Raw genomic sequence first — 48,351 nt, 5'->3', positions numbered from 1 at the left:
TCAGGGGAAAACGCCACTGAATTGACCCTAGAATCATGCCCGACAAAGGGTTGACCAATGGGCTGACCATTCACATCCCACAACCGTACTGTCTTGTCATCACTGCCACTGATAATCCGCTGACCGTCGGGGGAAAATGCCACTGAATTGACCCCAGAATCATGCCCGACAAAGGGTTGACCAATGGGCTGACCATTCACATCCCACAACCGTACTGTCTTGTTAAAACTGCCACTGACAATCCGCTGACCGTCGGGGGAAAATGCCACTGATAAGACCCCAGAATCATGCCCGACAAAGGGTTGACCAATGGACTGACCATTAACATCCCACAACCGTACTGTCTTGTCATCACTGCCACTGACAATCCGCTGACTGTCGGGGGAAAATGCTACTGAATTGACCCCAGAATCATGCCCCTGAAGGAACAACAAGACTCTACCAGAGGATACTTCCCAAACTTGTACAGTACCCTTACTATCTCCAATCACCAATTTTTTGCCATCAGCACTAAATGCCACCGACGAGACCGCTCCGAGAACTGGCGCAAAGACCGAGTTTGTGAGATCCGCTCCCATCAAATTTATCCACCGCAGGCTGGCATTAGCAAAGTTTACGTCTGTAATAACAGTATGGCTGAGATCAGATTTTTCTAGACTATAAGGATTTCTTGCTAGTAGTAATTTCACTAGGTTGCCACCTATATAACCCACCTGAGTCTGGGTTTGGCCACGGGTTGACTGAATTAGTGCGAGCAACTGTTGTTTAAATACTTGCTCATCTAACATTGGCACAGCTAAATCTAGCACTGCTTTTGCCAAGGGAGCCGTACCAAAATAATTAGATAATTTTTCTAAAGATGCTTTGGCGAATGAATTTAGCGGTGCTATTGAGAGTGGTTGTTTATCTTCTCCGCACTGTCGTTGAAAGTATTCTGACCAAGTGTAATCTTGTGGTGGAACAGTATCTAAATGAGACTGTGCTTGAGCCAGTTCTGTGAAGTCGGGAGCTAAAACGCCTAACTCTGCCACCAGCTTATAGGCAGCAAAAAATTCCAATAACGAACGATGGGCGGGGCTGTAGTCTCCTTCCGCATTACGAATTAGCATTGTCTGCCCCATCATGTCATGATGCCAGTAGTCTAAATCTTTTTCTTCTTGGACTACAGCAGGAAATAAACGCCGAATCCGGTCGGGAAATTCTTTGTAGTTCATGCTCATCTGGTCTGTTGAGAGCATTTCCCAGGACAACTCACACAAAAAATAGAGCTTATCTGCCAATGAGGTAAAGGTACGGTTGGTTTTGATATCTCTCTCCATTTTGTGCCGCACAGCATATAAATATACCCGTGATATATCTACTGGCTTGCCCGCCTCAATTTCTGGCAAAGCTTCTATAATTAGTTCCGTCATTACGGGACGACGTGCTAAATCCCGCAATGTCGGATTACTCATTATCTGTTCTACGGTTTCTGGTTCAGCACGAAACGCTAATACTTGCCGAATTTGCTCGTCATCAAATTTTTCTAATTCCAGCACTTCAAAGCGCGGTGTCTCTAGAGGCAAGTTAATTGTAGATGCTTGCAATTCTGCACTTAGCAAAGCCCTACCTTCTTTGGCTTCTGGGAAATGTTCGGTGCGACAGGTGAGAATTACCTTTGCCCCTGGTACTACTACTTTGGCAAGTTCCCAGAAGTTGTTGATCATTTCTTGGCGATTGACTCTAGCTGCCATTTCATCAAAGCCATCAAAAATCAACAACACTTTACCCATGCGGTTGAGTTGTTCAAAGGCAGAATAACCAGGCAGTGGGATTTCATGCTTGCGAAAAAAGAATTCTGAAAATAGCGATTCTACACTGACTGCTTTGGCATAGTCCCGTAAAGGAATGACTAATGGTAGACGTGGGCGTTCTACTCCCCGGCGTTGAGCATCCCGATAGCGTTGCAGGGCAGTCCAGGCATAATGCAACCCAAACCAGGTTTTGCCAGTGCCAAATTCACCCAAAATAGAAAGGTGTTCTTTCGCAGGATCATCAAGCCAACGTTCAACATAACCATCAATCCAACCATCAGCTTGAGCGTAACGGCTTATGCCCATTTTCTGCTTTGAGATGGGATCAAATTCCTCTTTGGTACAAGCTAGGGGTACATAAGTGCGGTCAATTCCCCGTTGCTTGATTTCATTTTCTAACCAGTTGAGGTAGACATTAAAATCGGCATCCCGATCTAGCAACTCATCAAGGGTGTAGCAAAATAAATCCAGGTTTTCTTGCTTGCTCACCTCATCTTTAGCAGCGCGACTGACACGGCGATTGGTGATTAGCCAACCTATATCTGTTTTTCGAGCATTTACTGACTGTCGCAAGGCAGCAACATCTGCCATTCCGGCTTCTCCTGTAATGCCGCGCACCAAAACTCGGTTATATCCCTTTTTCTCTATAGGGTTATTGACATTAATAATCCACTCAAAATAATTTTCATTGCTAATTTCACCTTTTTCAAAGCCATAACGTAAGGCAGTGAACCAAGCCCGTAATTGCTCTGCTAATTTATCTGTCTGATTTGGTTGACTCGGAGTTTGTACAGTAGATTCAACAGCTGGTTTATTTGTTGTTTCTTTCCTAAAAAAGAGATTAATACACCCTAAATTGTTAGAAATGAATTTTTGGGGTGCTGTTTCTAATTCCTGCCGCAAGAATGTTACTAGTGTTTCGTTCGTGACCCATTGGTTAGATAGATCAGCCAAGTCAAATCCGCGCAAAATCACGCTAGTGAGTACGCTGCTGGCTCCACTCACGTTTTCATGGGCTAGCTCAAATTCTCTGCAAGCGGCAATAAAACAGCGATCGCGTGTATTTCCGCGATCGCCTGGATCGGCTTCTGTAAAATTGAGTAGTTCCCCACTGTAACAACAGTCCAACCAAATAATCTGCTGCCTGACTGGGCTTTCTTGCAATAACTCACGTAGCCACTTTAATTGCAGTCCCCAGTTCCCATCACAATCGGTATCACTGGTAGCTAGAAAACCTTCTTTAATGCGTCCTTTGCTGCGAAGACCATGCCCTGAAAAATAGAACAGGGCTGTATCTGGAACGCTTTTACCTTCAGGATAAAAGAGTTGTTCTAAAGCATCTTTTAAATCTGCTACCTTGATTTCCTGGTTTGGTGATATGCGTGGTGCATCACCTTCAAACGGATCTAGGAATTCTGGCAATCGCTTGACATGAAAATTTCCAGCTTCACTGAGTCGCTTGGCGATCGCTTCGGCATCGTTAGCAGGCGATCGTAAGGCTGACAATCCTGGAATATTATACTTATTAATACCAACAACTAAAGCATCCTTACTCATCTTACTAAATATTTACCCATGAAAGTCACTTTTCCTTTAGAGGCGTAAATATTGGTCTGTCGCCATCTAAACCTCGTAACAAATAAATTGTCAATTGCTGACCTAATTCTTTTTCTTGCTTCGGATTAATAGGTATTCGCCAACGAAGAGATTTGTAAAGTTCTAAGCGATACAAATCAAACGCAGATTCCAATAAGTTACAGTAGACACTTGCGGCATCAACTGCCCAGTAATAAGCAAAAATTGCTCCCAGAAAAGCAGCAGGGATAGCCCACCAAGCCCAAACAGTCCAAACGAGAAACAGCAAACTCCACAGCCAAAAACGGGCTGCTGTATTCAGATTTGACCGTGCTTCCTGTAATTCTTTCTTCACTCCATCCGGTAATAGTAGCCAGAGGCGAGACCAGCAAATTACAGCATCCAAGCCATACTTATCAAAAGGGCGGCTTTCAGATGCTCTAAGAATATTACCTAACTTTGTAGGCATTAACCTATTAGGTTGAGATGGAAATTGCATAAGTTGTCCATCCAGTGTTACATATTCCTCTAATTCTTCGTCAGTTATTTGTTTATCTTTTTGATTAGCCAGAGTTTGCCAACGATTTTCTTTTCGTTTAAATTCATGCTTTTTTTGCTGTATCATCCAGCGTCGTAAGAAAAGTAGGGGAGACAGCCAACTAGGCCAATAGCCTTCTAAAAATCTGAGAATAAATAAATCGAACCTTTGAACCACAAAACCTGAGACAGCAATAATCAGCAAACCACTTACCATCACAGCAATCAACAAAGATTCTGATTGCTGTTTAAGCCACTCTTCCAAGGGTTTTCTACCAAAACGCCACACCCAAGCTAGTAATCCCCCAATCCAGAAAACAAAGGCTGGTGTTAGTATGTTCGCAGCCCAGTTTTCTGCCAGCTTTCCACCCAGACTTTCCAAAAATTTGGTTGGCATATTTTGTAACTAATCAGCAGGTATTAGTGGGACATTATGAGTCGGACAGTTTGGTATCTTTGCTCCGACAACGCGACGATACCAAGTATAATCGTCCCCTTCAGGACATCTATATTTTGAAGCGGATATTGGTTGACCTTTACCTGGAAGTTCTTCAAAACCTTTTGATACCTGTTTTTTACTGAGAAATTCAGCTATCCAGTTGCGAGTATCTGGGTAAATTTTGAGCATTTCTAAAATCTGTTCATGAACTGGCTCCCCTGCTTTAGCTTGTGCCAATAGTTCAGACAATTGGCGGTCTACTTGAACCGCATCATCTCCTAAAATTTCTGGAAGAAGGGGACGAATCGAGCGACTTCCCTCTAGAATATCTTCAGGTTCAAACACCACAATTTAAAACCTCATTATGTAAAATTAATGGCTAATTCTTTTACATATACACTGAAACAGATTAACATAATTAATTTTTGAGCATAGATAAAAGACAATTTTTAGTCCAAAAACATAATGGGGCGCACAGTTAGCTGTACGCCCCCACGAATGAATGTATTCCACTGAATTGAAATATGTGATTTAAATGATCGAATTGCTCAAAAATACGATGCCGATCGCACATAAAGCGAAGCCAGCAAGACTCATTTTCCAGGGTAAAGTTCGGTTGATTTCTCCCATACCCATTGCCACACCAATTTCTCTAGCACTCATGGCAACTGCAAACAGAGTTAAGGTAATGCCTAGTATATATGCAACTACTGGTATTATTTCTGCACTAATAATAGATTCAGCATCAGCGTAACCCTGAAATAAACCAGCACTAATACTTACCAGAGCAAGCACCAGAAAGTTTAGTTGATTTGGCATCATCAGCATAGTACCAAAAACAATGGTAGAGATAGCGATGGCTGCGCCAACGCTTTCAGCGAACGCTATTTCTGTGCCTGGTAAATTTAGCTGCAATAGATGAATTACAATGCCCAAAACTGTTGCGAAGATAAAACATCCAGCGATCGCAGCGCCACGAGCAAACACAGATGAAAGTAAGCCAATCGCAACAATACCAACTAAACAATTTAAGCTGATTACTGGATCTGCCAATCCCCAGAGAAAGCCTTCCCAGGCGTTAGAGATGGCATGGTCAACTGGTGTACCACTCAATGAACTCAGTAAGCTAATTAAAATTAAAGCTGCGATCGCCCCAATATGGCGAGGCATTAACTTCGAGGTATAAAGTTCCTTTGAGACAGATGATTCTGATAATTTAGTCTTGAACATCACTATAAGCCAAATTAGTTTTTTCGGTAATTTATACTACCCATCTATTCCAAAAAACTAACGTAGTAAAAAAAAGTATTAGGCGAATAGAATTCGCTACTACATAAAAGTTAGTCCACGAAGATGGACTAAGATAAAATCAAGGATTTTTAACCCACGTTCGCGTAGCGTTCCGTAGGAAAGGTGGGTTTTGTATATGTAGCCGCGACTTCCAGTCGCCCGATGAGTAATAAATATAGACTTTTCAAACAACCTCCGAGTCGGAGAGGAAAGGTTTTAAGTAGTAATTTTTTTTTAGTGATCTTTTTATTCAGCTAATTAGACAGATACTATATGCAAATCCAGGCTTATGATAAAGCTTCTGACTTCTGAATTGTTCTTCAACCTAGTATTTATTCCAAAATGGCATGTTCCCCTTTACCCAACTTAAAACTTATCTTAACTGAACTCTATCAAGAAGAAGATTAATCTAGAAAATATCTTCATTGAAAGAGAGAATGAAATTCATCAAATTGCTACTACTTAGTATTACTCTCATCTTCTTTGTATGGATTAGTCCACTACAAGCTAGTCCAATAGCTCAATTGCCAACGCCTTTACCTTCAGTTGCACAACGGGAAACAACATCTCTGCAAAAGTCACAGGATGTATTGACTGTTGCAACTTTTAATGTGGAAAATTTAGACCCTGAAGACCAACGCTTTGATAATATTGCTAAAATTATTGGCAATAATTTGAACGCACCAGATGTCATCAGTTTAATTGAAGTTCAGGATAACAACGGGCCAAACAATGATGATGTTGTTAATGCAAATCAGACTTACCAAAAACTGATTGATGCGCTCAAAAATATCGGTAGTCCAGCATACGAGTTTGTTGATATTCCGCCCAGCGACGATCGAGATGGTGGAGAACCTGGAGGCAATATTCGGGTTGGTTTCTTATTTCAACCCAGCCGGATAAATCTCGCAAAACTACCCCGAAAAGGCGGTTCATTAGATGCTGTAGCTATTACTCAAGGTACAAATGCTCTCGACCTCTCGCTTAATCCAGGTCGGATTGATCCCACGAATCCTGCTTTCGATGAAAGCCGCAAGCCACTTGTAGCAGAATTTATTTTTAACGAGCAAAAACTGTTTATTATTGCTAATCACTTTGTTTCCAAGCTTGGAGGTTCTCCCAGCGATGTTAAACGAGTTAAACAAGCCGAAATTGTGAATGGATTCGTCACGCAACTATTAGAAGCTGACCCACAAGCTAAAGTAATTGTACTGGGTGATTTAAACGATTTACCAGATTCCTTAACTCTGAAGACCTTAGAGGGTAACATTCTGGAAAATCTGACGGATCGTTTACCTGTTAGCGATCGCTTTAGTTTTAAATTCCGTGGAAATAATCAACTTATTGACCATTTGTTAGTCAGTGAAAATCTTTCTCGTGTTGCTCAACCGGAAATTGACATTGTGCATGTTAATGTTGGCTTTCGTCAACCTGTTAGCGACCACGATCCTGTGATTGCAGCGTTTACATTACCTGCTAACCAGTCCACCTCTGAAAACATTCCTCCTGTCGTTCAACCTACTCCCACTCCTGCAAGTGATTCGGCGATTATATTGCCTCAATTATCCAAAGTTGCTTTAGTGAAAGAACTCGCTAAGGAGTATACGCCAAGCAAAAGTTTGAATTACGATCGCGCCAGAGATCAAATGTTTGGTGTTATTGACAACCAAGCAGGTATTGTCACAGATATTTATGCTAGTTACCCAATTCGTTTAAGTGGCAATGGCGATCCTAGTCAGGAAGCTGACAAATTAGGACTGAATACCGAACACGTTTGGCCACAAAGTAAAGGTGCCCAAAAGGGTAATGCCAAAAGTGACCTTCACCATCTGTTTCCAGCGCGAGAAGATATTAATACTGAGCGAGGTAATAAACCCTTTGACGATATAGCCGACACAAGTACTAAGAAATGGTATCGAAATGATACTGTCCAATCTACAATTCCTACTAGTGCAATTGACGAGTTTAGCGAATCAGCATCTTCTAAATTTGAGCCTAGAGAGAAAGTAAAAGGGGATATAGCCAGGGCAATTTTCTACTTTTACACTATTTATCGGGATCAGGCTAAGAAAGTAGAAGAAAATTACTTTCAGAATCAGCGTCAAACTTTGTGTAAATGGAATCAACAAGACCTACCTGATATTACTGAGATAGAACGGAGTCATGCGATCGCCCAATTTCAGGGTAATGAAAATCCATTCGTGTTAGATGTCACGTTGGCAGAACGAGCTTATTGTAATTCCTGAAACGGGAATATTTTCTTGATGAAGGCACGAGACAGATCGCGCAGCTAAACCCGGATTTCTCACGCATAGTGTAGGCAGAGGGGGAAGGGGAGTGTGGGGAGTCGGGGGAGTGTGGGGGGTAAGACTTCTTCCCCATCCTCCCACACCTCCCAAGGACTTGCAAATAAAAAAAACTCAATAGACATCTCCGAAAAAGAATTGTTTTGACGTAGCAGTGCTACGTCTCTATAAGGGTTCTGGGTAACGCATTTTTAATTTCTGGAGATGTCTAATTACTTCTTGTGGGGTGGACATCTTGTCCGCCCCAAAAGATGTCCACCCCACAAGATTGGATAATTTATCAAAGAAGGCAGGAGGAAAACTACCCAACGCTTCAAACAGACTCGATTAGAATCGGAATCTCAATGATGAACTCTGTGCCTTGAAGCGGTGCAGAAATACACTTGAGTTGACCACCATGTTTGTTAATAATTTGGTAGCTAATCGACATTCCTAAACCTGTACCTGAACCAACAGGTTTAGTTGTAAAAAACGGGTCAAAAATTTTTTGCTTTACTGCTTCTGTCATACCGCAGCCATTATCAGCAATCCGAATTATCACTTTATTCGTGTCTAAAACCTCAGTGCAAATGCGAATATAGGGATTGTTATTTATCAGTTGTTGGTTGCCAGTTGTTTTTACATTAACCGCTAACAAATTGCAACCAACGATTGATTCTCTCAAAGTATCAATAGAATTATTCAGGATATTCATAAATGCTTGATTGAGTTGTCCAGCATAGCACTCAACTTGAGGTAAATTGCCGTATTCTTTTATCACTTGAATATCTGGATGATTTCCTTCGCCTTCCAAGCGATTTTGCAAAATTAAGAGAGTACTATCAAGACCTTCGTGGATATCAACTGCTTTTTTTTCTGCTTCATCTAGCCGCGAGAAGTTACGCAAGGATAAGACTAGGTTGGAAATGCGCTGAGTTCCCATTTTCATGGAAGATAAAAGTTTCGGTAAGTCTTCTTTAATAAAACCAAAGTCAATTTTTTCAATATGAGTTTGAATTTCTGATTCTAAATGGCAATGACATTCTTGATAAAGGGTAATCAAATTGAGTAAATTTATAATATATTCATTGGTAATAACGATATTACCCTCAATAAAATTCACAGGATTATTAATTTCATGGGCAATACCGGCAACTAATTGCCCCAATGAAGACATTTTTTCAGTTTGAATGAGTTGAGCTTGCGTATTTTCAAGTTCCTTTAAGGTCAGTTTGAGTTGACAGTTAGCTGCTTCTAGTTGTGCAGGACTCGGTAAAGCTATAGCTTGGGGAATGATGGGTAACAGTGCGATCGCTGTATATAGTGAGATAATAGCCGTAATAAACTTGATGAAAGTGGATAACCAATAAGTTGGATGCCAAAGCGTCCATACATCCATTACATGGGTTGTACCACAAGAGACGATAAAAGCTCCAAATAATAAAAGTATCCATTTGAAGGGGAAATCCTTTCGCTTGTGGACAAAGTAAATCAGGATGATGGGGATAGAATAATATACCAAAGCAATCAGAGAATCTGAGATGATATTTAGCCACACTAAATTCGGCTTCCAGAGATAACAATGTCCATGTGGAATAAATGAACTCTCTGTCAAAAAATTTTGCAAAAGTTCCAGCATACACCGCCAAACGAGGTAATTTGTCATTTAATAGTTGACAAATTATACACGCTGGATAACAAATTGTCCTTAATATTAAAGGCTGTACTAGTACAAGAAGGCGGAAATAAACTACCCATTCCAAATTAATGAAACGCTTAGGCTGTATTCATTTTAAAATTTAAATTTTAAATTTTAAATTCCGCCTTGCGGTACTAGTGTAGTAATTCTTCAACTTGATGTTGGCTCCACAAAGTTCTGTATAAACCCTGTTGTTTTACAAGTTCTAAGTGATTGCCTATCTGTACAATTTTTCCCTTTTCCATCACAAAAATTCGGTCAGCAACCGCTGCTGCTGATAATTGGTGCGTGATAAAAATTACTGTTTTGCGTTTAGTATCATCGGAGAGATTTTTGAGGATTTGCGCGGCTGTTTGATTATCTACACTAGAGAGGGCATCATCCAAAATTAATACTGGGGCATTGATCAGCATAGCCCTAGCTAAAGCAGTACGTTGTCGTTGACCGCCAGAAAGAGTAATACCGCGTTCACCAACAATAGTTTCATATTGCTGGGGAAAATTGTGAATTTCTGATTCAATTTGGGCAAGTTTAGCAACAGATTCTACCTGCTCTTGTTCGCTAACTGGATCGCCGTAGCGGATATTATTTTTGATTGTAGTACTAAATAGAAAGCTATCTTGAGGAACGTAGGCGATCGCACCTCGTAAATCTGCCAAAGCAATCTTAGTAATATCCACCCCATCTAAAAACAATTGTCCTGATTCAATATCTAACAAGCGGGGCAAAGCATTGGCCAAAGTTGATTTCCCCGAACCAATTGATCCAACAATAGCGACAGTTTCTCCAGCAGCAATGGTAAAGTTCACATTTGCTAAAGCTGGAGTAGTTGAACCAGGGTAATTGTAAGTGAGATTTTTCGCTGTCAGTTCCCCTTTCAGTTCAGCCACCGGCAGATGTATGGCATCGGCTGCATCTTTAATTTTCGGTGTGACAGAAAGAATAGATTCCAGCCTATCAATACTAACTTCACCCCGTTGGTAGGCAGTAATTGTGAATCCTAAAATGGCTGTGGGGAAGGCCAAACGCTCTACATAAATTAACAGTGCTAAAAAGTCGCCAACCTCAAGCGTCCCAGAAGACATCCGCGCTGTCCCTAGCCAGATGATGATCAGTGAACTGATATTAGCTAGCCCGCCAATTAGCGGAAACAGTGTATTTCGGATTTTTGCCAGTTCTAGATTGGCAGTCAATAGCTGCTGATTTTTCTTGGCAAAAGCTCGACGCTCGTTTGCTTCTTGGGCATAGATTTTAATTAAGGCAATGCCACTGATATCCTCCTGAATGAGTTCGCTGATGTCAGAGAGTTGCTCTTGGACTGTTGCTTGTTGTTTACGTAGGCGAGTGCTAAACAGACTCACCAACAAGAACATAAAAGGGTACACTGCCAGGGAGGCTAGTGTGAGATCCACACTAATCGCCAGCATTACTGGCAATGTCAGGGCATAAGCAAAGGCTGTATTTGCTAAACTCAAGACCGCAAAACCCAACAACCGCTTGATATTGTCTACATCACTGGTAGCCCGACTAATCAAATCGCCAGCAGTATTACTAGCAAAATAAGCAGGCTCCAGCTTGAGTAAATGTTCAAAAATCCGTTGTTTCAGGTCAAATTCCACTTGACGCCCCACCCCAAATAGCCAAATGCGTGATGCCATTCGCATTAGCCACATTGCCGAACTGAGTAAGACAATGATTACTACATAATGTAATATTTGGTTCCAGTTGAAGGTTGTTGAGAGCTTGTCAACACCAGCACGAATCAACCAAGGGATATAAACGCCCAGTGCATTGACAGACAACAAAGCGAGAATGCCTAAGGACGCCTCCTGCCAATGGGGTCGTAAGTAAGCACTGAGTTTAGCGAGTCGTCGAGATTTTGCCATTAAAGCAATTTTGCAACTTTATCATCCTAGATTAACTGCTAGTCCAAGAAGGCAGCTATGTAGGGGATTGGGGACTGGGGATTGGGGATTGGGAAAGAATGGGGTCTGAATCCCTATTTAAATTTTCTCAATCCCCAAGTCTTTAGTTTAATGAAACCCTTGCAAATTCGTAATTCCGAATTTCGGGTAGCGTTACTAAAGCGTGGCATTGGGGCCTTTTTAGTATTTCTTTTTTACCATACTCAGTACTGAGTGCTGAGTGCTGTTAGCAGGCCGTTTAGCCAGTGCTGAGTAAAAATAGTATTCAGTACTTTTGCCCTTGGTTTTTGTCCCGCTCCTTGTGGGCGGTCTTTCAACTCAGCACTCAGCACTATGTACTCAGCAGTCTTCATTTTATGACCGCTGAACACGCAAGAACCTATAAATTTCAACGAGATAACTTTCCCAAGTTCTGGTTGTCAATTGCAACGTTTCTGCATTTGGTACAAAGTCTTCAAGTCGTAAACCCCGTGTGCGAATATCTTGAGGATTTCCTTGTAAGAGGTAGGGAGGCACTTTCAAATTATAAGAAAGAATGCTGTCCCCCATCACATCTGAGATGTTTGCTGTGGTGCTTGGTTGCCCTAACGCCACTAGTGTCCCAGATGTTGGAGTAGCGGTTGCTACATAATTTTGACCTGCCATTGCTCCTAGAGGTGCGCGATAAAGGAAATAGGCGACTGCTGGTGTACTTGACAACAGCAAAATCGTCAGTGCCCAACCGAGCAAAACTCCTCCTGGTTTCTCTATCCCACCTGCTTTGATTTTCTGAGCAGCCAGAATCATCAGCAAAACAGAGGCTCCTAGAGGCTTAAGTGGAAAAGACAGCATCCTCCATAACGACGCCACAGCTGGTTCACTGGGGTTAAGAAATGATAGGGCTACGATTACCAAGATAACGACTAAGATTAATCGCCCAACAAAAGTTCCAGAGGGATAAAATCGCTGGAACAGAGAATATACGATAGTGCCAATCAGCAGCCACAGCAGTACCCGGCTTAGCAATAGAAACATAGATTAACTCTCAAATTTTCTGGTGCGGTGAGCCAGTGTGGTGATGAGGCAGCCCGTTTTGATCGGGGTTTCCACGCTAGTTCTTCAACGGGGGAAACCCCGGTAATGAACGCAGTGGCTCCCCAGTTGGGACTGCCGTGCATGATTTCCCTGAATAAAACAACTGGCGACTTCTTAGCCATAGCAACGCTAGCAGCGTCACCCGTAAAGGTCAACCTAGAGGTTTCGGGAAATGGATTTATTTGATTGTCAAATTGTAATCGCACTGTTTGACTTAAAATATCTCAAACCTCACACCCAAAGACTACCGTCGTAGTGATTTTAGTGCAATTTTTTGACACTGCGTCCATTATTTATAATTTTCCAGAAGAGTAATCTGGTACCGGTAAACTAAATTAATTGAAAACCCACTCAAAAGGAAAAAGTATGTCGCCTGGAAAGCCTACTATTTTGGTAACGGGGGGAGCTGGATATATTGGTTCTCATACGGTGCTTGCTTTGAAGCAAGCGGGTTATAACGTTGTCATCCTTGATAATCTGGTCTATGGGCATCGCGACTTGGTAGAAAGGGTTTTACAGGTAGAACTGATCGTAGGGGATACAGGCGATCGCGCCTTGCTCGATCGCCTATTTAAAACCCACGATATTGCCGCTGTGATGCATTTTTCTGCTTATGCCTACGTAGGAGAATCGGTAACTGACCCGGCGAAATATTACAACAATAACGTCCTTGGTACTTTGACCTTGTTAGAAGCGATGCTGACGGCATCTGTAAAGAAATTTGTCTTTTCTTCTACCTGTGCCACCTACGGCGTACCAGAATTCGTGCCCATTCCCGAAAACCATCCCCAAAATCCGATTAATCCCTATGGCGCTACAAAGCTGATGGTAGAGCGGATTCTCTCTGATTTTGATGTCGCTTACGGTTTGCAATCAGTGCGTTTCCGCTATTTTAATGCTGCTGGTGCTAATCCCAATGGCTTACTCGGCGAGGATCATAATCCAGAAACCCATTTGATTCCGTTGGTGCTGATGACAGCTTTAGGCAAACGAGAATCGATCTCAATTTTCGGCACCGATTACCCCACGCCCGATGGTACTTGTATTCGTGATTATATTCATGTTAACGATTTAGCAGATGCCCATATTTTGGGATTGGAATATTTATTAAAAGGTGGCGATAGCGAAGTTTTTAATTTAGGTAATGGCAGCGGTTTCTCTGTTAGAGAAGTCATTGCCGCTGCCGAAGAGGTGACAGGAATTTCCATACTAGTAGAAGAACGCGATCGCCGTCCTGGCGATCCCCCAATTCTCATTGGCACCAGTGAGAAAGTCAGAACAATCTTAGGCTGGCAACCTCAGTATCCATCTATCCAAGATATTGTCGCTCATGCGTGGCAGTGGCATCAAAAGCGACATAAGTAAGAAATGGGGAATGGGGAATGGAGAAAGACTTGTTGTAAGTTCTCACTCAAGTCACCTTGTCCCCCTGCCCCCTGCCTCTTCTCTACTCCCTATTCCCCACTTCCCCCTCTCGTCCCTCGTAGTGCAACAACTAAGATGGCAATGAATCCGATAATTGGCAGTGCGATCGCCCAAGTTGGTAATTTCTGAGATTCTCCCTCTGCTAGATCACCATTGACATCTCGTATATTTCGTGTATTCTCTTGTGTTGAACCGCCTGCTACAGTAACTTCAAATTTGAACTCAAAGGGTTTGAATCTTGCCCCAGATGCAGGTTTCCCATTCAGTTGCAACTCATAAATACCTGGCTTGGGAAAAACAACTTCCGCACCTGGAATACCTTGATAGCGTTCAGCTGACACAGGTTTTAACTCTGGTTCTAGCAGTGCAGGCTCTCCGGCTGCATAAGGTTCGGCATAAACAGCCAACTGACAATTACACTGTGATAGGGGAATTACCCTTCCACCTCTGCGGGTAAGTGCAAACCAGGCTTGGCTCGGTTCTCCAGCACGGGGATTATCATTTGGTTCAATGTGGATAGTGGCACCGACATCTCCAGCTACTTCCACTTTATGAGCAGATGCAGGGTAAAGATTAGTCATTGATATAACTAAGCAACTCAGGAATAATAAATACTTTATTGTTCCTTGATTCTGCCAGGAAATGCCTTTGAGTAGGTAATGCCTCTGTTTTTGACTTGTTGGGATGAAGCCAGAAAATAAGGATGATTTACCGCGATTTGGTTGGGGGAACATAAAACTTTTCTACGGCTAACTTTGACCAAAAAAAGCGCGAACGGATTAGCAAGACACTGAGAGTAAAAAATACCAACAGGACTGCCGCTAATTTATTTCCCCAAGTTGATTGTAAGGAACCCAAGTAATGGGAACCAATCAACACAGTATGAATGGCACTCAAGAGCAAGGCTGGCACACCCAATAGATGAATCTGTCGCCAACGCTTGCCCCAAGATTTCTGCAAAGATTCCCAACTTGTGAAAGCGGCGGGGGACATTAATACCAATGCTACAGCACCCGCAGCCATACCCCACTGAAATTCTAGCGGCATAAAATCAAAAGCGGCAAAATTCCATTGCAATGAGTGTTCTATCATGTGGGCGGTGTGAACCACAGAAAGCACAAAAGCTCCCACTCCCAAGCCCCGGCGGTAACGCAGTGGTGAAGCCCACAAGCCACTAATGGGACGCGCAATTAGCGCCAAAATTAAGCAGATTAAGGCGGCGTGTCCGGTGTAATCTACCATTGTGTCACCAGTCCGCAATAAGGTGATAGCGCCAATGATCAGCGTCACCCAACCGCCTAATCGAAACAACTGACTGCGCCTGTCTTTACTTACCAAAGATGTGGAAACGCCTACACCTAGCATCGTTGGCAGAGTTCCTAAGCCAAAAGCTAGCATGGTTGCCCCACCCATCCATAAATTGCCAGTTTCAGCAGCTTTAATTTGGGCAGCATACAAAAAACCACAGGGCATTAAACCCCAAGTCATCCCCAAAAGCATTGGTGTCCACCATTTGGCTTTTAAGGAAAGCTTAACCATTCCGGTGCTGAGGCGATCGTGTAAACTACCTTGCAATAGGGGATGTAGCACAGGAATGCGTGGTAGTAAATCGGGTTTTACTTGTCCTAAGCCAAACCAAATCAACATCACACCAGTCAGAATTGCCATCCAGCGCCGGAAGTCGCTGCCAACACCCGCTAGCTGTCCACCTTGCAGCAATACCGAACCTAGCGCCCCAATGCCTGCACCAACTAGACCATAGCTCAACATCCGCCCCAGGTTTAGCAGGATATGAAATTTTAATTGCTGCTGCCAAGTATCGGACTTTTCTAAGGTTGATGTGCGCCCTAAGGAAGTTGTGTGTGGAATTTTTGGCTGATGAGACAAAGAAAACGCCACTGTTAGGGGGCCACACATCCCAAAGCAATGTCCAAAACTCCCCAGGAATCCCAGGATTGCGATCAGCAACAAATCTACCATAAAAAAGTCCTGAGTCTTGAGTCTTGAGTATCCGAATAAAGATTTTGAAGAAGTAATCAGAAATTCTTTTATTTTCTTCTTTACTCAGTAATCCCCTAGTGCGGCACTTTACGTGAAGTTGCGATCGCTGTCAAAAGACAAACCGTCAAACTTGATGTTCACTCTAGGAAAGAAAAAGTAAGAAAGCCTGGATGTCAACACTCGTATAATTCCAATACACAATCGTAAGTTTTAAACCACAATAAAATATATGCCGTATATAATTATACTTCCTGTAGTGTATAATTTTGATATATAAAGTAGCATCTACTTAAAAAAGTCTGTCCATTGGTTCGATTAGTACTTTAACAATATTCACAAACTTCTCTAACTAGATAATTTTCAACTAAACACGAGGATGAAAAATATGTTTTTTAACAATAAAGTGTATAAAGCAAATGATGTTTATGGTATAAGTCGTGACCTCCCTTTAAACTATGTAAAGAGGCAAGAAGTTGATCAAAAACTTATTGAAAATTTAGACAAAAGTAGACACATTGTTATATATGGTAGCTCCAAGCAGGGGAAAACATCTTTAAAAAAGAGTTGCCTTAAATCTGATGAATATATTAATATTCAATGTCTTAATCATTGGAAATTAACAGATATACATCTTGCTATTCTGAAACAAGCAGGCTACCAAACTACTCAATCTGTTAGACAAACTGCTTCTGGCAAGCAAAAGGTTGCAGCTTCTTTTGAAGGATTAGTAAATTTTTTCGGACTTGCTGGAAGTAAAGGAACAATTTCAACTGACACAGAACAACAAAAAACTACTGAGACTTTATTAGAAAATTTTGATGTTGATCCAGAAGATGTAAATGATATTATTGCTTGTTTGAATGCAATCAAATTTCAAAAGTATATTGTTTTAGAAGATTTTCATTATCTTGATATAGATATTCAAAGACACTTTGCAGTTGTATTAAAAGCATTTCATGAAGCATCTAAGTTTTGTTTCATAATTATAGGTGTTTGGTTAGAAGAGAATAGGTTAATTGTACATAATGGCGACTTGACTGGACGTGTAATTGCTATAGATGCTGACAAATGGACTCATAGAGAATTAATGCAAGTAATTGATGAGGGAGCTAAATTATTAAATATTAGTTTTACCGAACATTTTAAAACGACTGTTATAAAAGAATCATACGAGAGTGTTTATATAGTTCAAGAAGTTTGTTCTCAAGCGTGTCATCAAGAACAAGTAAAAGAAACCCAAAGCCAATTCCGTACCATTGGTGGTAGCTTGCTTGTGCATCATCTAATCAAATCTGTTGTTAATCAGCAAAATGGGCGATATATGTCTTTTATAAATCAATTTTCTGAAGGATTTCAAGATACACAGCTTGAGATGTATAAATGGATTCTTTATCCTATTCTTTCACTAAAATTAAAGGAGTTACAGCAGGGACTTACTTATGCACGAATACGTGAGGAACTTCAATCGCGTCATCCACAAGGAAAAAACCTTAATCCGGGGAATTTAACTCAAGCTTTAAAATCGACATCTTCACTTCAAGTTAAAAAAGGTATTAAACCAATAATAATTGATTACGATCAGACAAATAGACGATTAAATGTGGTAGACAGAGGTTTTTTAATTTGGCTTGCCAATCAAAATATACCAGAACTATTAGCAACAGTTGAATATAATTAGAAAATTTAACGCGATGTGCGACTTAATATTGCGTAACAAGTTCATCGAATTAAAGAGGATCAGAGTTATAGCAATTAAGCCAGAACTAGCTGTAACCATCTGCTTATTATTTCTGCTAGGCAATACCCAGTCTCAGCCAGAGTTACAATGGACGCCACAAATGGAAGCAGAATTTCAGCAGCGTTCCCAAGCCGCAATTACTCAACTCGCAGGTAAACACTATGGAAATACAGCCTTCGAGAATGAGAAGAGATCCTATCCCAGAGCGATGATTGACATTCTTGCAGGTAATCGAGAAAAAGCGATCGCATTTCTGCAATCAGAAGACGCAGATGCAGATAGAAATGCTCACACCTTAGGAATTGACTTTTATTCTGGTTTTACCCTCAAAGGTCAAGTCCGCAAATACTTCTATTTTGGCAAATATCTTGACCCAAAATATCGCCAGCGCATGAAGGAAGCAATGGGGATTTTGACTCAAAAAGACCCGCTCACACGCACCTTTCTCGAACCTCGCAAATTTTGGGAACAGTCAACCGATAATTGCAATACTTGGGTAGACTGCCGCAATACTGATAATTTAAAAGCAATGCGAGAAGTTGCCGTCTATTTGTTTGCTGAAGAAACTGGGAACGAAGAGACACGCAAAATATATAAAGAACGCATCCGCCGCAATGTTCGCACTCTCTACCAAATTGGACAAGGAGAATGGGATTCAGAAAACTACTTGGGACACGCTGTTACGACTTATGTAAATCTTTATGACTTTGCTCAAGATCGAGAAGTCAAGTCACTTGCTAAATCTGCACTCGATTGGTTTTTTACTTCCGGTGCGCTGAAGTATTGGCGGGGTGGATTTGGTGGGCCAAGTAAGCGCGATTATAATCAGGGGAATTGTGTTTGGTGTTCCCTCGCTACCCATGAATTAGGGTTGTACTTTGGTGATTCACCCTTAGCAGATCCTAAACCGGACTCCGATGAAGTCCACCTATTGACTAGCAGCTACCGTCCTCCGATAGCTGTTGTGGCTTTAGCGCGTAAGCAATTCAAAAAACCTGTGGAACTGCTAAATTCTAAACCAACTTACGAAAACTGGAAACCCGGTGGAGATAAAGCACCTCAGTTTCACGAAACCCTCTATTTTGGTAATTCTTTTCAGCTTGGCACATTAGCTCAAGGTTCCGGTGGAGACTGGAATGGCTTTAAGTTGATGGCATTTAATCAAAAACGCGGTGTTGATTACTTTATTGTATCAACAGGAATAGACCCCACTAAGATGTCTACTTCTTCTATTGGTGGTGATAACATTGCCCAGTATCGCAATTTGCTTATCTGGCTCAATGATAAACCTAAAGCGCCATTTCAATTTTTCTTGCCCAAGTCTGCCAAGTTAGAAACTCACAATAGTGTAACTTTTATCAAGTATGAAAAAACATGGCTGGCGTTGACACCAATTAATTTGCTCCTAGAGGGAATTAACACAACAGCAACCCAGAAAATTCACTCAAGATATCCCGATGACCAAATTCTGACTGCGGTGGGTACTGGGAAAACAGTAGCCGGATTTGCTCTAGAAGTCGGTGAACAAGAAACCTACGGTAGTTGGGAACAGTTCCAGCAGTCGATAGTAAATAAGTCGCTCTTAAACCTCAAGCAGGTTAATCGGGGAGTGGTTGAGTATCAAGGAGTTTTTGGTCAGGTAAAACTCCAATATCAGAGTTCTGGTTTACCAAAAGTTTGGCGCAATGGACAGTACCACAACTGGCAAAAGCATTTTGCTGTTTACCAAAGTACTGATGGTAATAAAATCCCCATTGATCAGGCATGGAAGGAAGGTAAGCTTAGAGTTGAGGCGGGTGGGTATCAGTTCCAAAGTCAAAGCAAATAATATAAGAGTAGCCTTTTCAAGGTGACTCGTAAAATCTCTTTTTTCCTATTTGTGTATTAAGAGAAATACAATGTTCGCTTAAGATGTTAAATCTGACAGGCTTAATGGTAGTAAGACTGTGAATATTGTCCAATCTGCAATATTGCTAACTTCTATCGTGCCTTGGAGGCATTCTACAAGCTTCTTAACTAATGTCAAGCCCAATCCTGTACCGCCAATTTTCCAGAAATTGTTGTAAGGAATTCGATAAAATGGCTCGAATATTTGAGATTGCTCTTTTTTAGGAATTATTACGCCAGAGTTGCTAACTGTAATTTCAAATAAGGGCACTTGAGAATTAATTTTCATACCAGATTGTTCATCTTTATTGATTACACTTTTTGTAATATAGATCATCTGGACAGTTAATCTAATCTCTTCATCAGGAGGAGAATATTTGCAGGCATTGTTGAGTAATTCGGAGATAATTTTGGTAACAGCTTCTAAGTCTGAAACCATAGGTGGTAAATTGTGGGGGATACTAACCTGGAAAATCTGTTGCTGAGATTGAGCAAGTTCTCGAAAATATAAGGTTAGATGAGGAAGCCAGTCTTGAAGTTGAAATGAAGTTAATTCTAATTGATATGCATCTGTGTCAATCATTTGCAGAGACAGCAAAGTGTTCACCGAATCTAGCCCTTCTTCACACTGTTGATGCAGAATAGTTACGTAGCCAGCTACAGATTCAAATGGAGAAAGTAGCTCTGAATTTAAAATGCCCTCTCGCTCCAGAAGATTTTCTAACACCGAAATTGTCATTTTCATGTTCAATAAAGGCATTCGCATTTCATTAGAGGCGGTTGCTAGAAAATTATTTTTCAATCGATTTATCCGTTGAGATTGTGATAATTGCTCACGTCGATAGCGATTGAGTGCTGTTTGAATAGCAACATAAAGTTGTTGTTCTTTGAAAGGTTTGAGGATGTAACCAAAAGCAAATGTCATGTTAGCCCGTTCCACAGTGCTTTTGTCAGAATGTCCGGTAATATAGATAACAGGGATTTGAAAACGATTCCAGATTAGTTCCGCCGCCTGAATACCGTCCATTTCACCCCGCAATTGCATATCCATCAAAACCAAGTTTGGCAGTAGTTCTCCAGCTTTCTCAATTGCCGTTTCTGCCGAATCGATAATATCTAAAACAGTGTATCCCAGCAATTCTAAAATTTCTTGTAAATTTATAGACAGGATATACTCATCTTCAACAATTAGAATCCGAACTTCTTCTGTTGTCTGTGTGTTTGGTAAAATGCTGGTCACGTTCATAAACTACTTTTTATAAAAGAAATTTTGAGACATCTACAAGTAATAAGAGACTATTTATAAAGTAAATCTTAAGTAGTGGCATAGCAAGGTTAAAATGTTGTAAAAAAAAATTGTAGGTTGGGGAGCCATTGCGTTGCGCGGGCTCCCCGCGTTGTAGCAAGTGGTGTTGGAGGCTTTACGTAACTCAACATCTTGATATATGGGACTCATATCTGATTTTTGAACAATATTTCAGATAAAGCCCTTATAAAACAGGCTTTTCAGTCTTAGGACGTTTTCAGAAATAAAATCGGAGTCCTATATGTTGGGTTGCGTTCTGCTCCACTCAACCTACGTCTTATGATTGTGGGGTGAGTATCTTACCCGCCCTGATAATGCAAGTTGTATACGTAACAGCTTAATTTAGATGAAAAGTGTGTTATGGAAGAGAATCTACACCGCTGTCTAGTAAAATAGCTTGCAAGATTCCTTACCTCACCTTGGTAAAGGAAAGTTCAATAAAAATAATCTTAAAATAATCTGATAAAATAATGCGAGAGAATAATAACTGAAATTTTGCTTGGCTCAACCTAGCGTATGCAAGATTTTGAAAGTAATCTCAGGTAATATTAGGCGCTGATGGCTTGTTGTTCAGATTCAACTAACTGATTATTAGGTACATCAAATCTAATAGTGCTGGCTGCCCAGTCTTTGAAATCGGGTGCTAACCAGACTAGCTTAGACAAAATTTCATCATTTACCCATAATACCAAGGGGAAGCGAAACTGTTTCCGAAACTCATCTCGCATGATATTGGTACTGATGATTAGTTGGTTTATTGCCACTACAGATTCTAAACCCCTGACCATCAAAGCATCGGGTTGAGTAGCACCAATTTCAGTTGTAATCGCTGTGTACAGTTTGTCAGCCGTAGGTGAGAGCAAAATTTCGTGGATATCTGCTGATGAAAATTCTGTTAACAAATTCAGCACTTGCTCTTGTCTTTGAACGCAGTTACAACATGCTAATAACAGTGAAAACTCTCCACCAGAAACCATCATTGCCCTTGCCAGCCTCTTAGTGGCTGCTATGCTGCTAACTGTGCTGTTTTCCGAATTACTTAAGCTAATCATTGCAAAATCCTGCTTTTGATTTTAAAACTAGTTGAGCTATATTCAGTGATTCTACCCTATTAATTTTTATTCAAAAGTGTTAAATGGGTAAGTTTTGATGACTTTTTCTCTGTAATACTAAGCATTATATAACGAACAATCATTTGGTGTATTATCTCATTTTTACAATTAAGGGAGAATGTAAAGGTAGTATCAACACAATATCTGTCAAAGGGGGCAGGCGAAAAATTAGCAATTGAATTATTACTGTATTCTCATAGATTTTCGCATCTGCCAGTGATTAAGTAATTTTTTCTTAATATATAGTTAAAAAAATACTCAGTAAAAGTTTAACAGTAAAGATTAGGAAGTGGGAAAAAACCTATAGAAATTTTCAATTGCGTTCCTACTTTGACATGGGGTTTCTCCGCTTTTCCTTTCTCCTGTAGTATTTCTAATCCCCCTGGTCCCTGCTCCCAGCAAGAACTGCCTAAATGAAGCAAGGTATCTCACAAAATCGCATCGCTCCCGGACAGATATTGAGAGTGGAGTAATGAAATGGTATCAGCCCAAGATGCAAAATTTTAGCTCATTACAGCTAATTCATCCGTTTGATAGAACTTTAACGTGAGTTCGACGAACCTCTCCCTGCCTTGAACTAAAGTTCAAGTCTGTCCCTCTCCGAGTCGGAGAGGGACGGTTTTGCGTAGTAAAACCTTCTTAGAGGTTTTTTGATTGAGCAAATTGGGTAGATATTATATGAGCAATCGAATTCACGTAACTTTAGATTGAAGATGTTGCTCCATCAGTCATTAGACATCTCCAGAAATTAAAGATGCGTTACCCAGAACCCTTGTAGAGACGTAGCACTGCTACGTCTTTACATTCTTTTTCGGAGATGTCTATTAGTCATTGGTGCTACTAAGGAGGCGGAGCCTCAACGACGAGCATTCCCAGTCGGAGACTGGGAACGAGGCATAGAGACGTTGCATTGCAACGTCTCTGAACATTATGCCTTAACCCAAGCGGATTGATTTACAGGACTGGTGGCTGATTTATGTTTACCTTTCCGCCGTAAACCTACACTCACAGCACTTCAGGCTATTATACAATATAGTTTTCTCCTTGCCCCTCTCCTATCATCGCTTTCAGCTTTTAGGATGTACCTCATAGCTGCTGGAAGTGCTGTAAGGTTGCAAAAGTTAATGCACCCAATGCAAAATTAGGTTCGGGAACACTCGTCGCAGTCGCAATAGTAGACTTACAGCAGTTTTCATGTATTTGAACCACTCTTATTGTAGAAGCGTAAGGCTTTGCACTCCTACCGCGTGGTCTATTTACCTGAAAATAGCTGTAAGATCCGCCAAACTCAGTTAAAAGCAATTGGTAGCTAAACAAACCGTCTGAATCACCAATAAATTGCAGAGGTGCTGAAAATTTCAGCACATAGGACTGTCTTAGTCAAAGTAACTAATTAGCGATCGCCAGTACTGTAAATACTAGCGATCGTGTTTGTTATGGTTAGTGTCTTATACTACCTCTACCTACCTCCACCTTCTGCGATCCTTCAACGATTTGGTAAAGTTTGTGTTCAAATTTCTGCATACATGCCGACCAATCAAAGTCAAGTATAGAGGGGCGAGCATGTCTAGTCATGTCTGCTTTCAAATCAGGATTTTCCAGAATCGCAATTACCTTTTGGGCGAAATCTGTGGGGTTGTTAGGTTGGGCAAGAAAGCCGTTATGACCGGGAAATACCTGTTCTGAGGTTGACGGTGCAACAACCGCAACTAGAGGGGTTCCAGATGCTAATGCCTCGTTATTTGTAGTGCAGAAGTTCTCAGTGACAGAGGGGTTGACAAAAATATCTGCTCTGGCAAACCAACCTAAAAGTTCTGTACCATGAGACTCACCCCATATAGTAATACTCGATCCAAACTTTTTCGCACGTTCACGGATCTCTTCATCTAGCGGGCCACTACCAACAATTACCAGATGGACATCAGGAATTTTGGCAGCGATGACTGGAAATATATCAAGCAGTTGGCTGACATTCTTTTCGGGTGTGATGCGTCCGACAAACAAAAGAGTTGGTCGGTTATCATTAGGAATTGGGTCGTAACAGATATTTCGCGGGTGAAATTTTTCGCAATCGATGCCTTGATAAGCGACGTATTCGGCGCGTTGGCATTTCAGTTCTTCGTATTTAGTCAGTTGTTCTTTAGAAGAGAAGTAATTAAAGTCATAAGACTCACTAAATTGCTTGACTAAAATGGGAATGAGCGGACGAACCAAATTGAAGAAGCGATCTCCAAAGTAATATTTGATATATGCGACGATATCTGTATGGAAGAGTGATATTATGGGCGTGCCTGTTCGTTTTGCGTATTCAGTGCCAATTGGGCGACCATAGCCTTGCAAGAAAAATGAATATAAACCTCTCATTTGTGCGGCTTCTTCAACCACAATAATATCGGGTTTGAATTTCTCCAGCAACTTGGTATCACTCCAATGCCGATAGCTCAATGGTTGAGGAAGAGACTTGTAGAATACTAGTGGTTGTGTGGGGAATGCGTAAGCAGAGAAATTAGGGAAAGACTGAATTTCCTCTAAACCTGGCATGGGGCGATCGCCGACATTTTTGGGGTAGCGATCGTTGATTTGCGGATGGATTAGAAAAACCTCATGTCCCTGTTCTAGCAACCAACGAACCCGTTGGTGAACTGCAACAGAAACTCCAGTCAAGAAAGGAGCGTACAACCCTGTAAACAATGCAATGCGAAGTTTTTGCTTAGTCATAATAAAGGGGAATATTTCACAAAAATTCTGGTTTGGAACTTAGGATTTACGCAGCAAATGTTTTATGAGTATCCTGATTATTTGGCTCAAAATTCCCCACTAATACAGTTAGACTAAGGATTCACGCATTGTCAAATGGCCGAAATTATCGATTTGAAGCGGATGTTTATAAACCTGGATTGAAAATATCAAAACATCCAAAATACTAAGTCAAAATTCCCCTTAATATATTTATCTAAACCCTTGTCATTAATGCAAATATTTTTGTTAATCAACAAGAAAAAGCGTGTATTTTGACAAGGGTTATAGCTAATATAGTTCTACTAAATATAAGATAATATAATTTGAAGACTAGGGAATGTTTAGTGTAATAACTTTCATACCCTAGTTCATATCTAGCGATTAAATTCAAAGAGAAACTTTGCTATCAATTGGTTGATCTAACCATTGATAAGGGCGATATTCCACTAGGCTGACATTCCAGGGCCCTTGAACGCGATAGCTGACACCACGCCAGGTGACTGTTGAAACCCACAGGGATGATAGCATCGCTAACCCATAAACCCACTGTGTTAAGGGAATCCCAATTAACATTCTGATAATTGTAGCAGCTGATAATTTTGCGTAGACGTGCAACAGGTTGCCCATAGGCATCGCTTGGTCATTAGAACGAACCACTCGCTGTATCTCTAATTCCAGCACCAGCATTACCAATAGTAATCCGACAGTATAGACCCCATAGCAAACTAACAACAAAACCGCAGCTTCCCACTTTGCCTCTAACAACGACTCTAGAACTAAAATGATTAGTAAAGTTGGAAACAAAATGCTAGAAACAGCTTCACTAACAAGAGCTAACCAACGTGGGTGATAGAGTCGAGAATAAAGGATAAGGCGTTTGAGATAGTCTACTAAGTTGAATAAATCAGTCTCTTCACGATTTACAATCAGCAGCGAAGGTACAAACTTTACCTGAAAACCATGTTTTTTCAGGATATCGTGCATCATAAAATCTTCGCCTAAAGCTTGTCCCCACTTATCTAGGAGTCCTGTTTGGCGAAGCACTTCAGTTTTCACAGCCAAAGTTCCACCCCAAGGAATCTGGAAGATAAACATTTGCACTACTGTAGATACATTGCCGACGTAGCGCACTAAAGAACCCCAATATCTACCTGTCGGTACATACCAACGATTACCTGTTGTCGCCCCGACTTTAGGATCGCCTAGAGGACTGACTAATTCTCGCAGCCAATTCAGATGAACTATAGTATCAGCATCGACTAAGGCAACCACCTTGTAGGAGTCGTCTAACTCACGGACAGCTTGGATTAAAGAACTGCATTTGAGACTACAACTGTTGCGGACTATTCTCAAAGGGCTGATTTGAACGTTGGTTGCTTCTTGTTCTGTGATAGTTTCACTAGCAATTTTCCAGGCAGGATCTTCGTGACTATCAACGATTAACTTTAAATCATACTGTGGATAGTTTTGATTTAGGAGCGATCGCAAACATCTAGGCAAAAACGGATCTGCACCGCGTAAGCAAAGAATCACTGCTGTTTTGGGCAACTGGTCATCTGGTAATAAGTTTTTTTTAGATGACCGCAGATACCATATAAAGACAAGCGTTAAACACACCTGAATAACCAGCCAACCCATCAAAGACTTAGACAGAAATATTGCCAAATCTTCCATTAAATTTTTAATCTCCGACAGAATGAGGCATTGTGGATTGGGGATTAGAGATTAGGGATTAGGGATTAGGGATTGGGGATTAGAGATTAGGAATCAGAAATATCTTCTAGAAAGCCAGTCACCAGTCCCCAGTCCCCAGCCCCAATTCCTTTACGAATCAAGCGAATATTTCATGATGATGTTAACTGTTGTATTTTTGTTTACAACAAAACTGGCATCACGAAACTTTGGTGTACCTGTTTGTATGGACACAGTTGGATTTTTGGAAATTCCAAAACCTTCTGTGGGAATACCAAAAAAGTCTTTATTGAGTTTGCGATCGCCATTTTGATCGTCAACTACGGCAACAGCATAAGTTCCAGGCTTCAAACCGGAGAATTCTTTTTTTACAGAAGTGCCAGTAATCTTAACGCAACCACTTTGAGATCCACTAGAGTTACTCATCGGAAATCCTTTTTCACTTGCGTAAACTCTGAAGCAAATCTCACCTTTTTGGTGATGTATTCCATTTACTACAACACTTAGGGTTGCAGTTGGCTCTGCATTCACTGTTTTAGCAAAGCTGATGCTCACTAAAGCAACAAGTAAAACATGAGATAATTGAGATAGTTTCAGCATAATTTTGTAGTTGCAATAAATTATTTCGATTCGTTTAAAATGTGACTTGCTGTTGTTTAATTGATACTGGCTGCCAACCTTTTCCAAGTCCTTGCAGCACCTTGAGAATATCTTTCAGCAAAAGATATTCTGTTCCTTTTAATTGCTGATGTAGACTTCTATGACAACACAGCCGCTCATTCAAACTCAGGGAACTACGCCAAATAGAGAGTATATACTCCCAGATGATTCTCCAATGTGGCAATAAAGTTTTCCCTTTATTTGCTGAATCAAACCACACTGCATACCCATAAAAATCCGGCAGAATATTCAATGAAGATTTTCTATTTTTCTTTCCTAAGAATAAATAATTAGGAAAGAACATACTCATTGATTGTTGTGGATGACTTCTGGCAAAAAACAGGTATTCAGGGATTTCATAGAATCTACCAAGAATACCAAGTCTTAACAAGAGAATTCCATCTGCATTACCGTAACCACCCATCTGTGGTATCTTTCTCAAGGCACTAGCGCGAATTACTCCATAACATTGATAACATAAATGCTTCGTCAGCAATTCGTGAAAACGCTCGTGTGGTTTTAGTGCATCTGCCTTGAGTTTGATATCGTAGTTTTGGAGAAAATTCCCCTGTTCATCAATGAAGTATACTTGGGAATGACACAAGATTATCGTTGAATCTTGGTCAAGCACCTCAATACACTTCTCGATAAAATCTGGAGAATGTAGGTCATCATAAGCTGCCCATTTAAAGTACTCACCCGAAGACAATTCAAAAACGCGATTGAAGTTACGCGCGCAACCAATATTTGTATCATTACGGTAGTAACAAATACGTTGGTCTTGTTCGGCATAAGCTCTACAAATTTCCTCTGTTTTATCTGTAGAAGCATTATCTGAAATAATTAGCTCAAAATCTTCAAAAGTCTGAGCCAAGAGTGAATCTATGGCTTCTTTGATAAATTTTTCACCATTATATACAGGTAATCCGATGCTCAATCGTGGCTGATTGCTACTCATATAAAACAAGTATTCGGAAAATGGTGGATTATTTTATGCTTAATTACAGCGAATTTTTAGGTAGATGCAATGTAATAGTTTGGAATTCAGAATCCAGAAGTCAGAATAATTTGTGGTGTCCAGATTCCCGACTTCTTAAATAAGTCGGGAATCTAATTTTTAAGTTACAATCCAACAATGATTTAAAAAATCTGTGAACTATTTCACCAAGCTTTGAATATCTGTTTTTTGCAGCCATTCATGTGTTAGCTGCATTCCTGATTCTAAGTCAATTTTTGGTTTATAATTTAACAGATTTTGGGCTTTGACAATAGAACAAGCGTAAGGACGAGTCATAAAATCTATAGACTCTGGTAAGATATCAACTTTTTTCCGAAAAAGTTTTTGCCCTTGAACACGTAGCTTGAGAAACAACTTAATTTCATCCTTCGGTAATGAAAGGGGTGCTTGTAACCCTTCCATTGCTGCTAAACGCATGAAATACTCTTTCCAAGAAGTTTCTTGCCCGTCGGTGATATTAAATATTTCACCGTAGGTTTCTTTTTCCATCGCCAGAAAGATGCCATCAATCAGGTTATCTATATATACATGATTGATTACTCCTTTACCATCATTGGCACAGGCAAATAATTTTTGACGCATCATCAGAATTGGTCTGACTATCCAGGGGATACTTCCAGGCCCATAAACATCTCCAGCCCTAATAATAATGATGCCAAAGTCTGAGGGATTATTTAGTTCTAAAACTGCTGTTTCAGCTTCTATTTTCGTTTGACAGTAGGGATTATTATCGCCAGATAGTGGCCCGGATTCTGTAATACCATTAGGATAGTTGAAACCGTAAACCATCACACTGGATAAATGCACAAATGTTTTGACACCAGACTGTTTAGCAGCTTTAGCCATGTTGACAGCACCGCCAACATTGACATCACGAAAATGGCTAATTGCACCAGCTTCTTCGGCAATTTGATCTGTATGTAAAACGATATCTACACCCTGACAAGCTTTTTGAGCGATAGCAGAATCGGAGATGTTACCAATAATTACCTCAACACCTAAATCCTGTAATTGTTTGTTCTTTGCTGTAGAACTTTGTAATCCACGAACTTTCATTCCCTGTGCTATTGCTAACTCTGCTGTACGCAAACCGACAAATTCATCAATTGCAGTAATTAGAAGAGTTTTGTTGTTGAGGTTCATATATTAGTGGGTATGCCAATTTTGGATTTTGGATTTTGGATTTTGGATTAAAATAAAAGCCTAGTAAACTGTAGTGGAGGTTTACTTAGAGTTTTTTATCTTGCTTAGAAAATATCTCCCGGATCTGCGGAGCGGAGTTTGTTGATAGCAAGTGCCCCAGAAGTGATACACATCAAAACTGTTGAAGTTAAAACGAGCAGTGCATTATTATTAGTCATTACTATGGGTAACTTAGTTGCATCTGCTGCAAAACTATACAACAATACAGAAGTAATAAATCCTGGGATGTAACCTAAGATTGCCAAAATTAAAGCTTGCTGAAATACCACATTCAACAAATATCTATTGGCATAACCTATGGCTTTTAAAGTTGCATAAGCAACGAATTGTGTAGCAATATTGCTGTAAAGAATTTGATAAACAATTACTACACCAACAACCGCAGCCATTGTCAACATCAAGTTAAGTATAAAACCAATGGGTGTTCTAACAGCCCAATATTTTTTCTCAAAATCAATGAAGCCCTGACGTGTAAAAATTTGGACATCATTAGGCAAACTTGCTTGCAAATTTTTTAGTACTGTTTCTGCATTAGTGCCAGGTTTGAGGGAAATCAAACCAATATCGATCATATCTGCCGGACGAGTATTGGGATTTATTCTTAAGAAAGTTGAGTCACTGACAAGTAAATTGCCATCTACCCCAAAGGAAGGCCCTAAGGTGAATAAGCCACCAATTCTAACTTTATAGCCAATTAATGAATTGAAGGGAAATATTTCGACTGTTTGTGTAGTATCTCCCGCATTAAATTTTTCAGCTATTGGGCCAAACTCCGGACGAGAACCCCGGTCAAAAAGCATGACATCGGGAATTTTGAGTTTATCTAAATTTTTCTCAACTTCTGGGAGATTTATCACAGGTTTACCTGGATCGAAACCAATAACATATATTGAATATTTCTCACCAGTTGCCGGATTTTTTAGTTTGGCAAATTGCAAATACATCGGGCTAACTGACTCTACGCCATCAAACCCTAAAGATTGGTATAAACGAGTCCGCGAAAAGCTTTGATTTGAGGTCAAAGATTTATATTGCGAACTAACTAAAAATAAATCTCCCTTGAGATTTTGATGTACTGCGGTTGCGCTGGAATAGAGAGCATCTTGAAAACCAAGTTGCACAAACATGAGCAGCACAATAAAACCAATTCCGGCTACAGCTACTAGTAAACGAACTTTTTGCTGGGCTAGCTGTAGCCATGCTAAAGGAATTTTGAAAATCATGGATTTATTTGTTATTTGTCATACCCTGCGGGAAGGCAAAGCGCCTATGTCATTTGTCATTGGTCATTGGTCATTTGTGAATGACTAATAACTAATGCCTAATAGACTAAATATGAATGGCAACATCCACTTGTAAGTTAGTTAAACGAGCTACCTTTTCACTATCTGCGGCATTATCGATGGAGATTTTGACCTCAATTATCCTGCGGTCTGTATCTGAACCAGGGTTAAGGCTGAAGATGCTTTGCTTGTCAACTTGCCAACCAATCACTTTGACAGTTCCTTTTAATGTTCCAGGAAATGCAGTGCTGGTAATGGTGGCTTTTTGTCCTACACGCACTTTTTGAACATCGGTTTGATACACCTCTGCAATCACATACATTTGAGATGTCTTACCTATCTCAGCAAATCCTCTGCTGGTGCTGATGACTTCTCCAGTTTTGGCGTGAATTTTCAAAATTTTGCCATCGATGGGAGATTTGATATAACTTAAATCCAAGTCGGCTTTTGCTTGTTGCACAGAAGTTGTTGCACTGTTGACTTCGGTTTGTGCAACTTGAACATCTACACCACGCACTTCGCTTATACTCTTGAGTTGCGCTTCTGCTTGTTTGCGTTGTTCTTGGTATGTGTCTTGAGTCCGCTTGAGGGTGGCTTGCGCTTCTGTTAGCTGCTGTTGTGTAGTCTTTAGTTGCAAAGCTTTGGTATCTGCTACAGAAGCCGCGATCGCACCTTGTTTATATAATTGCTGATAGCGATTATTCTCAGCTTGAGCGTTGTCTACTTCCGCCTGGATGCGATCGATTGTCGCCTGTTGTGTGGCAATATCCCCTTTATATTGTGGCTCTAACCGGGCAATTACAGCTTTTTGAGCATCGACATCTCCGGTTTTACCTCCAGATTTCACCTGCGCTAATTTCGCTTTGGCAACTTGCAACTGGTCTAAAGCCTGTTGTAATGCGGTTCTAGAACGACCATAATTTTCTAAATAGGCTAATAATTGCCCTGCTTTAACCGTATCTCCTTCTTTCACCAACAGTCTGTCTACTCGTACCCCATTATTAGAAGTAGGAGCAGTCAAAGTAGTAACTTCGCCTTCTGGTTCTAAACGTCCCAAGGCTGTCACCGCAACTTTCGCAGGCGTGGCAGCTTTCGGAGGATTCACTGGCGCTGTCACAACTTTCGGTTTAGACCAATAGGGTGTCAAACTATAGAAAGCGATTAATCCAGCCGCTAAAGTCAGAGAAGCTGCTAAAATTAGTTGCGATCGGCCTACGGGTTTTGTGAATAATCGACTTTCTTTATTTACTGCCATATTTTCATTCCAATTCTGCTTTTGTAGGGGATAACCTGGTTATATTTAGTCGATTACAATAGACTCATCCGCAAATTACCAAGAGGCTTTTCCTCTAGGTTTTCTACCTTAATCAAGTGGATGAATCTAAATTGGTTTTATATGATTTTTGTACGCTTTTACCGCCCAAATTTACTATTGTGGCGTGAAAATTAATGGCGTGTTACTTCAAAGCTTCCTAAGTTATATCCTAATTTGATATCTAGTCCAGTAGCGTAAAATACAATCGCGCTAGCCAGAAAACTTAATTCTCAAAAACAACGAAGCGCTAATAAAAATGAACTCAAAGGTTGGATAAACTTGTTATTAAGTATGGCGTGAAAATTGAGCTTTGTCAACCAATTAAATTCGCATAAGTCCTGATTCTCTTACTAAAATTTTTATCATAGTTGGATTAGAGACTGAAGTATTTACTTATTACTAATTTATTGTCTAGCAATTGAATACTAACCAATAGTTAGTTATTAAGCAGATTTGATATTACTAACAGATTATTATTAACAAGGTTGTGTACTATAAGACATTCTTGTAGCGATTCATAGTAGGGGTAATACCCTGCGAGAAGCCGCTCTGCGTCTATATGAATTGCCAATACTTGAGCTATGAACACTGCAATTGATTGATTGCAGAGCGGGTAGATGGAAACCCTAAGACTTGTTTTCGGTTAACTTTTGACTGGAGACTCATTTCACCCATATTATGTTTAGCAAGTAACATACTAAAAATTAACATTTGCTTTATACATAACTGCTTTACTTCTTGACTTGACTTATATTGAAAAATGACCAATAACTTTAGTTCAATTATGATGTTTCTCTGAGAAAAAATACTTATGGTTATTCAAGTTATCTATGTATTCATTGAATTGTTACTTACTAGACAACAAATTTGTACTGTTGATTTACTCAAGAGAATATTTCTGTCTAACCCATAGATAAGAGAATCTCTGACACATTTTTATAGTTATAAATTATACTTTTCTGCTGATTTTTATTCAAAATTCACATCAGTAAGAGTATCGGGTTATTTATAAAATAACTTTAAAGGAATGATTTAGTTTCTGTAAAGTGTGTTATTGTTTTTATTAATTCAATGCCTTAAAGTAGTTATACAAACTAGTTATTTAATTGATATTTTGAAATTAAAAATAACTAAAGATAACTGCTTTGTCATCACCTTACGATCGTTTAATTACTTTTCTAACTTACATAAACTCGGATTAAAGGTGGTGTCTTTTCTGTAACGAACTTGTCAACTTTACTGGGTCAAATACCATAAAATATGTTATCCCGGACGTTGAAACTAGCTATGACATTCATCAAGATACAGAACGTTGTCATTAACACCAGCTATATTGTTGTGGTTGGGCTAGATAATCAAACGGTTTCGGGTGAAAAAACGCTTCTGTTCTCTTAGCTACTCCTCAGTTTTCATCGCTCCAGTAGGATATCATTGCTCAAAACATTTTAGATTTTGGATTTTGGATTTTTTTGGTTCATCCTGTACTTATTGTAGGTGAAACAAATCTAAAAGACACTTTAAGACTCGCTAACACAAATCTAAAATCCGAAATTGATTGACCCAATATTAAGAGTCTAGCGTTGTATAACATTTTTTCGCGATGTCTACGACGGGCTACGCCTACGCTGCGTACCAAAATCGCCTTCTAAGGCTTTATAAGGCCAGTATGTATCGTGTGGTGTCGATTTGGAGGCAGATAGGATAGCTAGCTGCTAACAAGACGAGAGATTTTCATTATTTAGTAGGCAACAGAAATTACTGTAGCTACACAATCCACAGTACTAACTATGCCCTATGTCTGCTTATTCAATTGATACTGCCTTAGCGGAGTTAGAGAGCCTTGTCAATAATTGTGAACAGGCTGTGATGAGGTCTATTGAGGAAAAAAAGATGAAGTCAGATAAGCCAAATAAATCAGTGTCAATCAACAAAATTAACAGACAATTACAACACAATCCTATCGCCATCGTTGGGATGGCTTCTCTATTACCTAAAGCTAGAAATTTACGAGAATACTGGCAAAATATTGTAAACAAAATTGACTGTATTACTGATGTTCCTTCCACCCATTGGAGCGTCGAAGATTATTACGATCCTAATCCGAGAACTACTGAAGATAAAACTTACTGTAAAAGAGGTGGGTTTCTTCCAGAGGTAGATTTTAACCCGATGGAATTCGGCATACCACCTAGTATTTTAGAAGTCACAGATGTATCGCAACTATTAAGTTTAGTAGTTGCGAAAGAGGCGATGGAAGATGCTGGTTATGGCGAAAAACGTGAGTTTAACCGCGAGATGGTTGGGGTAATCTTAGGCGTGGCGATGGCCAAGCAATTAGGAATGCCACTTTCTGCCAGGTTGGAATATCCGATTTGGGAAAAAGCACTCAAAAGCAGTGGTTTATCTGACGAAGATACCCAAAAAATCGTTGAAAAAATCAAAAGCGCTTACGTGAAGTGGGATGAGAACGCTTTCCCTGGAATGTTAGCTAACGTAGTCGCGGGTAGAATTGCCAATCGCCTAAATTTTGGCGGGATGAATTGTGTAGTTGATGCTGCTTGCGCTAGTTCCTTCGGTGCTTTAAAAATGGCAATCAGCGAACTAGTTGAGCATCGTTCTGACATGATGCTAACTGGTGGTGTTGATACCGATAACACCATCATGGCTTACATCTCATTTAGCAAAACACCGGCGGTTTCTCCTAGCGAAAATGTCAAACCTTTCGATGCTAAATCTGATGGGATGATGCTGGGTGAAGGTATCGGGATGATTGTCCTCAAACGGTTAGAAGATGCGGAACGGGACAACGATAAAATATATGCCGTAATTAAAGGTATTGGTACTTCCAGCGATGGACGCTACAAGAGCATTTATGCTCCGCGTAAAGAAGGCCAAGTTAAAGCCTTAGAACGTGCTTATGAAGATGCCGGCTTCTCTCCCGCTACTGTTGGTTTGATGGAAGCACATGGCACAGGTACAATGGCTGGAGATCCGACAGAATTCGGTTCTTTAAAAGACTTCTTTGATGTACATGATGACAAAAAGCAGCACATCGCTTTGGGTAGTGTGAAATCGCAAATCGGACACACAAAAGCGGCTGCGGGTGCGGCGAGTTTGATTAAAACTGCTTTGGCTTTACATCATAAAGTATTACCACCGACAATTAACATCACTGAGCCAAATCCCAAACTCAACATTAAAAATTCATCCTTTTATTTGAATACCGAAACTAGACCTTGGATTCGTCCAGAAGGGGAAGCACCAAGACGCGCAGGTGTAAGTTCTTTCGGCTTTGGTGGAACAAACTATCATGTCGTTTTGGAAGAATATGAAGCTGACCAAAACGCCGCTTACCGCTTACACAGTGGTGCTAGTGAAGTGCTGTTGTTTGCTCCCACAGTAGAGCAATTGTTGAGCAAATCGGAAGAGATTTTAGGTAAGTTGCGTTCACGAAGTGACTCCGCAGGAGTATCGCCTGAAGCACTTAGACATTACTCACAATTAGTCAATGAGTGCAAATCACAACAAATTCCCCTCTCTGCTCCCCGATTTGGGTTTGTTGCTGAGAATCTCGAAGAAGCTTGCAAGTTCTTGCAAACTAGCATTGACTGGCTGAAACTCAAAGGTTCAGCAGCATCTTGGGAGCATCCCCAAGGGATTTATTACCGTTCCTCTGGTATGGAGTTGGGCGGAAAAGTTGTCTCTCTATTTTCTGGGCAAGGTTCCCAATACCTGGAGATGGGACGCGAACTGGTGATGAATTTTCCTTTGATGCGCCGTCTTCATGGTTATATGGATAGCCTCTTGCTCAAAGATAATTTGCAGCCGTTGTCAGAGATAGTTTTCCCTCATCCTGTGTTTGGAGAGGCAGAAAAAAATGTCCAAATTGCTGCCTTACAACGCACAGAATATGCCCAACCAGCCATCGGGGTGTTGAGTGCAGGGATGTACAGCATATTGCAACAAGCTGGATTTAAGTCAGATTTTGTGGCGGGACATAGCTTTGGTGAACTGACAGCACTATGGGCTGCGGGGGTTTTGAGTACAGAAGATTACTTGTTCTTAGTGAAAGCTAGGGGTCAAGCAATGGCGGCTCCTGAAGACCCAGATCATGATGCGGGAAGTATGCTGGCTGTCAAAGAAGACATCAGCAAAGTGGAAGCAGTGCTGAGGCATTTTCCGCAAGTTGCGATCGCTAATCAAAATTCTCCCACTCAATTTGTCTTGGCTGGGCCTACCGCAGAAATAGCGAAAGTCAGAGAGATTTTACACGAGAAAGGATATACAGCTGTATTGTTGCCTGTTTCAGCAGCTTTCCACACACCGTTAATTGCCTTTGCTCAGAAATCCTTTGCGATCGCTACCAAGTCTGTCAAGTTCCAAACTCCCAAAATCCCTGTTTACAGCAACGTTACCAGTAAACAGTATCCCAAAGAAGCCCAAAATATTCAAAAAATCCTGGAAACGCACCTTTCCAACTCAGTGTTGTTTAAGCAGGAAATTGAAAATATCTATGCGGCGGGTGGTACTTGCTTCGTGGAATTTGGGCCGAGGAGAATTCTTAGCAACTTGGTAAAAGAGATTCTTGGCGATCGCCCACATATTACCGTATCTTTGAATCCCAGCACTCAAAAGAATAGCGATCGCTCTTTGCGAGAAGCAGTTGTGCAGTTACGGGTAATTGGTTTGACTTTGAATAACCTCGATCCTTACCAACTTCCCCAAACTATCCCCCCAGTTGAGACGAAGAAGACATTAAATGTGCGTTTAAACGGCATCAACTACAGATCCGAAAAAACGAAAAATGCCTTCGCTCTTGCTTTGCAGGATGGACACAAAGTCACATTACCCGCTCCCGAATATTCTGAAGCGGCTCCTTTATTTAGCAGCCCCGGTGTAACTCCACCTGTAGCAGTGATCGAAACTAACGGACATAAAAAACTTACCCCAGCAATGAACGGTGTGACTGCTAATATCATCACCCAGCCAGAGCAACAGATGAATCCTGTTACCCTGTCACAACCAGTCCAGGAATCTAAGATGCAACCAACGCCAGAAAAACTTACAAATTACGAACAACTTTTAGCAAGTTTAGAATACCTCCTGACACAGTTCCAGGAAAATCAAGCCGAGAATTTACAAGTTCACGGTACTTATCTCAATCATCAAATGGAATACGCCAAAGCGTTTTTCCAACTGATGCAGCAGCAGAATTCCTTGTTGAGTGAAAGTAAATCAACAGCCGAAACTGCCAAAATGAAGATAGTTGTGATGGAAAGCTTAGAGCGTAGCATGATGCAGTTTCATTCTCAACAGGGTGAAACTCTACGCATCCATGAGCAATACCTCCAAGAGCAACTGGAATATACTAAAAGCTTTTTCCAACTCATCCAGCAAGAGTATTCTCAAATCATCTCAGGTGAGGGAGCAACTCAACTAACAGAGAAACTCAGCAATTTCACTCCGTTCACCACAGAAACAACTGTTACTGATGCACCAGTACCCACTACTACCAAGATAGTAGAAAGCCAGCCTTTACCTGTAACTGAGCCTGTAGCTAAAAACGGCTTAAATGTTACCCAAGCACCTCTGGCGGCTGCTGTAGAGCCTGTAGTTGAAACTCCTGTATCCCCAGAGACACGATCAATCGCGTCTCTACTACCCACACCGCACTTCGCCACTGTCGAGACAATCGCGCCACCTGTCCCAGTAGTAGAACCCCAAGCTGAGGTTGTAGTCAAAATTAGCTCACCTCCAGTCAAGGAAGTTGTTGCAGAACCAGCACCCACAACTGCTGCACCTGTATCTGGCGCAACTATCGATATTGTTGACTTGGATAAAAATCTCTTAGCCATCACCAGCGACAAGACCGGCTACCCAGTCGAAATGCTGGAAATGGACATGGATATGGAGGCTGATTTAGGGATTGACTCCATCAAACGGGTGGAAATCTTAGGGGCGCTACAAGAGATGTACCCCAACCTACCAAAACCCAATTTAGAAGAACTCTCAGAAAAACGCACCATCGGTCAAGTTGTAGAGTATCTGCAATCCCACGCTTCCCAAAGTGTTTCGGTAGAAATTGCAGTTCATGAAGTACAACAAGTAACCGAGATTCCAGTAGAGACTGCACCAGTAGTTGAGGTAGTTACTACACCAGAAGTAAGCGTAGTTGTCGCATTCACCCCAGAACCAGAAGCCGCTACCAGTGATGAATTTGCAAACTTAGGTGAAACCCTGTTAGCTATCACCAGCGATAAGACCGGCTATCCAGTCGAGATGCTGGAACTGGAAATGGACATGGAAGCCGACTTAGGAATTGACTCGATTAAACGGGTAGAAATCTTAGGGGCGATGCAAGAAATGTACCCCAACTTACCCAAACCGAATATCGAAGAACTTGGAGACCTCCGCACCATCGGTCAAATAGTTGATTACCTACAGCAGTTGGCTGGAGGTGAAAAAAAAAAGTCTGAGCCTGAGTTTGTCCAACAGCAGCCACCCCAATTAGAACATGAATTAGAGCATAATATCCAGCGCCATCTCGTCAAACTCAGAAGTTTACCACAGCCCGATTACTTGGATTTCACATTACCAGAGGGACACATCAGTTTAATCACCGATGATGGTTCCCTCACCACTTATAAATTAGCTGAATCCTTAATCGAGAAAGGCTGGAAAGTAGTAGTTATCAGCTTCCCCCAATCGCTCATCGCTCAACAAGCGCCCTTACCCACAGGAGTAACCCGCGTCACCTTAGCAAACTTGAGTGAAGAACATCTTCAACAACAATTGCAAGCGATCGCATCTCACTGCGGAACGATTGGGGCTTTCATCCATCTCCATCCAATGTTTGTAGGAAATCACACCGGGAGTATTTCTTATAACGAATCAGAAAAGGCGATCGTCAAGCACGTATTTTTGATGGCGAAACACTTGAAACCTTCCCTCAACGAAGCTGCAAAGCATGGGCGTAGTTGTTTTTGCACAGTTGCTCACCTTGATGGAGCCTTTGGTTTAGAGTACAAAGTCAACTTCGGTGCGATCGGCGCTGGTTTATTTGGATTAACCAAAACTCTGAGATGGGAATGGCCAAAGGTATTTACTCGTGCGATCGACCTAAGTCCCAGACTTGACGCTAAACAGTCAGTAAAAAACATCATCGCCGAGCTTCACGACCCCAATCTTTATATTAGTGAGGTTGGGTATGGTTCACAGGGACGAGTTACCATTATTGCCGATTAAAAGGGTGATGTAGCAGTCCTATTTGAGTTGTGAAAAATACTGTTTTTAACGAACTGCATTCGCGCAGCGTCTCGTTAGAGAAGAGCGCAAAGGAAGAGAAGACATAAACAGAGAATTTCACAATTTTTTTAGGGCTGCTATTAGTATGCTTTTCACTACAAAAAGACTACTTTTTTATCTTACTTTGCGTCCTTTGCGCCCTTCTCTAACGAGACGCTGCGCGAATGCGGTTCGTATATCAAAAAACCCAATTTATGCAGGTATTCACGAGGATTTATGACACAAACAGCCCAGCTTAGTCCATCATCTGTCTTTGTCGTGAGCGGCGGTGCAAAAGGGATTACGGCTGAGTGTACTATCAGACTAGCCCAACAGCAACCCTGCAAATTTATCCTCCTCGGTCGCTCCGAATTATTAGAAACCGAGCCAGATTATGCTCAAAATTCTGATGACTCCGCATTGAAAAAATGCATCATGGAAAATCTTCTTTCTCAAGGAGAGAAGCCCACACCCATGAATGTGCAAAAAATATATAACAAAATTACCTCCAGCCGCGAGATTAAAAAGACTCTTGCAGCAATTGAAAAAACCGGAGCTAAAGCCGAATATATCAGCGTCGATGTCACAGATACGCCAGCTTTACAAGAAAAACTTACTACTGCTGTGCAACATCTGGGCCCAATTACCGGAATCATCCACGGCGCGGGAAACTTAGCTGATAAGTTAATTGAAAAGAAAACAGAAGAGGATTTTGAAAAGGTTTACACCGCCAAAGTTCAAGGCTTAGAAAACCTGTTAGCTTGCGTCAACCCTAATCAGCTTCAGCATTTAGTTTTGTTTTCTTCCGTCACAGGCTTTTACGGAAATCCTGGACAATCTGATTATGCGATCGCAAATGAAGTTCTGAACAAATCAGCCCATATATTTAAGCAAAGTTATCCCTCATGTCATGTAGTCGCTATCAACTGGGGCGCTTGGGACAGTGGAATGGTGACAGCAGAATTAAAGAAGATTTTTCAAGAGCGAAAAATCGATATAATTCCCATTGCCGTTGGGGCGCAAATGCTCGTCAAAGAAATGGATAATGCCAATCACGCAACCGCACAAGTTGTTATTGGTAGCCCACTAGTTCCACTGGCGGTGGAGTTAGATTCAGAACTACGAACCTATCGTATTCGTCGCCAAATGACATTGGAGGCTAACCCATTTTTACACGATCATACTATTGCTGGTTCTCCAGTTTTACCAGCAACTTGTGCAATGACTTGGATTATCAATGCTTCTGAACAATTATATCCAGGTTACAGATTGTTCAATTACCAAGATTTTAAAGTTTTGAAAGGAATTACTTTCAATGAAACATTAGCTAAAGAACATATTTTAGAAATTGAGGAAATTTCCAAGGTTAATCTTGAAAGTATCGAACTAAAAGCCAAAATATCGAGTAAAAACCCTGAAGGAAGAATCCATTTTCACTTTAGCGCTCAACTCAATCTCCAGCGAGAAATCCCAGTTGCACCAACTTATGAATCTCTCAATCTCGAACCAGATAATATTATTACCGCCACAGGAAAAGCATTTTACCAAAATGGTGGGGCTACATTATTTCACGGCCCTGGTTTTCAAGAAGTCAAGAGAGTTTTAAACATCACTCCTGAAAAAATTACAACAGAATGTCTGTGGCCAGAACTCACACCACAGCAACAAGGACAATTCCCTGTGCAATGGGTAAATCCTTATACAACAGACTTGAGTATGCACGCCTTATGGATTTGGACACAACACTTTCATGAAGAAGGTTGTTTACCTGGAAAAGTCGAAAAATTTGAACAGTTTGAAGCGATACCACATAACGAAACATTTTACGTTTCTTGTGAAGTACTAGCTAAGACACCAAGTAGTGCGATCGCAAACTTTATCATACACAATCGCCAAGGTAAAATATACTCACGAATGCTCGGCGCTCATGCCATTATTTGGTCAATGAAAATGCTCAGAAGCTAATAATCTTCTTTTACCACTCAACACCTATAGCATTCCTAAATTAGTTGTAAAAATCTCTCTTCATTCTTCTCTCCGCGCTCTCTGTGCCTCTGTGGTTCGATTAAAAAAAGTAAATTTCACAACTCAAATAGGATTGCTAGAAATTGCCTCGTTTAAAGTTTGGGGAACAGCGTAAATCCTGCCTGTTAAATATCTCTTGCTAAATACCCAAACTCGGAGCATATAAATCGTGGAAAAAATAGCCATCATCGCATTATCATGCCTATTTCCCGATGCCAAAAACCCTGAAGAATACTGGCAAAACATCGTTAATCAAAAAGATTCGACATCCTCTGCAACCGTCGAAGAAATCGGAGTAGATCCGACAATCTTTCACAATCCAGTCAAAGGTACACCAGACAAAACCTATTCTCTCAAAGGCGGTTACATCCGCGACTTTCAATTTAACCCATCTGAATACAATCTACCATCAGAATTTGTTGCTGGTTTAGATAACACCTTCAAATGGTCATTGTATGCCGCTAAACAAGCAATTGAACAAAGTGGTTATTGGGGTAATCAAACTGTTCTAGCAAAATGCGGCGTAATTTTAGGTAATTTGTCATTCCCGACAAAACTATCTAATCAATTATTCTCGCCAATTTACCAGCAAGCTATTAATCCTGCTGTCAGAGAACTTTTGCAGGATGAAGACTTTGATTTAGCTGCTCTTCCAAGTGCAACTAAAGCATCTTTATACAATGCGATGATATCTGGTTTACCAGCATCTATTGTTGCTCAAGCACTATCTCTATCCCAGATTAATTTATGTCTTGATGCTGCTTGTTCATCATCATTTTACGCGATTAAACTAGCATCTCATTACTTATGGTCACACAAAGCTGATGTCATGTTAGCTGGAGCCATCAGTTGTGCAGATTCCCTATTCGTGCGGATGTTATTTTCTGGTGTTCAAGGGTATGCAGAAAACGGCATCAGCCGCCCCTTAGATAAGTCATCTAGAGGGCTAATTCCCGCCGATGGTGTTGGGATGGTAATGCTGAAAAGATATTCTGATGCCGTTAGAGATGGCGATAATATTCTCGCTACTATCTGCGGTAATGGACTATCGAATGATGGCAAAGGGAAGCATTTATTAAGTCCGAATCCTAAAGGACAAACCTTAGCTTTTGAACGAGCCTACAAGGAAGCAAATTTTAGTCCAAAAAGCATCGATTATCTAGAGTGTCACGCCACCGGCACATTACTGGGAGATACAACCGAATTCAACTCCATAGAAACATTCTTTGGTCAAAATCAAGCCGCGCCTCTGGTGGGTTCTGCTAAGGCAAATACTGGTCACTTGCTAACTGCTGCTGGCATGGTTGGCTTGACTAAAGTGATTTTGAGTATGTCTCATGGTGTAATTCCAGCAACCATCAATGTTTCTGATCCTTTAGCGTCAGAAAAAGGTACAATTTCTGCTGATAAAATTGTTAGAACAGCTACAGCATGGCCTAATAATAACGCACCAATAAAACGGGCTGCTATTAGCGCTTTCGGTTTTGGCGGCACTAATTCTCATCTGATTTTAGAACAAGGAAATACAACAGAATCAGTTGAATCAACTCCACCCGTTCTACCTACCAAAGTTGCCATTGTTGGCATGGATGCCTTTTTTGGTAACTGCAATGGCTTAGATGCTTTTGAACGCAGTATTTATGATGGAACACAACATTTTACTTCTCTGCCGCCTCAAAGATGGCATGGGATAGAAAATCAAGAAAATGTTCTGAAAGAGTACGGTTTAGCAGACGGGAAAGCACCAGTAGGGGCATACATCAAAGATTTTGAAATCGATACTTTATCCTGCAAAATCCCACCCAATGAAATAGAGAAATTAAACCCACAACAATTGTTGCTTCTGAAAGTTAGCGATCGCGCCGTCAAAGATGCGAAACTACAGGAGGGTGGCAATGTGGCTGTGATTGTCGCTGCCGAGACAGAATTCTCTGTGCATCAGCTACAGCAAAGATGGAATCTCTCTTGGCAAGTTAAGGATGGCTTACTCAACCAAGGAATTTCTCTACCTGCTGAACAGCTTTCCCAACTGGAAACCATCGTCAAAGACAGCATTCACCAACCTGTAGAAATTGGCGAATATGTCAGTCACATCGCCAACATCATGGCGAGTCGAATTTCTGCTTTGTGGAATTTCACTGGCCCTGCATTCACCGTCAGCGCTGGCGAAAATTCTGCCCTCAAAGCCTTGGAAGTTGCCCAAATGCTACTCGCTACGGGAGAAGTAGACGCAGTGGTTGTGGGTGCAGTAGATTTAGCCGGTGGTGTAGAAAACGTCTTGTTCCGCAGCCAATTTGCACCAATTAACACGGGTGTCAACACGTTGGGTTATGACCAACAAGCAAATGGCTGGACGGTTGGCGAAGGTGCTGGTGCTGTCGTCCTCAAGCGCTACGAAGCCGCTAAAGAAGATAATGAACGCATCTATGCAGTAATTGATGCTATGAGTTTCGCACAAGGTAATTCTACTTTGAGTGACGCTTTGGTAAAACCTGATGCTTCAGCTATCAGTGATGTCTGCAAACAAGCCTTCCAGATGGCAGATATTCAACCCACAGAAGTTAACTATGTGGAAGTCTTTGGTAGTGGCATTCCCCAGGAGGATGAAGCCGAAATCACAGGTTTACTGCAAGCTTATCCGAAAGTGGGCAATGGTTTGCATTGTGCATTGGGTAGCGTCAAAGCAAATATCGGTCACACCTATACAGCATCGGGAATTGCTAGCTTAATCAAAACTGCTCTCTGTCTTTATTACAGGTATATTCCCGCCACACCCAAATGGTCTGGTGTCAAAACACCGCAAGTATGGGAAGGTAGCCCTTTCTATGTGGCAATGGAATCAAGACCTTGGTTTGTCGATAAAGGCGGCACACGCAGAATAGCAGCAATTAATAGCATGGGTATAGATGGCAGTTACGCCCATTTAATCTTATCGGAGGAACCCAGCCAAGAGGAACGCGACAACAGATATTTGGAACAAATGCCTTTTCATCTGTTTCCGATAGCAGTTAGCGATCGCTTCACTATACCCGATATCCTAAACCATCTTCAAAAATCCATCGAAGCCAGTTCTTCTTTATCAGCTACCGCCAGCCAAACATTCGCTACTTTTCAACAGCATTCTAATCCAAAATACGTCTTATCAATCACAGGACGTAACACAAAAGATTTACTCAAAGAAATTGAATCTGCCCGCAAAGGTATAAACAATGCTTTTGAAAACGGCACAGATTGGCAAACACCTTTAGGTAGTTATTTCACAGCGAAACCATTGGGTAAAACTGGAGCAGTTGCTTACGTTTATCCCGCAGCAGTCAATTCTTATATTGGTATTGGTCGGACTGTTTTTCGGTTATTTCCGAAAGTCTTCGAGGACTTAAAAAGTAACAATCTCTACAATCGGGCTGCCGATGTTGAAAAGCTGGTTTATCCCAGAAGTTTACCTAAATTGACAACCAGGCAACTAGAAACTCTCGAAAAGCAATTGTTAGATGATTCCCTGGCAATGTTTGAAAGCGAAATTGCCTTTGCTAGATACATGACAGCAATTTTCCGAGATGATTTTCAAGTCAAGCCGCAATCTGTATTTGGGTATAGTTTGGGTGAAACTAGTATGATGGTTGCCCAAGGAGTTTGGAGTGATTTTGAGGGCGGAAGCAACACCTTAAACTCATCACCTTTATTTGGCGATAAATTATCTGGGCCGAAAAATGCTGTGCGGGAATATTGGGGATTAACCGATTCACCAAACAACAATTTTTGGAATACCTATGTTCTCATGGCGACTCCATCTCAAGTTAGAGAATGCCTGAAACACGAGAACCGCGTCTACTTAACTCAAATCAACACACCAGAGGAAGTGTTAATTGCTGGTGATGATGCCGCCTGTAAGCGAGTGATTGCAACTTTAGGTTGCAATGCTTTCCCCGCACCCTTCGACCATGTGATACATTGTGAAGCGATGCGATCGCAGTACGAGGAAATCAAGAAGGTGAACACCTTACCATCGCAAAATCTGCCCGGTATTGTGTTTTATTCAGCCGCCGATTATCAACCAATTACACTTGATAGCAATACCATTGCCCACAATATCGCCAAAGGATTGTGCCAAGAACTTGATTTTCCGCAATTAGTTAATCGTGTCTACGGTGATGGAGTCAAAATATTTCTCGAAGCCGGTGCAGGTAATGTCTGTTCGCGATGGATTGATAAAATTCTCGGCAACCAAGAACATATCACAGTCTCTCTAAATCGTAGAGGGATGGATGACCATGCTGCAATGGTCAAAGCATTAGCAAAACTACTCAGTCATCAGGTGAACGTGGATTTATCACCGTTGTACAACAAAGCTCAAGGAACTGCTAGTCAAAATAAAGCAACATTGAGAACAGTTACCTTGGGTGGAAAAGCAATTGCTGCTACAATTTTGAGCGAAGAAAATCGCCAGATTGTTAAAGATTTTGTTGGGGATCTTAGGAGCTATCACTTCAAAATACAGCATCCAGATATACCTAATCTCCAACAATCTGAAATCACAGATTCTCTTAACACTTCCAACCAAATAACCCCAGAAGAAAATTACCTTCCTAACATATTGCCTCAGCCAGAAGAAGTAAAAGCGAAAAATATCATTGATAACGTTTTTGAAGCGAGAGAACAATTACAATCTTCTGAGTCAAGCGCAATTAGACAGCCAATTCCTGTTTCTTTCCCACCTGTCAGAACTCAAAAAATTAGTAGCATCATCAGCATGTTCGATTTAAATAAGACACAGTATCAAAAGCTCAATGCTAATAATTCAAAGATAACTAAAGCACACACAGCCTTCTTACAAGCTAGACAAGATTACAGTCAACAAATGAGCGAAATCATTCAATTGCAACTAGCTTGCGCCCAAAACTTGCTTAACGACGAATCTTAATATCTCATACCAATTCTCTCTAAACCTTCTCTTCCTTTGCGCCCTTTGCGCCCTTCTCTAAGGAGACGCTGCGCGAATGCGGTTCGTTTAAAAATTATTAAGTGCATCTCCTAGAGAATTGGTATTACTCTCTTACTCTGTGCCCTCTGCGCCTCTGCGGTTCGTAAAAAAATAAAACTTAGACTCCTATAAAAAGTCTACACCCTTCAACTTTATCATCCATTGTTTGTAATCCGAGGGATAACTGCCGTGACAACCGTAGATACGGTACTAAGTAAACACGATAATGACCTTAACTTCTCCACTTGGTCATATAACAAAAACCAGGTTTGGAAAGGTTCATTAGAAACTGTATCTTTTGATAAACAAACCATCAAAGATAAATTGATGGTATTAAAAAAACCCTGCTACATCGTGAAAGTTGCCGGAAAAATCGGTGTCACTAATGAGGGTTATTTATCCCCAGGTGATAATGGCACAACAGCGCAAGTAGAACTGCTGACATTTGCAGCCCCAATCCGAATTCAACAGTTTGGAGATCCCAATTTTCTCTCCTCTCATGGAGTGAAATATGCCTACGTTACCGGCGCAATGGCTGGCGGAATTGCTTCCGAAGAAATGGTCATTGCACTCGGAAAAGAGCAAATTTTGAGTTCCTTTGGTGCAGGTGGTTTAACTCCAGAACGTTTGGAAGCAGCCATAAATCGCATTCAACAAGCTTTACCTCAAGGGCCTTACGCATTTAATTTAATTCACAGCCCGAATGAACCAGCGAATGAACGCCGGGCTGTGGATTTATATCTCAAATATCAAGTGAGAACAGTAGAAGCATCTGCATTTCTCGACTTGACTCCCAACATTGTTTATTACCGTGTTGCTGGATTGGGTTTGAATAGCACCAATCAAATTGAAATCAAAAATAAAGTCATTGCCAAAATTTCTCGCCGAGAAGTTGCGACTAAATTTCTGCAACCAGCACCAGCGAGAATTATCAAAGAACTTCTGGAACAAAAATTAATTACTGAGTTACAAGCAACCCTTGCAGCCAAAGTTCCGATGGCTGATGATATTACCGTCGAGGCTGATTCTGGAGGTCATACAGATAACCGTCCCCTGGTTTGTTTGTTACCTTCTATTATTGCCTTGCGGGATGAAATTCAAGCACAATATCATTACCAAATACCCATTAGAATTGGAGTAGCAGGGGGAATTGGGACACCACAATCAGCATTAGCAGCCTTTATGATGGGTGCTGCTTATATAATGACCGGTTCCATTAATCAGTCATGCGTTGAATCTGGGGCTTGTGAACATACCAAAAAGTTACTAGCCCAAGCAGAAATGGCTGATATGATTATGGCCCCAGCCGCAGATATGTTTGAAATGGGAGTCAAATTGCAAGTTCTCAAACGGGGTACAATGTTCCCCATGCGAGCGCAGAAATTATTTGAACTCTATCGCGCTTACAATTCCATCGAAGAGATTCCTTTGGCAGAAAGGCAGAAATTAGAAAAACAAGTTTTTCGCAAAACTATTGCTGAAGTATGGGAAGGAACTGCGGCTTATTTGTCCCAAAAGAACCCTGAGAAACTTGGGAAAGCAGTCAATAATCCTAAACTGAAAATGGCGTTGATTTTCCGATGGTATCTAGGATTATCTTCTCGCTGGTCTAGTTCTGGCGAAAAAGGTAGAGAAGTCGATTATCAAATTTGGTGTGGCCCGGCAATGGGCGGTTTCAATGACTGGGTACGCGGTTCCTACCTGTCTGAACCAAATAATCGTGGTGTAGTTGATGTTGCTAATCAAATTATGACTGGTGCAGCCTTTTTGTATCGTGTTCAAAATTTGAAAATTCAAGGGCTGCAAGCTGACGATTATTACAGTCAATATCACCCTGTTCGTTCTACATCCTTGTTGGAGTTTTAAAAATGACTATAAAACAGTCTTTCACAGCAGACGATATTCAAATATTTTTGGTATCTAACTTAGCTAAGTTGCTAGGAGTTGCAACTGATGAAATCGATGTCAAAGAACATTTAGAAAACTATGGGTTGGATTCAGCCCAAGCAATGATTCTAGTCAGTAACTTAGAAAAGTTGCTCGGATTTCAACCCTCTCCGTTGCT

At 41.0% G+C, this 48,351-nt stretch carries 30 protein-coding genes (1 of these 30 cut by a window edge); 10 read left to right on the top strand and 20 right to left on the bottom strand.

Annotated elements, in window-relative coordinates; genetic code table 11:
* The 4 genes from V7L07_RS29290 to V7L07_RS29275 all read right to left on the bottom strand — a co-directional run.
* Positions 1 to 3,350 (bottom strand): caspase family protein (locus V7L07_RS29290; RefSeq protein ID WP_335062711.1); only part of this gene is annotated, 3,350 nt, incomplete at its 3' end.
* Between the two features lie 25 nt (positions 3,351 to 3,375).
* On the bottom strand, positions 3,376 to 4,302 hold the full coding sequence (locus V7L07_RS29285; RefSeq protein ID WP_335062709.1) for a hypothetical protein: 927 nt from the start codon (positions 4,300 to 4,302) through the stop codon (positions 3,376 to 3,378).
* 9 nt (positions 4,303 to 4,311) lie between these two features.
* A complete protein-coding gene (locus tag V7L07_RS29280; protein WP_335062708.1) occupies positions 4,312 to 4,692 on the bottom strand; it encodes a hypothetical protein in 381 nt (126 codons plus the stop codon).
* Between the two features lie 183 nt (positions 4,693 to 4,875).
* Positions 4,876 to 5,574, bottom strand: coding sequence for a HupE/UreJ family protein (locus V7L07_RS29275; RefSeq protein WP_335062707.1), 699 nt, complete (start codon positions 5,572 to 5,574; stop codon positions 4,876 to 4,878).
* Between the two features lie 497 nt (positions 5,575 to 6,071).
* Between V7L07_RS29275 and V7L07_RS29270 the strand changes: the two genes are divergently transcribed.
* Positions 6,072 to 7,880 carry an endonuclease gene (locus tag V7L07_RS29270; protein ID WP_335062705.1) on the top strand — a complete coding sequence of 603 codons (1,809 nt, stop codon included), beginning with the start codon at positions 6,072 to 6,074 and terminating at the stop codon, positions 7,878 to 7,880.
* A gap of 373 nt (positions 7,881 to 8,253) precedes the next feature.
* On the opposite strand, the gene V7L07_RS29265 is transcribed toward V7L07_RS29270, so the two are convergent.
* The 4 genes from V7L07_RS29265 to V7L07_RS29250 all read right to left on the bottom strand — a co-directional run bounded on the left by V7L07_RS29265 (position 8,254) and on the right by V7L07_RS29250 (position 12,557).
* Positions 8,254 to 9,558, bottom strand: a complete 1,305-nt coding sequence (locus V7L07_RS29265) for a sensor histidine kinase (protein WP_335062714.1) — start codon at positions 9,556 to 9,558, stop codon at positions 8,254 to 8,256.
* A 194-nt stretch (positions 9,559 to 9,752) separates the two neighbouring features.
* Positions 9,753 to 11,504: an ABC transporter ATP-binding protein gene (locus V7L07_RS29260; protein ID WP_335062703.1), complete on the bottom strand. Its 1,752-nt coding sequence runs from the start codon at positions 11,502 to 11,504 to the stop codon at positions 9,753 to 9,755.
* Between the two features lie 242 nt (positions 11,505 to 11,746).
* The gene (locus V7L07_RS29255) at positions 11,747 to 11,896 is read right to left on the bottom strand and encodes a hypothetical protein (RefSeq protein ID WP_335062701.1); all 150 of its coding nucleotides are present in this window, start codon (positions 11,894 to 11,896) and stop codon (positions 11,747 to 11,749) included.
* A gap of 1 nt (position 11,897) precedes the next feature.
* Positions 11,898 to 12,557, bottom strand: coding sequence for a hypothetical protein (locus V7L07_RS29250; RefSeq protein ID WP_335062699.1), 660 nt, complete (start codon positions 12,555 to 12,557; stop codon positions 11,898 to 11,900).
* A gap of 27 nt (positions 12,558 to 12,584) precedes the next feature.
* Between V7L07_RS29250 and V7L07_RS29245 the strand changes: the two genes are divergently transcribed.
* A complete protein-coding gene (locus V7L07_RS29245; RefSeq protein WP_335062697.1) occupies positions 12,585 to 12,803 on the top strand; it encodes a hypothetical protein in 219 nt (72 codons plus the stop codon).
* 180 nt (positions 12,804 to 12,983) lie between these two features.
* The gene (gene galE / locus V7L07_RS29240; protein WP_335062696.1) at positions 12,984 to 13,982 is read left to right on the top strand and encodes a UDP-glucose 4-epimerase GalE; all 999 of its coding nucleotides are present in this window, start codon (positions 12,984 to 12,986) and stop codon (positions 13,980 to 13,982) included.
* Between the two features lie 89 nt (positions 13,983 to 14,071).
* On the opposite strand, the gene V7L07_RS29235 is transcribed toward galE, so the two are convergent.
* The gene (locus tag V7L07_RS29235; RefSeq protein WP_335062694.1) at positions 14,072 to 14,776 is read right to left on the bottom strand and encodes a hypothetical protein; all 705 of its coding nucleotides are present in this window, start codon (positions 14,774 to 14,776) and stop codon (positions 14,072 to 14,074) included.
* The gene (locus V7L07_RS29230; RefSeq protein ID WP_335062692.1) at positions 14,751 to 16,022 is read right to left on the bottom strand and encodes an urease accessory protein UreH domain-containing protein; all 1,272 of its coding nucleotides are present in this window, start codon (positions 16,020 to 16,022) and stop codon (positions 14,751 to 14,753) included. Before V7L07_RS29230 ends, V7L07_RS29235 begins: the two co-directional genes overlap by 26 nt.
* Positions 16,023 to 16,419: 397 nt before the next feature.
* Between V7L07_RS29230 and V7L07_RS29225 the strand changes: the two genes are divergently transcribed.
* Both V7L07_RS29225 and V7L07_RS29220 read left to right on the top strand, forming a co-directional pair.
* Positions 16,420 to 17,721 carry a hypothetical protein gene (locus V7L07_RS29225; RefSeq protein ID WP_335062691.1) on the top strand — a complete coding sequence of 434 codons (1,302 nt, stop codon included), beginning with the start codon at positions 16,420 to 16,422 and terminating at the stop codon, positions 17,719 to 17,721.
* 160 nt (positions 17,722 to 17,881) lie between these two features.
* Positions 17,882 to 19,609 (top strand): hypothetical protein, encoded by a 1,728-nt coding sequence (locus V7L07_RS29220; RefSeq protein ID WP_335062712.1) that lies wholly within the window; start codon positions 17,882 to 17,884, stop codon positions 19,607 to 19,609.
* Positions 19,610 to 19,687: 78 nt separating this feature from the next.
* Here the strand turns inward: V7L07_RS29220 and V7L07_RS29215 are convergent, their stop codons facing one another.
* From V7L07_RS29215 to V7L07_RS29170, 10 genes are all read right to left on the bottom strand, one after another.
* Positions 19,688 to 20,914, bottom strand: coding sequence for a hybrid sensor histidine kinase/response regulator (locus V7L07_RS29215; RefSeq protein WP_335062689.1), 1,227 nt, complete (start codon positions 20,912 to 20,914; stop codon positions 19,688 to 19,690).
* A 608-nt stretch (positions 20,915 to 21,522) separates the two neighbouring features.
* Positions 21,523 to 22,026, bottom strand: a complete 504-nt coding sequence (locus V7L07_RS29210; protein ID WP_334778738.1) for a hypothetical protein — start codon at positions 22,024 to 22,026, stop codon at positions 21,523 to 21,525.
* A 1,146-nt stretch (positions 22,027 to 23,172) separates the two neighbouring features.
* Positions 23,173 to 23,451 (bottom strand): hypothetical protein, encoded by a 279-nt coding sequence (locus tag V7L07_RS29205; RefSeq protein ID WP_335062688.1) that lies wholly within the window; start codon positions 23,449 to 23,451, stop codon positions 23,173 to 23,175.
* A gap of 75 nt (positions 23,452 to 23,526) precedes the next feature.
* Positions 23,527 to 24,804: a glycosyltransferase gene (locus tag V7L07_RS29200; RefSeq protein WP_335062686.1), complete on the bottom strand. Its 1,278-nt coding sequence runs from the start codon at positions 24,802 to 24,804 to the stop codon at positions 23,527 to 23,529.
* A gap of 408 nt (positions 24,805 to 25,212) precedes the next feature.
* A complete protein-coding gene (locus V7L07_RS29195) occupies positions 25,213 to 26,499 on the bottom strand; it encodes a glycosyltransferase (protein ID WP_335062684.1) in 1,287 nt (428 codons plus the stop codon).
* A 150-nt stretch (positions 26,500 to 26,649) separates the two neighbouring features.
* The gene (locus tag V7L07_RS29190) at positions 26,650 to 27,117 is read right to left on the bottom strand and encodes a DUF2141 domain-containing protein (RefSeq protein ID WP_335062683.1); all 468 of its coding nucleotides are present in this window, start codon (positions 27,115 to 27,117) and stop codon (positions 26,650 to 26,652) included.
* A gap of 34 nt (positions 27,118 to 27,151) precedes the next feature.
* Positions 27,152 to 28,135, bottom strand: a complete 984-nt coding sequence (locus tag V7L07_RS29185; RefSeq protein WP_335062682.1) for a glycosyltransferase family 2 protein — start codon at positions 28,133 to 28,135, stop codon at positions 27,152 to 27,154.
* A 198-nt stretch (positions 28,136 to 28,333) separates the two neighbouring features.
* Positions 28,334 to 29,338 (bottom strand): NAD-dependent epimerase/dehydratase family protein, encoded by a 1,005-nt coding sequence (locus V7L07_RS29180; RefSeq protein ID WP_335062680.1) that lies wholly within the window; start codon positions 29,336 to 29,338, stop codon positions 28,334 to 28,336.
* 104 nt (positions 29,339 to 29,442) lie between these two features.
* Positions 29,443 to 30,621, bottom strand: coding sequence for an ABC transporter permease DevC (gene devC / locus V7L07_RS29175; RefSeq protein ID WP_335062679.1), 1,179 nt, complete (start codon positions 30,619 to 30,621; stop codon positions 29,443 to 29,445).
* Positions 30,622 to 30,727: 106 nt separating this feature from the next.
* Positions 30,728 to 31,936 carry an ABC exporter membrane fusion protein gene (locus V7L07_RS29170; protein ID WP_335062677.1) on the bottom strand — a complete coding sequence of 403 codons (1,209 nt, stop codon included), beginning with the start codon at positions 31,934 to 31,936 and terminating at the stop codon, positions 30,728 to 30,730.
* Between the two features lie 1,854 nt (positions 31,937 to 33,790).
* On the opposite strand from V7L07_RS29170, the gene V7L07_RS29165 reads away from it, so the two are divergent.
* From V7L07_RS29165 to V7L07_RS29145, 5 genes are all read left to right on the top strand, one after another.
* Complete coding sequence (locus tag V7L07_RS29165) at positions 33,791 to 39,241, top strand: beta-ketoacyl synthase N-terminal-like domain-containing protein (RefSeq protein ID WP_335062675.1); 5,451 nt, start codon at positions 33,791 to 33,793, stop codon at positions 39,239 to 39,241.
* 276 nt (positions 39,242 to 39,517) lie between these two features.
* Positions 39,518 to 41,245 carry an SDR family NAD(P)-dependent oxidoreductase gene (locus tag V7L07_RS29160; protein ID WP_335062673.1) on the top strand — a complete coding sequence of 576 codons (1,728 nt, stop codon included), beginning with the start codon at positions 39,518 to 39,520 and terminating at the stop codon, positions 41,243 to 41,245.
* A gap of 229 nt (positions 41,246 to 41,474) precedes the next feature.
* Positions 41,475 to 46,226: a PfaB family protein gene (locus V7L07_RS29155; RefSeq protein ID WP_335062672.1), complete on the top strand. Its 4,752-nt coding sequence runs from the start codon at positions 41,475 to 41,477 to the stop codon at positions 46,224 to 46,226.
* A gap of 249 nt (positions 46,227 to 46,475) precedes the next feature.
* A complete protein-coding gene (locus V7L07_RS29150) occupies positions 46,476 to 48,152 on the top strand; it encodes a PfaD family polyunsaturated fatty acid/polyketide biosynthesis protein (protein ID WP_335062670.1) in 1,677 nt (558 codons plus the stop codon).
* Positions 48,153 to 48,154: 2 nt separating this feature from the next.
* Positions 48,155 to 48,351, top strand: the beginning of a protein-coding gene (locus tag V7L07_RS29145; RefSeq protein ID WP_335062669.1) for a thioester reductase domain-containing protein. 1,318 nt of this gene lie beyond the right edge of the window; 197 of the gene's 1,515 nt are visible here — the first part of the coding sequence; it begins with the start codon at positions 48,155 to 48,157; its stop codon lies beyond the right edge, outside the window.

Origin of the sequence: Nostoc sp. (assembly GCF_036916985.1) — a bacterium.
Lineage (GTDB): Bacteria > Cyanobacteriota > Cyanobacteriia > Cyanobacteriales > Nostocaceae > Nostoc.
This window is presented reverse-complemented; position numbering and strand designations above follow the sequence as displayed.

Excerpts from the sequence above, each read along its gene's own strand:
- V7L07_RS29285 (WP_335062709.1), bottom strand. The coding sequence starts at position 4,302 with ATGCCAACCAAATTTTTGGAAAGTCTGGGTGGAAAGCTGGCAGAAAAC.
- V7L07_RS29275 (WP_335062707.1), bottom strand. The coding sequence starts at position 5,574 with ATGTTCAAGACTAAATTATCAGAATCATCTGTCTCAAAGGAACTTTAT.
- V7L07_RS29270 (WP_335062705.1), top strand. The coding sequence starts at position 6,072 with ATGAAATTCATCAAATTGCTACTACTTAGTATTACTCTCATCTTCTTT.
- V7L07_RS29265 (WP_335062714.1), bottom strand. The coding sequence starts at position 9,558 with ATGCTGGAACTTTTGCAAAATTTTTTGACAGAGAGTTCATTTATTCCA.
- V7L07_RS29260 (WP_335062703.1), bottom strand. The coding sequence starts at position 11,504 with ATGGCAAAATCTCGACGACTCGCTAAACTCAGTGCTTACTTACGACCC.
- V7L07_RS29255 (WP_335062701.1), bottom strand. The coding sequence starts at position 11,896 with ATGAAGACTGCTGAGTACATAGTGCTGAGTGCTGAGTTGAAAGACCGC.
- V7L07_RS29250 (WP_335062699.1), bottom strand. The coding sequence starts at position 12,557 with ATGTTTCTATTGCTAAGCCGGGTACTGCTGTGGCTGCTGATTGGCACT.
- galE (WP_335062696.1), top strand. The coding sequence starts at position 12,984 with ATGTCGCCTGGAAAGCCTACTATTTTGGTAACGGGGGGAGCTGGATAT.
- V7L07_RS29235 (WP_335062694.1), bottom strand. The coding sequence starts at position 14,776 with ATGTTCCCCCAACCAAATCGCGGTAAATCATCCTTATTTTCTGGCTTC.
- V7L07_RS29230 (WP_335062692.1), bottom strand. The coding sequence starts at position 16,022 with ATGGTAGATTTGTTGCTGATCGCAATCCTGGGATTCCTGGGGAGTTTT.
- V7L07_RS29225 (WP_335062691.1), top strand. The coding sequence starts at position 16,420 with ATGAAAAATATGTTTTTTAACAATAAAGTGTATAAAGCAAATGATGTT.
- V7L07_RS29220 (WP_335062712.1), top strand. The coding sequence starts at position 17,882 with ATGGAAGCAGAATTTCAGCAGCGTTCCCAAGCCGCAATTACTCAACTC.
- V7L07_RS29215 (WP_335062689.1), bottom strand. The coding sequence starts at position 20,914 with ATGAACGTGACCAGCATTTTACCAAACACACAGACAACAGAAGAAGTT.
- V7L07_RS29210 (WP_334778738.1), bottom strand. The coding sequence starts at position 22,026 with ATGATTAGCTTAAGTAATTCGGAAAACAGCACAGTTAGCAGCATAGCA.
- V7L07_RS29200 (WP_335062686.1), bottom strand. The coding sequence starts at position 24,804 with ATGACTAAGCAAAAACTTCGCATTGCATTGTTTACAGGGTTGTACGCT.
- V7L07_RS29195 (WP_335062684.1), bottom strand. The coding sequence starts at position 26,499 with ATGGAAGATTTGGCAATATTTCTGTCTAAGTCTTTGATGGGTTGGCTG.
- V7L07_RS29190 (WP_335062683.1), bottom strand. The coding sequence starts at position 27,117 with ATGCTGAAACTATCTCAATTATCTCATGTTTTACTTGTTGCTTTAGTG.
- V7L07_RS29185 (WP_335062682.1), bottom strand. The coding sequence starts at position 28,135 with ATGAGTAGCAATCAGCCACGATTGAGCATCGGATTACCTGTATATAAT.
- V7L07_RS29180 (WP_335062680.1), bottom strand. The coding sequence starts at position 29,338 with ATGAACCTCAACAACAAAACTCTTCTAATTACTGCAATTGATGAATTT.
- devC (WP_335062679.1), bottom strand. The coding sequence starts at position 30,621 with ATGATTTTCAAAATTCCTTTAGCATGGCTACAGCTAGCCCAGCAAAAA.
- V7L07_RS29170 (WP_335062677.1), bottom strand. The coding sequence starts at position 31,936 with ATGGCAGTAAATAAAGAAAGTCGATTATTCACAAAACCCGTAGGCCGA.
- V7L07_RS29165 (WP_335062675.1), top strand. The coding sequence starts at position 33,791 with ATGTCTGCTTATTCAATTGATACTGCCTTAGCGGAGTTAGAGAGCCTT.
- V7L07_RS29160 (WP_335062673.1), top strand. The coding sequence starts at position 39,518 with ATGACACAAACAGCCCAGCTTAGTCCATCATCTGTCTTTGTCGTGAGC.